Raw genomic sequence first — 56,143 nt, 5'->3', positions numbered from 1 at the left:
GGCGACCCGCTCGAGGTCGATCCGGCCCAGCCGGTCCGGCGGAACGCCCTCCCGGCCGCTCGCCTTCGCGTACACGCGCCGGCGCAGGGGGAGGGGAAGCAGGGCGCCGGCGCGGACGAGGGGAACCTTGAGCCGGGACTGCCCCAGGTGCGGGAAGTCCTGTCCCTGAAGTGCTCGTGCCAGGGCGGTGAGCAGCGCGCTGGCCGAGTCGAAGGACGCGACCGCCTTCTCCGGCGGCAAGCCCGTCACTTCCGACCCCCGTGCCCGGCACGGGGGAGGCCAGCTCCCTCCCACTGGGCGCTCGCGATCACCGGAGCGCGGAGACGGCTCGATCGGCGAGCCGACGGAGCGGCTCCGACCACGCGGAGGGATCGAGCCAGACGAAGGCGTGTGCGCCGGGAACGCTGACGTGGTCGCCGTCCGGTGCTCGCCGGGCGAGGTCGCGCACCCAGCTCTCGCTGCTGAGCCGGTCGTCCGCGGCCCGGATGGCGAGCATCGGCATGGGCAGGCGCCGGACCTGATCCTCGAGCTGATCGGCGAGATGGACCTTCACCAGGTGGGCGATCCCGCCCGGCCCCGCACGCTTCCACTCCGGGATGTGGTTGGCCTCCAGGCCCGGTGACGGCGCTCGGGCGTCCAGGCGCCAGCGGAACAGCAACCTCGGGAGGGACCGCGCCATCGGGTCGATGGTCGGGCTCGCCAGGCCGACGGCGGCCACTCGCTGAGGGCCCAGCACGCCGGCCCACGCCGCCACCTGGGTGCCGCTGGAGTGGCCCACGACCACGGCTCGGTCGAGCTCTGCAGCCTGCAGCCAGTGCGCGACCGTTCCTCCGTAGCCCCGGACATCGAGGTGGCGCGTCGGCTCCCCGCTGCCGCCGTAGCCGGGCAGATCGAGCAGGTGCACCTCGGTCCACTCGCCGAGGGCGGCACAGGCCGGCAGCAGGTAGTCCGACACAGCCATGCCCTGCACGACGACGATCGGCGGGACGTTCGGCCGCCGACGGCCGAGCACCCGCGTGCGGACGCGGCCCTCGGGCAGGTCGGTGTACCGAAGCAGCATCTCGGGAGGCAGCGAGGGGGGCGTCGGCACGAGCGGCTCCTACCCGGCGCTCGGGGACGGGTCGCCGTGGCGCTCCGCTCCAGGGATCGGCCGGTCCGTCCCGGTCCGGATCAGCGCGCCGGCGGGCAGCATGGTCAGTCCGCTCGAGCCTGGCGCCGGGCGGTGGAGCCGTAGGTGGGGCACAGGTCGACGGCGTCGCCGGTCTCGGCCAGGAGTCGCTCGGCTGCCCCGAGGAGCTCCATCAGGTGTGGTGCGGTGGCGAGGGAGAACATCGACGCGCGGCCCTGCGGCCGGGACGTCACCAGCCCGCAGTCGCGGAGGCAGGCAAGGTGCGCGGACACGGTCGACTGGGCCAGGCCCAGGTGTGCCGTGAGGTCCACGACCCGGTGCTCGCCTGCGGCGAGGTGGCGCAGGATCGCCAGCCGAGCCGGATCGGAGAGGCTGTGGAACAGCGAGGCGGCCGGGGACAGGGCCTGCGCCTCGTTGACCGCGGGGCCGGACGAGGCGTCGACGGACGCCTGCGGCTGCGCATTCATCGACACCAGACGATGTTAGGTGGTGCGCGTCGAGCCCGGCAACCAACGCTGGTCTGACCTGGCGGGGCCGGGGGGCGCATGAGGGCCTGCTCAGGCGACCCGGTCGGCGACGCCGAGCACGTAGTGACCTCGGATCCGGGTCCGCCATCGTCGGCCGACGGCGAGGCCCTGCCGCTCGAGCTCGGCGACGAACTCGGCAGCGGTGAACCGGTTGTGCGTGGGGTGGTCGAAGAGCCACCGATAGCCTCGGGTGGCCAGCGCATCGGCGGTGACCTCGTCGAAGTAGAAGCGGCCTCCGGGTCGCAGCACTCGCGCGACGTCGCCGACTGCCGCCTGCCAGTCCTCGACGTGGTGCAGGATGCCGAAGTCGAACACCGCGTCGTAGCTGTCGTCGGCCGCGGCCAACGCCCGTCGCAGGTCGGTGACATCCCCGGTGGCGAGCCGGACCCGGTCGCCGTGCCGGGCCAGCCGGCGCCGCGCCCGGTCGACCATCTCCGGATCGAGGTCGACTGCGTCAACGTGGTCGGCACCGAAGCGCTCGAGGATGAGTTCGGTGCCGTAGCCCGCTCCGCAGCCCAGCTCGAGTGCTCGCGCCCCTGGCGCCTGCTGCCCGCCCAGCCGCAGGAGAGCCGGGGTCTCGTACCACCGCTGCAGCGCCCGCCGGGCACCGCTGTTGACGAGGATCGTCTCCGCGCGGTTCATGAGCATGCGGACCACTCCATCGCCTAGGCTCGTCGGCATCGTCGATGACCGATGGATAGCAGCAACGAGGGGTGGTGTCCAGCCCGAGCGGTGGCCTGGCTCGGTCGCCGCCACCTCGAGGACGACCGGCATCCCACATCGCAGGTCTCGCGACCGTTGCCCCAGGTCCCCTCGCGCGATCGGGGAGCCGATCGGACGGAGTAGCGCCCGGCGGTGCTAGCATCGTCAAAAGACGATGCCACGGGTCGTTGGCGGGGAGCCGCCTGGTCAGATGTCGCGACCGACGGCCCGTCACCGACCCCGGGTGACACCCAGCACCTCAGCCGGCCGTCCGATGCCGGTTCTCGAGCAGAAGGCAGCCATGGAAATTCTCACGTGGACCCTGCAGGCCGTCGGCCTGTTCATGGTCACCAACATCGACGACATCATCGTGCTGTCGCTGTTCTACGCCCGGGGTGCCGGCCAGCGCGGCACCACCGGAAAGATCCTCGCCGGCCAGTACCTGGGCTTCGGCGCCATCCTGGCCGCGGCGGTGCTCGTCGCCCTGGGCGCGCGCAGCTTCCTGCCGGAGGAGGCGATCCCGTACTTCGGGCTCATCCCGCTGGGCCTCGGCCTGCTCGCGGCCTGGCGGGTCTGGCGCAGCGATGACGACGACGATGACGACGAGGGCAAGGTCAGCGGCAAGTCGCTCAGCGTGCTCACCATCGCCGCGGTCACCTTCGCCAACGGGGGAGACAACATCGGCGTGTACGTGCCGGTGTTCGCCACCGTCGGCACGGCAGGCATCGTCGCCTACTCGATCGTGTTCCTCGCCCTGGTGGCGGTGTTGGTCGCCGCGGCGCGCTTCGTCGCGACGCGCAAGCCGATCGCCGAGGTGCTGGAGCGCTGGGAGCACATCCTGTTCCCGATCGTCCTCATCGGCCTGGGCATCGTCATCCTCGTCGAGGGCGGCGCGTTCGGCCTCTAGCTAGGCCCGCGTCACCTCGACGGCCGCGGAAGTTCTGCTCATCGACGGGCACCGGAAGGGGAATTGTGGACTACGACCTCGTCGTCCTCGGCGGAGGTAGCGCCGGATACGCGGCCGCGTTGCGCGGCGCGCAGCTCGGCATGACGGTCGCGCTCATCGAGGGCGACAAGCTGGGCGGCACCTGCCTGCACCGCGGATGCATCCCCACCAAGGCGTTGCTGCACTCGGCGGAGGTGGCCGACACCATCCGGGAGAGCGGCACGTTCGGCGTGCTCAGCACCTTCGGCAGCATCGACATGTCCGCCGTGCACGCGTTCAAGGACTCCGTCGTCGGCCGCCTGTACAAGGGGCTGCAGGGGCTGGTGTCGTCCCGCAAGGTCGACCTGATCGGCGGCTGGGGCCGGCTCGTCGCCCCGGACACCGTCGAGGTCGACGGCGTCCAGTACAGGGGCGCCAACGTCGTGCTGGCCTCCGGGTCCTATCCCAGGTCGCTGCCGGGCCTGGAGATCGGCGGCCGCATCATCACCTCCGAGCAGGCGCTCGAACTGGACCGCGTGCCCGCCAGCGTGATCGTCCTCGGCGGTGGCGTGATCGGCGTCGAGTTCGCCTCGGTCTGGAAGTCCCTGGGCGCCGACGTGACCATCGTCGAGGGTCTGCCCCGCCTGGTGCCCGGTGAGGACGAGGCCCTGTCCAAGGGCCTGGAGCGCGCGTTCCGCAAGCGGAAGATCACCTTCCACACCAACACGATGTTCGCCGGCGCGACCCAGTCCGACGACGGCGTCGTGGTCACGACCCAGGACGCCAAGACCCTCGAGGCCGAGCTTCTGCTGGTCGCCATCGGTCGCGGGCCGGCGACCGCCGACCTCGGGTACGCCGAGAACGGCATCCCGATGGACCGCGGCTTCGTCCTCACCGACGAGCGGCTGCACACCGGAGTGGGCAACGTCTACGCCATCGGCGACATCGTGCCTGGCCTCCAGTTGGCGCACCGCGGCTTCCAGCACGGCATCTTCGTCGCCGAGCAGATCGCCGGGCAGAATCCGGTACCGATCATCGAGTCCGGCATTCCCCGCGTCACCTACTGCGAGCCGCAGATCGGGTCGGTGGGGCTCACCGAGGTGCAGGCCAAGGAGCGCTACGGCACCGACCGGGTCGAGATCACCGAGTACAACCTGGCCGGCAACGCGAAGAGCCAGATGCTGCAGACGGCCGGCTTCATCAAACTGGTGCGGGAGAAGGACGGCCCCATCGTCGGGGTGCACATGCTCGGCGCCCGGGTCGGCGAGCTCATCGGCGAGGGGCAGATGATGGTCAACTGGGAGGCCTATCCCGACGACGTCGCCCGCCTCGTGCACGCCCACCCCACCCAGAACGACGCGATCGGTGAGGCCGCCCTCGCCCTGGCTGGCAAGCCCCTGCACGCGCACGACTGACGGTGGCCGGAGGACTCGGGTGGTGCCGTGCTGGGACGCCGCGGCAGGCCGGGGTCATGGTGCGGCGAGGCGCGAGACCCTAGACGGAGTCCTTCTCGCCCTCCCGCTCCTCGCTGTCCTCGCTCGCGTCGCGCCACGCTTCCCAGCCCTCGCGCACCGCGACGAGTGAGATCAGGAACGCGACCAGCGGATCGGCCCACCACCACCCGAACAGCGCGTTGAGGCCGAGACCGAGCAGCAGGCTGATCGACAGGTAGTTCGAGATCCACGTCTCGTTCGACTGGGCCACCAGGACCTGGTTGCCGAGAGCCTCGCCGGTCCGCTTCTGGGCGATGGCCACCGGGATCATGACCGCCGTCGCCACGGCCGCGAGGACGATCCCCACCGGGGAGGCGTCGGGCTGACTGGCGTTGATCAGGTCCGAGACCGATTTATAGATCACGTAGCCGGCCAGCAGGAAGAAGCTGACGGCGATGAGACGCAGCGCGGTGGCGTAGCGCTGCTCCCCGTTCCGGCGCAGCTGCCAGATGACGACCAGGGCGGCGAAGACCTCGATGGCCGAGTCGATGCCGAAGCCGACCAGCGCGATGGACCCGGCGAGCAGTCCGGCGGTGACCGCGATGGTCCCTTCGGCGATGTCCCAGCCGACGATGAACCAGGCCAGCGTGAGGCCCCGTTTCCGTAGCGCCTCCGAGTTCATGGGCCCTTTCTGCCATGTCGGTCCGCCGTCCGCGCGTCGGCCGCTCCTGGGGGAGCGCCTCACTCGAGGGTGGGGGACCGAATGGGAGCAAGGCCTCGACCTGGGACCGAGGCCTCACCGGCCGGAGTCCCCACAGCAGGGCCGGAGGTGGTCCGCGGGCTCGCAGTGACATGCGGTCCCCGAACCCGTCAGGTCGACCGCGCTGCACCGTCCCGGGCGTGACTGCGGACGGCGTTCTCGGCCGCCCGTCGAACGGCCATCAGCATGCGGTCCGCGGAGTGGCCGGCGCGGACGCAGGCCTGGATGGTGGCGATCGTCGCACCGAGCATCGAGCCGATGGTCCCGGCCGCGGTGACGGCATCCAACTGCGCGGGGTAGGCGGCGAGCAAGGTGTCGACCATCTGCGCCTGCTTGCTGAGGAGCCGGCGGAGGGCGTGCCCTTGCAGTTCCGGTTCGGACAGGATGAGGCGCTGCCTGGTGAGGCGGGCGGCGGGATCGTCGGCGGAATCGTCGGCCAGCATGCGCTCGACAGCCCGGACGAGGACGTCGACCACCTCATCGTCCGGGCCCCGTTCGGCGATGACGCGCAACGCTGTGTCGACCCGGGCCTCGGCCCCGACGAAGAGGACGTCGGCCTTGTTGTGGAAGTAGCTGAAGAACGTCTTGGTCGACACGTCGGCGGCTGCAGCGATCTGCGCCACGGTGGTCTGTCGGTATCCCTGCGTCTCGAACAGGTCGAGCGCCCCGGAGATCAGCGCCTGACGCGTGCGCTCCTTCTTCCGTTCGCGCAGTCCCGGCGGCGAAGTCACGCAGCCAGAATACACCGACACACTTTATGCCATTGTAGGCTTTTTGGACTCACTGTAGTTTCCTCAAGTATGACGTCTGCGGTGTCGGTGTCAGGGCTGATCAAGTCGTTCGGTCGGACACGGGCGCTCGACGGTCTTGACCTGACCGTGAGCACCGGCGAGGTGCACGGCTTCCTCGGTCCCAACGGGGCGGGCAAGACCACGACGATCCGCGTCCTGCTCGGCCTGCTGCGCGCCGATTCCGGTGGCGTCCGTCTGCTGGACGGCGACCCATGGCGGGACCGGGTGGCGCTGCACCGGCGGTTGGCCTACGTGCCCGGGGACGTGACGCTGTGGCCGAATCTGTCCGGTGGTGAGGTCATCGACCTGCTCGGCCATCTCCGTGGCGGGCTCGACCAGCGGCGCAGGGCCGAACTGCTGGACAGGTTCGACCTGGACCCGCGGAAGCGGGGCCGGGCGTATTCCAAGGGCAACCGTCAGAAGGTCGCCCTCGTGGCGGCACTGGCGTCGCGGGCCGAGTTGCTGATCCTCGACGAGCCGACCAGCGGGCTCGATCCCTTGATGGAGGAGACCTTCCGGCAGGTCATCCGGGAAGGCGCCGCCGAGGGCCGCACGGTGCTGTTGTCCAGCCACATCCTCGCCGAGGTGGAGGCCCTCTGCGACCGGGTCTCGATCATCCGCGGGGGCCGGACCGTGGAGACCGGCTCACTGGGGCAGTTGCGCCACCTGACCCGGACAACGGTCACCGCCGAACTGATCGGGCCGCCGGACACGCTCGGGGCGCTTCCCGGCGTCCACGACCTCCACGTCGACGGCGGACGCGTGCACTGCCAGGTCGACAACGATGCCCTGAACCCATTGCTCCGCCGCCTGACGGACGTCGGCGTGCGCAGCCTGGTCAGCCAACCGCCGACCCTGGAAGAACTCTTCCTGCGTCACTACGGAGCTGTCACCGACTGGCCGCGCTCCGGGGAGGCGCGGTGAACGCGATCACCGGCACCGCGACGCTGGTCCGGCTGGCCCTGCGCCGGGAACGCGTCCGGCTGCCGATCTGGGTCGCGGCTCCCGCGCTCCTCGTGGCGCTCCAGGCGGCCAACATCGCCTCGACCTACCCAGCCGAGGAGGACCGGATCGCCGCTACCCGGCTGCTGGCGGCGAACCCCGGCCTGCGTCTGCTGCGCGGCCCGGCGGCGAACAGCAGCCTAGGGGCGCTGACCTTCTCCGACGCGTTCTGGATCATCGCGGTTCTGGCCGCACTAATGAGCGTGTGGGTGGTGGTCCGCCACACCCGACAGGACGAGGAATCCGGCCGAGGAGAGATGATCGCCTCCGCAGCGGTCGGCCCGTACGCGTCTCTCGCCGCCGCGGTCGGCGTGGCCGTGACCGCCGATCTGGTGCTGGCCGGGCTGACCGCCCTGGGACTGGTGGTCAGCGGCCTTCCGGTGGCGGGCTCGGCGGCGACCGGTCTGGCGATCGGCGCCAGCGGTATCGCCTTCGCCGGCATCGCGGCCGTCGCAGTGCAGCTCGCGAGCAGCGCACGCACCGCCACCGCGCTGAGTCTGGCCGCGCTGGGCGCCGCCTACCTGCTGCGGGGGATCGGCGACGCCCTCGGACGCGTGGAGGACGACGGGCTCACGGTGACCAGCGCGTGGCCCAGTTGGCTGTCCCCGCTCGGCTGGGCTCAGCAGGTGCAGGCCTTCGAGGCGAACAAGTGGTGGCTGCTGGCCCTGCCTGCTGCGCTGGCGACCGCCACCGTCGCGATCGGCGTCGCTCTGGCCGGCCGACGTGACCACGGGCTGGGCATCTTCACCGACCCAGGGGGCCCGGCCGCGGCGCCGCGAAGCCTGCTCAGCCCATGGGGACTGGCCTGGCGACTGCAGCGCGGCGTGCTGCTCGGCTGGGCGGTCGCCATGGTCATCGTGGGAGCGGTGGTCGGCTCTCTCGGGCAGCAGATCGAGGATCTCGCCCGGAACGCCCGGCTGGTCGAGCTGCTCACCGCACTCGGCGGCGCCGGCGTCGACCTGTCCGACACCTTCTACGCGGCCCTGCTGACCCTGATCGGCGCCATCGTCGCCGGCTTCCCACTGCAGGCCATGCTGCGCGCGAACGGCGAGGAATCCGCGGGACGGCTCGAACACGTCCTGGCAACCGCGGTCGGCCGCACACGTTGGATCGCCGGCCACATCACCTGCGCGGTCGTTGGCACCCTGGTGCTCCTCCTTGTCCTCGGCGGCGTCGCCGGCCTCGGCGACGGCCTGGTCACCGGGGAGCCGGCGGCACGACTGATCACCCTCAGCGCGGCCGCTCTGGTCCAGGCGCCGGCCATCCTGGTGCTCACCGGAGCCGCCGTCGCGGCGATCGCGTTCCTGCCCCGATCCGCTGGAGCCGTGGTGTGGGCGGGGCTGACAGTGGCCATCTTGCTCGGCCCCATCGGCGGCGTCGTCGACCTTCCCGGGGCGGTCCGGGACCTCTCACCCTTCACCCACGTACCCCCAGCTCCGGCAGCCGACATCCCGGCCGCACCCCTCCTCGCGCTGCTCGCCCTCGCGGCACTGCTCACCACCGCAGGCCTGATCCGCTTCGCTCACCGCGACCTCGCGCTCCCCGCGTAGCCGGGCCCGCCCGCATCCGGGGATGCTGGCTCGACCTCGCCCAGCGGGTCACCGTCCACGGGTTTCCGAGGTGCGGGTCCTCGGGCAGGGCACGGCGACATCTGCGCCGTCGACGCCTACCGAGCCGGGCAAACGGGCTGATGAACTGGTCGCTGCGTGGAGCGGGTGACGGGAAGCAAACCCGCATGACCAGCTCGGCCGACTGTTGGTCGCCGTCGCCGATGCCAGCCTCGAACTCGGCCACTTGGTCGGTCGCCCATTCGGTCAGCAGCCGGTAGGTGAACCGCCGTAGGCGGCCACGACGGCCTGGAGGGCCGAAGATCTCCAGTTCTCCTCCAGTGCCTTGGTTCTGCCCCCATGGGTGAGGACTGCATGACGGGCGGCAGCGCCAGCCCGTGATCATCGCGTCGGGCGCCGCCCCGGTGAGGGTCGTAGCCGACACTCACGCGCTGATCCGGGATCTCCCCGACGATCCAGACCGACGACTCTCGTCCGCGGCGCTCGACGCCCTCGAGGAGGCAGCGGCAACCGACGGCGTCATCGTCTCCGTCGCCTCGATCGTCGATCTCTGGTGCGTCATCCGCACGCGCCAGGCATTCACCGATGACCAACTGGGCGACCTCGTCGCACTACTCGACGACCCCGGCTCTGCACTGGAGGCCCCGCCTTGTCCCTGGAGGTCGCAGCCGCGTTCCAGCGGATCGCACGCGAGGTGCTCGGCGATCCCTGGGACCGCTTCATCGGCGCAGCCGGGATGGCGCTGGACCTCCCGCTGGTCAACCGCGACCGGAGGATCACCGAGCTCGACCTGGGCGAGACGATCTGGTAGGCCCGCCGGACCAGCCCGAGGTGGGCCTCTGGGCGCACGCCGGCGGTGGCGCTGGCGAGGTCGTCTGGGTCGATGGACGTCCTCAGCCAAGGGTGGGCGACGCCCCCGTCGGTGGGCATCACACCCGCGAGGCGTCGAGGCTCGAGAGGTCGATCAGCGTGCGGGCCCAGACTCTCCGACTGCTATCCACAACCGCTGCGACGCCGGCTGGAGCAGGTCGGGGGAAGGGTGGTCCGGAGGCCCATCCCGTAGGGACGCGGAGCGCCCTTCCGGCGACCAAGGCAGCCGGCATCCTGGTGCGGGCGGGGAGCGGCAGGAGGTGGCGATCGTTCAGCCCACGCAGTGACGGCGAGGGCGGGTCCCCGCCGTTCGCGCGTCCGCAGGGTCGTGAGGGCGCGCCGCTCGGACGGCCAGGGTTTTCGATGGGTTTTCCGTGGCTCGGCGCGTCGGCCACCGCCGGCGAGTGTGCCCCTCGCGCATAGAAGTGCTGGTCAGAGGGGCGATCAAGGTAGTGGAAGTGCGCCATCAGGGACTCGAACCCCGAACCCGCTGATTAAGAGTCAGCTGCTCTGCCAATTGAGCTAATGGCGCGTGTCTCCCGGCGGACCGGGTTCCGAGGGAGAACGATACCAGCGGTCGGCAGCGTCCCGCCCGGGGGTCCCCGGGCGGCGGACGGCCCGGTTCCGTGCTCAGCGTGGACACTGGTGGGGATACAGCCGTGCCCTCTGTCGGGGCCGGAGTGCGGGGACGAGGGGACGACGAGGGTGCGACGGACAGCTGCGCTGGTCACGCTGGGGGCGCTCGCCCTGCTCAGCGGGTGCACCGGCAGCGACGGGGGGTCCTCGTCGGCGTCGTCGGCCTCGTCGAGCGCCTCGTCCTCGGCGCCCCCCGCGCCCGTGCAGCTCTCGCTCGCGCCCGCTGACGGAGCGGCCGACGTCGCCCCGGCGGACCCGGTGGAGATCTCCGTCACCGACGGTGAGCTCACCGACGTCAGCGTCAGCGACGGCGCGGGCGCGGACGTGCCGGGGGAGCTCACCGACGGCGCCACCGAGGGCACCGAGGTGTGGACGCCGCAGGAGCCGCTGGCCTGGGGCACCACCTACACGCTCACCGCCACGGCCGAGGGCGCCGACGACGAGCCGGCCGAGGCCACCAGCACGTTTACCACGGCCACCCCCGAGACGGTGACCACGCCCTCGATCGGCCCGCTGGACGGCCAGACCGTCGGCGTCGGCATGCCGATCCGCGTCTACTTCGAGCAGCCGGTCGTCGACAAGGCCGCCGTCGAGAGCCACCTGCGCGTCACCAGCTCCACCCCGACCGACGGCGTGTGGAGCTGGATCAGCGACACCGAGGTGCACTTCCGGCCCTCGCAGTACTGGCCGGCGCAGACCGACGTCACCGTCGACGCCGACCTCTACGGCGTCGACATGGGCGAGGGCGTCTGGGGCGAGAAGGACCGCACGGTGTCCTTCCACGTGGGCGACCGGCACGTCTCGGTCGCCGACGCCTCGACCCACCGCATGCAGGTCTACGACGGCGACCGGCTGGTGCAGGACTGGCCGATGAGCGCCGGCAGCCCGGACAACCCCAGCTACAACGGGCCGCACGTGGTCACCGAGCTCAACGCCGACCGGGTCATGGACTCCAGCACCTACGGCGTCCCGGTTGACAGTCCCGACGGCTACCGCACGCCCGTCCAGTGGGCGGTGCGGCTGTCCGACAGCGGCGAGTTCGTGCACGCCGCCCCGTGGTCGGTGGCCCAGCAGGGCAACACCAACGTCTCGCACGGGTGCATCAACCTCTCGACCGAGAACGCCCGCTGGTTCTACGACTTCTCCCAGCCCGGCGACGTCGTCGAGATCCAGAACTCCGACGCCGGACCGCTGACCTCGAGCATCGCCGACTGGACGATCCCGTGGGACCGGTGGCAGGCGGGCAGCGCGCTGAAGTGATCTCCGTTTCCTGAGGCCGCGCCGCGGGAAGATCAGCGACGGTCTCTGGGAAGGGGAGCGTCGTGGACACCTGGTTGATCGTCCTGATCGTCGTGGCCGCACTGGTGGTGCTCGCGCTGATCGGTCTCGCGCTGGCCAAGCGCAGCAGGGTGGCCGGCGCCAAGCGCCGGGAGCAGCAGCGCGTGCAGGCGCGGGAGCACCTCGAGGAGGCCCGCCTGCGCGGCGCGCAGGCGGAGAAGGAGCAGGCGGCCGCCGAGGAGCAGGCCGCCCGCGCCCGCCGCGAGCGCGCCGAGGTGGAGGAGCGCACCCGCCTGGCCGAGCAGGAGGCCCGCCAGCGGGCCGACGCCGCCCAGGAGCACGCCTCGGCGGCGGAGAAGCTGCGCGCGGAGGCCGAGCGGCTCGCCCCCGGGCTGGCCGACGGGCACGGCGGCCGGCACGCCGACGGGTCCGCCCCGGTCACCGGCGACGGCCCCGGGGGCGCCACCCGCCGCTGAGCGGGCACCGCTCAGTTCCGGGCGCGGACCCGGTCTGAGGGATCGAGGGGGCCGCCGGCCCCCGCCGACCCTCGGAGGGGACCGTGGCCGACCTGCTCGCCATCGGCACGCGCAAGGGGCTGTGGCTGGCCCGCAGCGACGACGACCGCCGCACCTGGACCCTCGACGGGCCGCACCTGCTCTCGCAGGAGGTCGCGGCGGTCGCCGTCGACACCCGCGGGCCGGTGCCCCGCGTGCTCGCCGGCGTCCAGTACGGGCACTGGGGGCCGACGGTCACCTGGTCCGACGACCTCGGCGGCACGTGGACCGAGACCGACGACGGCGCCATCCGCTTCCCGGCCGACACGGGTGCGGCGCTGGCCCGCGTCTGGCAGATCCGCCCCGACACCGCCGGCCGTCCCGGCGTCGTCTGAGCCGGCTGCGAGCCGCACTCGCTGTGGCGCAGCGAGGACGGCGGCCGCAGCTTCGCCCTCGTCCGCGGCCTGTGGGACCACCCGCACCGGCCGGAGTGGGAGCCCGGTGCCGGCGGCGGGGCGGTGCACACCGTCCTCCCGCACCCCACGACCGACCGGGTGCTGGTGGCCATGAGCACCGGCGGCGTCTACGTCAGCTACGACGGCGCCGAGGGGTGGCAGCCCCGCAACTCCGGCATCACCACGCCGTTCCTGCCCGGACCGGCGCCCGAGTACGGCCAGTGCGTGCACAAGGTGGCCGCCGACGCCGCCGATCCCGACCGGCTGTACGCGCAGAACCACTTCGGCGTCTTCCGCACCGATGACGCCGGCGGGTCGTGGACGTCGATCGCCGGCGGGCTGCCGGTCGACTTCGGCTTCCCGGTCGTGGCCTCGCCGCGCACCCCGGGCACCGCCTGGGTGGTGCCGCTGGTCGCCGACCTCGAGCGGGTGCCTCCGGGCGGGCGGCTGCGCGTGCACCGCACCCGTGACGCCGGCGCCACCTGGACCGAGCTGGGGGAGGGCCTGCCCGACGGCTCCTGGACGGCGGTCCTGCGCGACGCCGTCTGCGCCGACGAGGGCGACCCGACCGGCGTCGCCGTCGGCACCCGGGACGGCTGCGTCTACGCCAGCCGCGACGAGGGCGACACGTTCACCCTCGTCGCCGACCACCTGCCCGACGTCCTGTGCGTCCGCGCGGCGGTGCTGCCGTGAGCGTGCAGGTGCTGCTGCCCGGCGTCCTGGCCGATCTGGCCGGCGGCGCGCGGCGGCTGGAGGTGGACCCGGCCGACGGCACGCTGGCCGGGCTGCTCGACGTGCTGGCCGCCACCCACCCGGTCCTCGAGCGGCGGATCCGCGACGAGGCCGGGGCGGTGCGCCGGTTCGTCAACGTCTACGTCGACGGCGACGACGTCCGCTTCGCCGCGGGCCTGGCGACCCCGGTGCCGGCCGGTGCGGTGGTGCAGGTGCTGCCCTCGGTGGCCGGCGGCTGAGTCAGAGGCGGGCGAGCTCGGCGCACTCGGCGCACAGCTGGGAGTCCTCGTACTCCTCCGGGGGCCACACCGTCTGCTCGTCCACGGCCACGTAGGCGCCGCACAGCGACTTGCGGCTGCGCCCGGTGACCCGGCCGATCGTGGCGTGCGCCGGTCCGATCTGCCGGGGCTGCAGGCCGTCGGGGCTGCCGACCGAGCCGACCATCACGACCGCGTGGGCGGTCCCGTAGGAGTAGGCAGTGGTCATGGGACCAGGGTCCGAGGCGGTGCGACGCCGGGCCAGCACCGGCACCGTGCGTGTCCGGATCCCGGCGGCGCAGGCGTCCCAACCGCCCCACCGGGCGCAGGCGGGTCAGGCCCCGGGTCTCCCGAGCGGTCCCGCGCTGATCCGGGCGGCGGCCGCGTCGATCCACGGCTGCCCGGTGTCGAGGCCCTCCGCCGTCGCCACGGCCCGCACGGCCGCGGTCGTCACGTCCAGCGGCTGCCCCGGCACCCGGTCCGAGGCCAGCTCGTAGACGAGCAGGGCCTTGAGGCGGCTCTGCAAGGGCAGGCCGTCCAGCTGCTCACGCCAGTCCCCCATGGGACGGGGGTGCCCGCGAGCGGCCGTCCCCATGCCCGGCACCACCGGCCCGGGCGTGTCACCGGGTGCCGGCCGGCCGCCCGGGACGGCGAGGGAGCATGGCCGGGTGACCGCGTCCCCGCGGGCGCTGGCCCCGCTGCGGTCGGCGGCCTACCGCCGGCTGGCGCTCTCGCTGGCCCTGTCGCTCGTGGCCAACGGCTCGTGGGCGGTGACCGCCGTCTGGCAGGTGGTCGCCCTCGGCGGCGGCCCCGCCGAGCTGTCGCTGGTGACCGGCGCCTCCGCGGTCGGGACGCTGGCCATGGCGCTGCCCGGCGGGGTGCTGGCCGACCGGGTCCCGCAGCGCTCCCTGCTCGCGGTGGTCACCCTGCTCTCGGCGGTGCCGGTGGGTCTCGCCGCGTGCCTGTCCCTGGCCGGCGCGCTGCCGCTGCCGGTGCTCGCCGCCACCGGGCTGCTCGGCGGCGTCGCGCTCGGCCTGCACTACCCGGCCTACTCCGCGCTGGTGCCGGCCCTCCTGCCGCCCGAGCAGCTGCTGGCCGCCAACGGGCTCGAGGGCGCGATGCGGCCGCTGCTCTACCAGGTCACCGGTCCCGCGCTGGCCGGGCTGCTGGTGGCCGCGGCGTCCCCGGGCGCCGCGCTGCTGGCCACCGCCGCGGCGTCGCTGGCCGCCCTCGGCTGCGTCCTCGGGCTCCCGCGGCTGCCCGTGCACCGTGCGGCGGGCGGCCCGGCGCACCCGGCGCGGGCGCTGCTGGCCGACCTCCGCGAGGGGTTCGCCTTCCTCCTGCGCACGCGCTGGCTGCTGGCCACGCTGCTGTTCGGGTCGCTGATGCTCCTGGTCACCACCGGCCCCTTGCAGGTGCTCACCCCCTTCGTCCTGCGCGAGCGCGCCGGGGGCGGTCCGGTCGACCACGCGGTGGTGCTCGCCGGCTTCGGCGTCGGGGGTGCGCTCAGCGCCCTCGCCGTCGCCTCACGTCCCCTCCCGCGCCGCTACCTCACCGCGACGACGGCGCTGTGGGCCGCCGGCTGCCTGCCGCTGGCCGTCCTCGGCGTCGCGACGTCGGTGCCGGTGGTGGTCGGCGCCGCCGTGCTCGCCGGCGCCGGCATCCACGGCGGGATGACCATCTGGGGCACCCTGCTGCAGCGCCGCGTGCCCCCGGCGCTGCTGGGCCGGGTGTCCAGCCTCGACTTCGTCGTCTCCGGCGCCCTGGTCCCCGTGTCGGTGGCCGCCGCCGGGCCGCTGGGGGAGGCGGTGGGGCTGCCCGCGGTCTTCCTCGTCGCGGGCCTGGTGCCGCCGGCGCTCGCCGCGGTCACCCTCGTCGTGGCCCGGCTCCCGGCCGACGAGCGGGCCCACCCCCTAGACCGTCCGGTGCCGGAACCGGAGGGGACGTCCTGAGCGGACCGCCGTCCGATACGGTCGGGGACGACGACCTGGTGTCCAACCCCGGCACCGGTACAGCGGCCCCGTGCCCCCTCCCGCCACGGAGATCCACCGGTGGTTGACCACGTGCCCGCGGAGCAGGAGCCGACGGATCCCGGCGCACGCCCCGCCGGGCGTCCGCGTCCTGTGGGCCCGCCCACCGCCGAGGCGGTCACGAGCGCGCTCGCGCGGGCCACCGACCAGATGGCCCGCATGGAGAAGAACCTGCTCGCCGCGGACGAGCAGATGACCCACCTGCGGATCGCGCTGGAGAGCAACCGCCGCATCGGCATGGCCATCGGCATCCTCATGGCGCTGCGCAAGGTCGACGAGCAGGCCGCCTTCGAGCTGCTCAAGGCCTCCAGCAGCCGCCGCAACGTCAAGCTGCGCCTGGTGGCCGAGGAGGTCATCCGCACCGGCACGCTGAGCTGAGCGTCCTCCGGCGCTCAGTCCTCCCGGGCCCGGTCCACCGCGGCCTGCTCCCGCTCGGCCCGGGCCAGCGCCCGGTCGCCCGCCGCGGCGTCCCGGTCGGCGGCCGCGGCCGCCCGGTCCCGGGCCGCCGCCCGGCGGTCGGCGTCGGCGGCGTCCCGGTCGGTTGCCTCCTCCAGGCCGTTCCCCGCGTCCCGGCGCCCGGCGGCGACGGCGCGGTCGATGGCGCGCTCGTCGCGCTCCTCGGCGACGCGGTCGCGCTCCCGCGCGGCGTGGTCGCGGTGGTCGGCCTCGCCGTCGCGGTCCCAGCCGGTGTCGACCGGGTCGCGCGTCCCACGGCGGCCGCTCCCGGAGGCGTCCACGGCTCCTCCTCCCGTCGGCTGCCCCCATCCTGGCCCGGCGCGTCGGCGGGACGGGGCCGGGACGCGACCTGGCCTCCGGAGCCGTGCGGAGCGCTCTCCACCGGAACCGGACCAGGACGGCCGGCGCGCTCCTCGTGCTGCTCACCGCGGCCGCCGGCTGCGCCGCGTCCCCGCCCGGCGGACCGGCCCGGCCCGTGCAGGAGGTCGTCGCCGACGCCGCGCTGGCCGCCTGCGTGGCGTCTGCGGCGGGGCTGCCCGACGCCGGCGCGGCCGCCTCCGACGCCGACCTCGGCGCGATCGAGGAGCTGCACTGCGACGGGCAGACGTCGCCGCTCGGCCCGGTCCGCTCCCTCGAGGGCGTCGAGCGGCTGACGGCGCTGAGCGCCCTCGACGCGCCGCGCAACGAGATCAGCGACCTCGCGCCGCTCGCCGGGCTGTCGCGGCTGGGGACCCTGACGCTCACGGACAACGAGGTGGCCGACCTGTCCCCGCTGGAGGGGCTCCCGCTGTCCGACCTCGGCCTCTCGCAGAACCCCGTCGGGGACCTGACGCCCCTCACCGGGACGACGACGCTCACCACCCTCGGCGTGGCCGCCGCGAAGGTCACCGACGTGGGCCCGCTGGCCGGTGCCGACGCGCTGCGCACGCTGGACCTGTCCGGCAACGCGATCACCGACGTCTCGCCGCTGGCCGGCCTGCCGACCCTCGACACCCTGCGGCTGGCCGACAACGCCATCGCCGACCCGGCGCCCCTCGGGAGCGTGCCGACGCTGCTGGTCCTCGACCTCTTCGGCAACCGCATCACCGACGTGCGCGGCCTGGCCGGCGCGCCGCTGCTGCAGGAGCTCCTGCTCGGCGCCAACCCGCTGACCGACCTCACGCCGCTGCTCGGTGTCCGGTCGCTGGTGAACCTGGGGCTGGACGAGACGGACCCGGCGCGGCTGACCGGCGTCGAGGAGCTGCGCGCTGCCGGGGTGTCGGTGAACGGGCTGGCCTGAGGGCCTCAGCCGGGCAGGCCGACCACGCCGTCGCGGGCGAGGGCCGCGAGCTCGTCCCCGCCCACGCCGAGCTCGGTGAGGACGGCCTCGGTGTGCTCGCCGATGGCCGGCGCCGGCCCGCGCGGGCCGACGTCACCGCCCTGCAGGCGCAGCGGCGCGCGCACGGTGCGGAACCGCCGGCCGGAGGCGTCGCCGATCTCGGGGAACAGCCCGTCGGCGGCGGCCTGCTCGTCGGCGGCGAACTCCGAGACGGTCGACGCCGGGCCCCAGATGAAGCCCCGCTCGTCGAAGAGCGCGCACCACTCCTGCAGGGGCCGGGTGGCGAAGGCCTCGTCCATCAGCCGGGTCAGCTCCGGCATGTTCTTCGCCCGACCGGCCCAGCTCGCGAAGCGCTCGTCCTCGACCCACTCGGGGTGGCCCACGGCCTCGCAGAACGGCGCCCACCAGCGCGGCTCGGGCATGAACAGCAGGATCCAGCGGCCGTCGGCGCACCGGAACCCGCCGTGCAGCGCGTGCGGCCGGGCCACCCGCCCCTGGGGCGTGGGCCGGACGCCGTCGATCAGCGTGGCCGACAGGTCGCTGGACATCGTCCACGCGGCGGCGCCCAGCAGGCTGACGTCCACGACCTGCCCTTCGCCGGTGGCCTCGACCACCCGCAGGGCGGCCAGGACCCCGCTGAACAGGGCCAGCGCCGCGGTGTGGTCGCCCTGCGCCGGGCGCAGCCGCGGCGGCGCGGGGTTGGCCGGCTCGCTCATCGCGTCGAGGACCGCCCCGCGCCCGAAGAAGGCGGTGAGGTCGTAGCCGGGGCGGGCGGCGTCGGGCCCGCCGGGGCCGTAGCCGGTGAGGGTGGCGTGCACCAGCCGCGGGTTGAGCGCGTGCAGGGCCGGCGCGTCCAGGCCGAAGCGGGACTGCCGGGCGGGCAGCAGATTGCAGAGGAAGACGTCGGCGCGGGCGGCCAGCCGCCGCACCAGGTCGGCGCCCTGCGCTTCGTTCAGCGCGACGGCGATGCTGCGCTTGCCGCGGTTGTCCATGTGGAAGGCGGCGTCGATCGGCGCCTCGCCCTCGGGGACCTCCGGCTGCCGCGTCGCCCCGCGCATCGCGTCCCCGCGCAGCGGCTCGACCTTGACGACGTCGGCTCCCATGTCGGCCATCAGCGCGGCGGCTCCCGGGGCGGCCATCCAGTTGGCCACCTCGACCACGCGCACGCCCTCGAGCGGTGCCACCATCGCCGTGCCTCCGTTCCGCGCCGTCAGTCCTTCAGGTAGTCGAAGACCAGGCTCGCCCGGCCCAGCGTCAGGTCGGTGAGGATGTGACTGGCCGAGACGATCTCCCGCACGGGCAGGTCGGCCAGCGGGGCCAGCGCGTGCTCGAACAGCTGCAGCCGGGCCGGCCCGGTCCAGGCGCCGCGGACGGTGATGTCGGTGATCTGGCTGCGGACGAGCTCGAGGATCCGGGGGCGCCGGTCGTAGCCGGGCAGCATCTTCAGCCCGAAGGTGGGCCGGCCGATCTCGGCGATCGCGTCCTCGTCGCTCATCGGCGCGTGCTTGAAGCCCATGGTCGCGGTGGCCACCCGCAGCGTCCCGTAGTCCAACGTGCCCACGAGGGTGTCGGAGTCGACGTAGAGGGACGGCGTGCCCCCCTTCTTCGGGAAGGCGCTGATCTCCCGGCCGCTGGTGATCGAGGCGACGCTGTCGACGTACATGGCGTGCAGGTAGTCGGCGCTCTCGCCCTCGTACTGCACCTGCAGCACCTGCCCGGACTCGGTGAACGACCCCAGCCCCGCGACGTCGGGCATCCGCATGACCTCGAACTTGACCAGCGGGTCGCCCACCGTCAGGGGCTCGGGGACGACGCGCCGCATCGCCTCGGCGTCGGTGCGGTACAGGATGTTGAGGTACTCGCGGCCGGTGAAGCGGTACCGGCCCGGGGGGTAGGCCGGGGCGCCCAGGGGAGTCGTCGCCTGCCGGCGGACCTCCTCGGCGTCCATCAGCCCTCCTCGCCCGGGGCCTGGTCGCGCGCCTCGTCGCGGGCACGGATGACCGCCAGCTGCGCGCGGTCGCGGGCCTCGGTCAGGTCCTCGTAGGTCCGCCCGGCGAAGCGCTCCTCCACCTGGCCGCTGACCAGCTCCTTGGTGGCCTCGTCGAGCTCCGGCTGTTCCACGATCTTCCAGCGCCGGGCCATGCCGGGGCCCAGGTGCTCCAGGAAGTGCCGCATGCCGCCCGGGCCGCCGCCGAGGTGGAAGCTCTCGAACGGGCCGGCCGTCGCCCAGCGCGGGCCGATCGACTCGGTGACGATCTCGTCGAGTTCCGCGGCGGTGACGATCCCCTGGGTCACCAGCCACACGCACTCGCGGAACAGCGTGGACTGCAGCCGGTTGGCCACGAACCCGTTGATCTCCCGGTGCAGGACGACGGGCTTCTTGCCCACCGAGCGGTAGAAGTCGACCGCCGTCTCGATGGCCCAGGGCGCGGTGCGCTCGCCGGGCACCACCTCGACCAGGGGCAGCACCTCCGGCGGGTTGAAGGGGTGGCCGACCAGCAGCCGCTCGGGCGTGCGCATCTCCCGCGCCAGGTCGCTGGGCATGAGCGCCGACGTCGACGACGCGATCAGCGTCCGCTCGCCGACCCCGGCCTCGATGCGGGCGAACAACTCCTGCTTGAGCGGCAGCCGCTCGGGGGCGTTCTCCTGGACGACGTCGGCACCGGCGACGGCGGTCTCGACGTCGTCGACGACCTCGATGCGGGTCAGCAGGTCCGCGGGGTCCCCGGTCTGCGGCTGGAGCCGGGTCAGGTGGCGCACCGCCGCCTCGACGTCGGGACCGATGCCCGGCCGCGGGTCCTGGACGCGGACGGTGTGACCGTGCGCGGCGAACAGCGCCGCCCACGACAGTCCGATGGTCCCGGCCCCGATGACCGCGACGGTGTGCTGACTCCGATCCACGTGGGCTCCCGGTGCGCTCGTCGGTGTCCCCACCTGCATCGCAGCACATCGGGCCTCGGCGTGCGACCCGGGTCACACCGGGACGCTCAGGCGAGCTGGGCGGCGACCAGCGGCTCGAGGGTGAGGTCGGGCTTGCCGTTGCGCACGATGCCCATCACCCACTTGTTGGTGAACAGGGCGAGCAGCTTGCCGTCGCTGCGCTGCATCACCTCGGTGCCCGTGGTGGCGGTGATCCGCGGGGCCGAGGCCTCGTCGGTGCGCATGGCGAGGGAGTAGGGGAGCGGCTCGAGCCGCACCGGCGCGTGGAACTCGTGCTCCATGCGGTGCGTGGCCACCTCGAACTGCATCGGGCCGACGACGGCGAACACCGGCGCCTGCTCACCGCGCCGGTCCGACCGCAGCACCTGCACGACGCCCTCGGACTCCAGCTGCTCGATCCCGCGGCGGAACTGCTTGTGCTTGGCCGTCTCCAGGCTGCGGACGACGGCGAAGTGCTCCGGCGCGAACGTGGTCAGCGGCGGGAAGGCGACCGGTTGCTGGGCGTACAGCGTGTCCCCGACGTGCAGCGCCGAGGCGTTGACCAGCCCGACGACGTCGCCGGGGTAGGCGACGTCGATGCTCTCCCGTTCGCGGCCGAACACGTGCTGGGCGTACTTGGTGGCGAACGGGCGCCCGGTGGGCCCGTGGGTGACCACCATCCCGCGCTCGAACACGCCCGAGCAGATGCGGATGTAGGCCAGCCGGTCCCGGTGGGCGGCGTCCATGCCCGACTGGACCTTGAAGACGAACGCGCTGAACGGTGCCTCGACCGGCCGGGGGACCCCGTCGGTGTCGGGCCGGCCGGCGGGCGCGGGGGCGAGGTCGACGAGGACGTCGAGCAGCGCGCCGACGCCGAAGTTGGAGATGGCCGAGGCGAACAGCACCGGGGTGGTGACGCCGGACAGGAACAGGTCCTGGTCGTGCTCGCCGGCGGTCGCGGCCAGCAGGTCGGCCTCCTCGAGCGCCTGCGGCCACGCGTCGGGCTCGCGCGCGGCGGCCGCGTCGGCGGGCAGGACCTCCTCGGGGGCGACCGTGGCGCCTCCGGCGGTCCGCGTGTAGCGCCGGTAGCTTCCGTCGCGCCGGTCGAGCACGCCGCGGAAGTCGCCGGCGATCCCCACCGGCCAGGTCAGGGGGGTGGGCGTGAGCCCGGTCCGCTCGGCGACCTCGTCCATCAGCTCCAGGGCGTCCTTGCCGGGGCGGTCCCACTTGTTGACGACCGTGATGACGGGGATGCCGCGGTGCCGGCAGACGGCGAACAGCTTCATCGTCTGGGCCTCGAGGCCCTTGGCGGCGTCGATGAGCATCACCGCCGCGTCGACGGCAGTGAGCACCCGGTAGGTGTCCTCGGAGAAGTCGGCGTGCCCGGGGGTGTCGAGCAGGTTGACCACGGTGTCGCGGTAGGAGAACTGCAGCGCCGCCGAGGTGATGGAGATCCCGCGCGCCTTCTCCATGTCCATCCAGTCCGACACCGTGCCGCGCCGGCCGGCCTTGCCGTGCACCGCGCCGGCCTGGCCGATCACCCGGGCGTGCAGGGCCAGTGCCTCGGTCAGCGTGGACTTGCCGGCGTCGGGGTGGCTGATGACGGCGAACGTCCGCCGCCGCGCGGCCTCGGCGACGACGTCGGCCGGCGCGGGGCCTGCGTCGTCGGGGCGCGCCGGGGCGGTCGTGGTCATGCTGGGTCTCCCTGGGGTGGTGCTCAGGACACGAGGGGGCCCCGGTCGGCGGGGCCCTGGCGGGCGGGTGGCGGAGCTCGGACCCGCGCGTGAGGCCGGTCCCGGGCCAGATGGCCCGGCGGACCTCCAGGTTAGCCGTCCCCCGGGCGGCGTCCCGGTCGCGACCGGGTCGCCACGGTGACCGCGGTCGGCGCCGGCGGTCAGCCGATCGTCCGGTCCCCGTCGCGCCCGCCGTCCAGCGCGGCGTCCGCGCGGGCCTCGAGGCCGCCGAGGAACTCGTCGACGGCGAGCATCTCGCGGTGCACCGCCGCGACGTCGACGGCGGCCGCGGTGGAGGCCCGCTCCAGCCGGGCGATGGCCTGGTCGGTCGCGCGGATGTCGTCGGCGGTGTCCGGCCACAGGTTCCACACCGTCCAGCTGAGCCGGGCCCACTCCGCGGCGACGTCGCCGGTGTCGGTCTCCGGTGCGGTGCCGGACAGCGGCAGGAGAGCGCCGGCGAGCAGGGGCAGGGCGTGCCGCAGGTACTCCTGCCAGGCGTCGATGAAGCGGTGGGCGACCGTCATCGCGGCGGGGTGGCCCTCGGCCATCCGCGCGTACAGCAGGGCGGCGTCGAGCCGGGCGCCGGTGCGCTGGTCGAGCCGGCTCTGCGGCCCGCTGCGGGACAACCGCACCGGCCGGGCCTCCACCGGTGCGGGCACCACGAACTCGGGGTCCTGGGGCACGGTCTGCACGGTAGGAGATGCCGCCGACAGCACCTCGACGAGTACGGCGGCCGGCCGACCTCCGGGGCCCGGCGAGGCCCGGATCGGTCAGCACGATCAGGCGCCACAGCCGGTCGCCCTGGTGACGATGCAGCCTGCGGTTCGCAGCGCTCCGGCGAGGTACACCTCCCAGATGGATGCCGTCCATGTCGCAGCCGTGAAGAAGTACGCCGCGGACGAGTCGTTCGAGCTGCCGCGCCTGGCCGACCTGGTGGCCGCACCCGCAGAGGGCCGCGACACGGCGATCGACCCGGCGGCCCCCGTCGCCGAGGGCGAGGCGGTGAACCAGCGGCTGGAAGCGACCTGGTTCGACACCGCGGACCTCCGACTGGGGACAGCGGGGGTGACCCTGCGCCGCCGTACCGGCGGCGACGACGCCGGATGGCTCCTCGAGGTCCCCGCCGGAACCGGCACGCGCCCGGAGGTGCGCCTGCCGCTGGGCCGCGCCACCCGGACCGTGCCCGAGGCGCTGCGGAACATGGTCTGGGCCCACAGCAGGAGCGCCCCGTTGCGACCTGTCGCTGCGAGCGTCACCGACCGGACGGTGCGCCGGCTGGTCGACGCGACCGGGCAGGTGTTGATGCGGGTCGCCGACGACCGCGTCGAGGCGCGCCGGCTGCGGCCCACCGAGGGCAGCGGGGACGCGGCCGGCGCCGTCACGTCCTGGCGCGAGATCGACGTGGAACTCGTCGGCGGCCGGACCGAGCTCCTCGACGCCGTCGACGCCGACCTGCGCGCCCGGGGACTGCGGGAGACCGCACCCTCATCGGCGCTCGCCCAGGTGCTGGACGGGGACGAGCGCGTCCGGCCGCCGGAACGGAAGCCGGCGAAGCCCACGAGCCGGTCGGCGGCGGGGGACGTGGTCCTCACCCACGTCCGCGAGCAGGTGGAGCAGATGCGGTCGCAGGACCTGCCGGTGCGCCTGGACGCCCCGGACGCCGTCCACAAGATGCGGGTCGCCACCCGGCGGCTGCGCAGCGCCCTGACCACGTTCAAGCCGCTGTTCGCTGCCGAGGTGGCCCGACCGCTGCGCGGGGAGCTCAAGTGGCTGGCCGGGGAGCTGGGCGCGGCGCGGGACGCCGAGGTGATGCGCGACCGGGTCAGCCGGGCCGTCGAGGCGGAGGACACGGTCGTCGAGCCCGGCCCGGCCGGCGAGGTCGCCGGCGCGGAGCTGGGCGCTGCCTATCGCGGCGCCCACGACAGGGTGCTCGCCGAGCTGGACGGCGACCGCTACCACCGCCTGCTGACCAGCCTCGACGAACTGGTCACCTCACCGCCGTTCACCGACCGCGCCCGCGCCCGCGCCGGGAAGGTGTTGCCGCGGCTGGTGGCCCGCAGCCATGCCCGCGTGCGCCGCCTCGTCGAGGACGCCGCTGCCCGGCCCGCCGGCGCCGAGCGGGAGGAGCTGCTGCACGACGCCCGCAAGGCCGCGAAGGCCGCCCGCTACGCCGGGGAGTCGGTCAGCCGAGTCTTCGGTGCCGACGCCACCGCGTTCGCGCAGGCGATGGAGGCGGTCCAGGAGGCGTTGGGGGAGCACCAGGACTCCGTGCTCACCCGGGAACGGCTGCGCGACCTGGCCCTGACCACCACCAGCACCCGTGCCGCCTTCCTCTACGGGCGGCTGCACGCGCTCGAGGAGACCAGAGCGGAGCAGTCCGAGAAGCACTTCGACGACGCCTGGAAGGCGGCCGGGCGCAAGTCGCTGCACCGCTGGCTGCGATGAGTCCCCCACGGCAGCCGACGTCCAGCACGCCGATGGTGGTCATGCCGATGACCTGCCGGGCCTCGCCGCGGGGGGTGTGTCGGGCGCGATCCGTGCCTCCCAGCCCGGGCCGGGAACCAGAGAGGCCCTGGTCAGTCGCCTGACCAGGGCCTCTCCGGATGGGGTGAGTGACGGGGCTCGAACCCGCGACACCCAGGATCACAACCTGGTGCTCTACCAGCTGAGCTACACCCACCGCGCGCACCCGGCAGCGCGAGCGCGCCGGGAACGGGACCGAGGATACCGGAGCCGGTCAGGCCTCCGACGCAGCCGGGGGTGTGTCCTCGGCCGGCGGGCCCGCGGGCGGGGTGGCGTCGGCGGCGGCGAGCACGTCGGCGAAGCCGGCCACGACCTCACCGGCCGCCCGCTGCGCCTGCGACGTCGAGGGCCCGGGCCCGTCGACGAACAGCGTCCGGCGGTAGTAGGCGAGCTCACGGACGGACTCGACGATGTCGGCCAGCGCCCGGTGCGCCAGCCCCTTGGACGGCTGGGCGAAGTAGACCCGCGGGAACCAGCGGCGGGCCAGCTCCTTGACCGAGCTGACGTCGACCATCCGGTAGTGCAGGTGGTCGTCGAGCTCGGGCATGTCGCGGGCGAGGAAGCCGCGGTCGGTGCCGATCGAGTTGCCGCACAGCGGAGCGGTGCGCCGCTCGGGGACCCACCGCTTGATGTAGGCGAGCAGCTGCTGCTCGGCCTCGGCCACCGTGAGCGTCGAGGAGCGCACCGCCTCGGTGAGGCCGGACTTCGCGTGCATCTCGGTGACGACGTCGGCCATGTCCTCGAGGTCGGCGTCGTCGGCGGAAATCACCAGGTCCAGGCCCGGGTCGAGGACACGCAGCTCCGAGTCGGTCACGACGACGGCGACCTCGATCAGCTTGTCCTTGGTGAGGTCCAGCCCGGTCATCTCGCAGTCGATCCAGACCAGGTGCCCGCCAGCGTCCGCCACGTCGGAGGACCCTACGTCCCGCCCGTCCCGTCCGCCTCGCGTGCCCGCTCACTACCGCACCCGCCACACCGGCGCCACTCAGGGGGTCGGTTTCCGGGACGGCGGCCGTTAGTCTCGGGCCATCCCGCCCCGCATCCCTGGGAGTCCCCCCGTGCCCCACCCCGCCGCCCCTGCCGCGCGCGCCCGAGTGGTGCCGCCGGCGCCGGGCTCGCTGGCCGCCGGGCTCCGGCACCCCGTCGCGCTCGTGCGCTGGCTGTGGCTCGCCCACATGACGCCGGGCCGCCCCGGGCGCCCGACCCCGCAGACCGAGCTGCGCTGGATCTACACCGCGTGGCTCGGGGCCTTCCTGCTCAAGATGCTGGGCTCGTCGTGGGACGTCTCCTGGCACTTCCGCTGGCTGCGCGACGACCTGGCGCCGCCGCACCTGCTCAACTCGGCGGGCACCGCGGTCGTCATCGCGCTGGTGGTCTTCCACAGCTACAGCGGCTACGGCGTCGACCGCCGGGCGCTGCGGCTGATGCAGTGGGGGATCGGCACGTTCCTCATCGCCATCCCGATCGACATCCTCAACCACCGGATCAACGGGCTGGACATCACCAGCTGGAGCCCGAGCCACGCGCTGCTCTACATCGGCACGGCCATCATGCTGGCCGGCGCGATCCGCGGCTGGTGGCTGTACGCCGCGCCCGGCCGGGTCCGCGACCTCGTCTCGCTGGGTCTGTGGTTGTTCTTCGCCGAGAACGTCGTCTTCCCCAACCAGCACCAGGAGTACGGCGTCCTGTCGCTGCGCGCCTACGAGGCCGGGCAGACGACGGCCGAGCCGCAGCTGCTGGACTTCGCCGCCTCCCAGGGGCAGACGCCCACGATGTTCATGCTGCCGGTGCCCGCCTGGGTGCATCCCGCGTGGATCCTCTGCGCCGGCCTGCTCTCCCTCGTCGTCGCGCGCAAGGTCGTCGGGCTGCGCTGGACGGCGACCCTCATCGCCGGCACGTACCTCGCCTACCGCGCGCTCATGTGGGTCGGGTTGGTCGCCGCCGGCTTCCCGCCCTCGGTCCTGCCGCTGGTCCTGCTGGTGGGGGCCGTCTGCATCGACCTGGCGGTCACCTTCCGGCTGCCGGGCTGGAGCGCCGCCCCGGCGACGGCGGCGCTGGTCTACGTCGCCGGGTGGCTGCAGGACGCCGCGGGCATCCTGCCGCCCTGGGACTGGTCGTGGTGGTCGATCGCGCTGGTCGTCGCCGCGTTCACGGTGCTGTGGACCGCGGTCGACGTGCTGGCCCGCAGCACCTGGTTCGCGGGCTGGCGCCGTCCGGTCGAGCCGGGTGCCGAGGCCGAGCCCGCGCTCGCCGGCGCGACGGCCGACGGCGGCGCGTCGTCCCGCTGACGAGCCGGACCGGCCCGTCACCTGACGTAACGTCGGTCGCGGCCGCCTGCCCGGGCCCCGAACCGGGGCCGCTCCGTGCGCACCGTCGCGCGCGCCACCGCGCACACCACCGCGCACACCACCGCGCACACCACCGCGCACACCGAGTTCCCCTGCACCCCAGTCGCTCCCGGAGGACCACGTGCTGCCCCTGACCCCCGTGCCGCCGCAGACGGCGGGGGAGCGCGCGCTCTTCGCCGAGCTGGCTCGCTGGGACCGCGGCGGTGCGGTCCGGGGCGCCGTCGTCGCCTCCATCCCGGTGGTCGACGGGCCGATGGAGCGCCGCATCTCCGACGCCGTCCTCTTCGTGCCCGAGGGACTCGCCGTCGTGCGGGTGGTCGAGGTGGTCCGGCAGTCCGGCGTGGTCACCGCGACCCCGGAGGGCTCCTGGACCATCGGCCCGGGCGCCCGTCCCGGCGAGGTGCTGCAGCTGTCCGGCGGCGGCTCGACGCCGCTCGACGGCCTCATGCGGGCCGGCATGGACGCCGCGGTGCGGCTGCGCCGCGCGGGCCTCGAGCCCGGCCGCATCGCGCGGCTGACCGTGCTGGTCGGCGACCTCACCGGCCTGGTCCCGGCCGACGGCGACCTCGGCGAGGGCGACCAGGTCGCGCTGCTGGAGTCCCGCTCCCTGCTGCTCGGCATCTCGCGCGCAGCCCGCTACGCCGGGGTGGACAACCCCCGGCTGTGGACCACCGCCGACGTGCGCGCCGCGCTGACCGCACTGGGCCTCGAGGGCCGCGGGCCGTCGGTGGAGGAGCTCAACGGCGAGGGCTTCCCGTACTCGCCCTACGTGCTGCGCAAGCGCGAGCTGCTCGCGCCCGCGGCGATGGCCGCCTCGGCCGGTGGCGCCGTCCCGGCGCCCGCGCCCGCCCCGGCGCCGGTGGCCATCCCGGTCCACCGCTTCGCGTCCGCGCCGGCCGGGCCGCTGGTCGACCCGGTCGCGGCCGCCGCCGTGGCCGCGGCCGCGATCCGCGCCGACGAGGAGGCCGCCGCCCGCGCCGCGGCCGGCCTGGTCGCGCCCGCTCCCGCTGCCCCGGCGCCGGTGCCTGCCCCCGCTCCGCCGGCGCACCCGGCCACCGCCCGCTTCGCCGCGCCCGCCGAGCAGTCCGGCGGCGGCGTGCGGGCGAGCGCCGTGGAGGCGCCCGTCGACGAGACCGGTGGCCTAGGCGGCCTGTTCGGCGGCGCCCACACCGACGCCGGCCCCGATGCACCGGCGCCCGTGCCCGCCGTCGCTCAGCCCGTCCCGGCACACCCGGGCGTCGCGCAGCCCGCCGTCGCGCACCCCGCGCCCGTCCCGCCCCCGCCGCCGATCCCGCTGGTCGGCCCGCGCCGCCGGTCCCCGGAGGCCCGGCGCCGGCTGGTGCTGCTCGCCGTGGCCGCGCTGGCGCTGGTCGTCGTCGCGGTGGTGGCGGTGGCGAGCCTGACCGGTGGCGGCGGCGGTGCCTCGGCCGCCGCGCCGTCGAGCGCGCCGACGTCGTCGGCGGCCCCGGAGCCGGTGGGCCCGCAGCCCGGCGAGCGCACCGTCCTCGACGGCCGCGCCTTCACCCTCGAGCAGGTGCAGGTGGACGACACCTGCGTCGGCAACTCCTACGGCGCCGTCGCCGACTTCTTCGAGCGGACCGACTGCGCCGGCCTGGCGCGGGCGCTGTGGTCGACCGACGTCGACGGGCGCGCCGTGGTCGTCGCGGTGTCGTCGGTGGCGATGGGCGACTCCGCCGGCGCCCGGGACCTGCGCGATCTGGCCGACCGCAACGGCAGCGGCAACGTCAGCGACCTGCTGCGCGAGGGCCTGAGCTACCCGGGCGCGCCGGAGGGGCTGTCGGGGGCGGAGTACGCCAGCGCCGCCGAGGGGCCGCTGGTCACCATCGTCGAGACCTCGTGGGTCGCGCCCGGTGAGGCCGGTACCGCTGACCTCGACCTGGTTGCCGGCACGGGCCTCGGGCTGCCGATGCCCGACCCGGTCGCCGGCTGACCCGCCCTACGCGGGGGAGGTGGCGGCGGCCTCGGCCATCGCCGCGAGCAGTGCGGCCATCCGCGCCCGGGGCAGCCGTCCGGCGCTGTGGGGCGTGGAGTTGACCAGGCCGAAGACGGCGTGGGCGCGGGCGCGGCTGGCGTCGGTGCCCTCCTCGGGACGCAGCCGGGTCAGCACGTCGACCCACACCTCCACGTAGCGGCGCTGCAGCCGCCGCACCGCCGCGGCGTCCTCGGGCGGCAGCGAGCCGAGGTCGCGGTCCTGGACGGTGATCAGCGCGGGGTTGTCCAGCGCGAAGTCGACCTGGAAGGCCACCAGCGCCCGCAGCTGCGCGGCGGGGTCGGGGCCGGCGGCGGCCACCCGCTCGCGCGCGCCGGCCAGCAGCCGCTGCGAGATGCCCTCGAGCATCTCGGCCAGCATCGCGTCCTTGCTGGCGAAGTGGCGGTAGATGGCCGGGCCGGTCACCCCGACCGCGGCGCCGACGTCGTCGACCCCGACCGCCCGGGCCCCGCGTTCGGCGAACAGCTGGGCCGCCGCCCGCAGGATCTGCTCGCGCCGGGAGGGCCGGGCGGCGTCGGCCGACAGCGCCGAGTCGGGCTGGCGGACGGTCACGCCGCGGATGCTAGCCGTCGCCGTCCGGGACCCTCGTCCGCCACTGGACCCCGATGTGAACCGTCGTTAACATCGGACGCAGCGGCCGGCCGACCGGCGGGGCCGCACGGGCGGGCGCCGGGGCGAACCCACCGGGGCCCGGAGCACCAGGGGGCACACCGTGCTGGACTACCGGCTCGACGACGAGACCGAGACCCTGCGGAAGACCGTCCGCGAGTTCGCGCTCGAGGTCGTGGCACCGCAGATCGGCGGCTTCTACGAGCGCGAGGAGTTCCCCACCGCGATCGTGCGGCAGATGGGCGAGCTCGGGCTGTTCGGCCTGCCCTTCCCCGAGGAGTACGGCGGCTCGGGCGGGACCTACTTCGACCTCTGCGTCGCCATCGAGGAGCTGGCCCGGGTGGACAGCTCGGTGGCCATCACCCTGGAGGCCGGCGTCTCCCTCGGTGCCATGCCCGTCTACCGGTTCGGCTCGGAGGAGCAGAAGCAGCGGTGGTTGCCGCGGCTGTGCTCCGGCGAGGCCCTGGCCGCCTTCGGCCTCACCGAGCCCGGTGGCGGCTCCGACGCCGGCGCCACCCGCACCACCGCGCGCCTCGAGGACGGCTCCTGGGTGGTCGACGGGTCGAAGGCGTTCATCACCAACTCCGGCACCGACCTCACCGAGCTGGTCACCGTCACCGCCGTCACCGGCACCCGTCCCGACGGCGGCAAGGAGATCTCCGCGATCGCGATCCCCTCGGGGACGCCCGGGATGACCGTCGGCCCGCGGTACTCGAAGGTCGGCTGGAACGCCTCGGACACCCGCGAGCTGTCCTTCAGCGACTGCCGCGTCCCCGAGGAGAACCTGGTGGGGCAGCGCGGCCGCGGCTACGCGCAGTTCCTCTCCATCCTCGACGAGGGGCGGATCGCGATCTCCGCGCTCGCCGTCGGCCTGGCGCAGGGCTGCGTGGACGAGTCGGTGCGCTATGCGGGCACCCGCGAGGCGTTCGGCCGCCCGATCGGCCGCAACCAGGCCGTGCAGTTCATGATCGCCGACATGGAGGTGCGGGCCTCCACCGCGCGCCTGGCCTACTACCGGGCGGCCGAGAAGATGCTCCGCGGCGAGCCGTTCCGGCGCGAGGCGTCGATCGCCAAGCTCTACAGCTCCGAGGTGGCGATGGACAACGCCCGCGCCGCCACCCAGGTGCACGGCGGCTACGGCTTCATGAACGAGACGCCGGTCGGCCGCTTCTACCGCGACGCCAAGATCCTCGAGATCGGCGAGGGCACCAGCGAGGTGCAGCGCATGCTGATCGCCAAGGACCTCGGCGTCGGCTGACCTGCGGTCGCCGCTCAGGCTGTGACGTCGACGAGCACCTTGCCGACGGCGCCGTCCTGGACGGCCCGGTGGGCCTGCGCGGTCTCGGCCAGCGGGAACACGTGCAGCGGCAGCCCGGCCTCCTCGCCCACCCGCAGCGCGCCGTCGAGGAGCGCGGCGTTCACGTCCTCGACGCCGATCACCTTGGCGCGCTCGGGCTGGGTGTAGACGAGGACGAAGTTCCAGCGCGCGTTGGGTGCCATCTGCGCGCGCACCGGGATGGTGACCTCGGCGCCGCCGTCGTCGGCGTACATGGCGACGGCACCGTGCATGCCGACCACCTGCGCGTCGACGGCGGCGTTGCGCGCCGCGGACACCTCCACGACGACGTCGACGCCCTTGGGCGCGACCTTGCGCACCTCCGCGACGACGTCCTGCTGCCGGTAGTCGACGACGTGCGAGGCACCGGCGGCCGCGGCGAGCTGGGCCTTGCGCGGGCTGCTCACCGTGGCGATGACGGTGGCGTCGGCCCAGCGGGCCAGCTGGATCGCCGCGTTGCCCACGGCGCCGGCGCCGCCCTGCACGAGCACGGTGTGCCCGGTCAGCGACCCGGGGCCCATGCGGTCGGGCACGGACTCACCCAGGGTCAGGCAGCGGTGCGCGGTGAGGAACGGGATGCCGAGCGCCGCGGCGAGCTCGAACGAGGGGACCGGGCCCATCGGCACGGCCTGGCGGGCCGGGACGACCGTGTACTCCGCGGCCGTCCCCCAGGGCCGCTGCCAGGCCGCCTCCCAGATCCAGACCCGCTCGCCGCGGACCGCCGGGTCGACGCCCTGCCCGACCGCCTCGACCGTGCCCGCGCCGTCCTGGCCGGGCACCTGGCCGCCGGGACCGGGCTGCGTCGCGCTGCGCGACTTCCAGTCGGTCGGGTTGACACCGGCCAGCGCGAGCCGGACGAGGACCTCGCCGGGTCCGGGCTCCGGGATGGCGCGGTCGGTCAGCTGCAGGACGTCGGGGCCGCCGGGCTGGGTGTAGGTGATGGCTCGCACGCGTCCGGCCTACCCGGGGCGCGCCCGGCACACGCTCGGCCGGTCGCCGTGCCGGGCGGAACGGGACCGGGGCGATAACCCACGGGGGTGAGCGGGTGCCGCGCGGTCCTGTCGTGCGCAACGGGAGTGGCCGATGAGCGGGGCATGGACCTCCGCCTCCTGGCCCGCCTGCACGCCCTGCTGCCCGAGGGCCGGCTGCTGCCGGAGGAGATCTGGGGCCGCCGGCACCGGAGGATCCTGTGGCTGTCCGCCGCCCTGGCCGCCGGGACCGGGCTGCTGGCCCTCGGCGTCGGCTGGAGCGCTCCCGCCGTCCTGGCGGCCGCCGCGGCCACCGCCTACCCGCTCGCGTTCAGCCTGCTGCCCGGCGCCGGCCGGTCGTTGCGGGCCGCCGGGACGACGGTCAGCCTGCTCACCGCGTCGGTCCTGCTGGTGCACCTGCTCGACGGGCTCACCGAGGCGCACTTCGCGTTCTTCGTCGTCATCGGGATCGTCTCGCTGTACCAGAGCTGGGTGCCCTTCGGGCTGGCCCTGGCCGTCGTCGTGGTCCACCACGGCGCGCTCGGCGCGCTGTTCCCGCACCACGTCTTCGACCACGGCGCGGCCTGGTCCGACCCGTGGCTGTGGGCCGGCATCCACGGTGCCGCGGTGCTCGCCGCGAGCCTGGCGCACCTGGCCTCCTGGCGGCTCAACGAGCAGCAGGGCCTGCACGACCCGCTGACCGGGCTGGCCAACCGCACCCTGCTGGTCGAGACGGCCGACCGGCTCCTGGCCCGCCGCAGCGGCCCGGTGAGCGTGCTGTTCCTCGACCTCGACGACTTCAAGGACGTCAACGACACCCGCGGGCACGCCTCCGGAGACCAGCTGCTCGCCACGGTGAGCGCGCGGCTGCAGGCCTGCACCCGGCTCGGCGACGAGGTGGCCCGCCTCGGCGGGGACGAGTTCGCCGTCGTCGTCGACGGCGGGGCCGACGTCGCGACCGCGGTGGGGGAGCGGGTGCTGGCGGCGATGGCCGAGCCGGTCGACGTCGGCGGCCGCCCGCTGGCCGTGCACGTGAGCATCGGCATCGCCGACACCGCCACGGCCGACGACCGCCGTGCCGGCACCCTGCTGCGCAACGCCGACCTGGCCATGTACCGCGCCAAGTCGCTGGGGAAGAACCGCCTCGTCCGCTACGTGCCGGGCATGGCGCAGGCCGCCGAGGACAAGGCCACGCTGCTCGAGGACCTCACCGTCGCCACGGCCGCCGGCCAGCTGGCGGTGCACTACCAGCCGACCGTCGCCCTGGCCGAGGGCCGCACCACCGGCTACGAGGCGCTGCTGCGCTGGCACCACCCCGAGCGCGGTCTGGTGCCGCCCGCGGAGTTCGTGCCGCTGGCCGAGGAGAGCGGCGTCATCGTGCAGATCGGCCGCTGGGTGCTCGAGCAGGCCGTCCGCCAGGCCGCCGACTGGACGGCGGAGGCCGGTCGCCCGATCGCGATCGCGGTCAACCTCTCACCACGCCAGCTGGCCGACGACGACGTCGTCGACCTCGTCGCCCGCGTGCTGACCACCACCGGCCTGCCGGCCGACCAGCTGACCCTGGAGGTGACCGAGGGCGTGCTGCTGCGCGACGTCGACCAGGTCGTCGACCAGCTGCGGGCGCTGCGCGAGCTCGGCGTCCGGATCGCCATCGACGACTTCGGCACCGGCTACTCCAGTCTGTCCTACCTGCGCCGGCTGCCCGCCGACATCGTCAAGATCGACCGCAGCTTCGTGCAGGACCTCGGCAGCGAGGGCCGCTCGACGACGCTGGTCGCCTCGATCATCGAGCTGGCCCGGAGCCTGCGGCTGGAGGTCGTGGCCGAGGGCGTGGAGACGCCGGAGCAGCACGCCGTCCTCGGCGACCTGGCCTGCTCGCACGCCCAGGGCTACCTGTTCGGCCGGCCGCAGCCGGCTCCCGCCCACGACCACGGGCCGCTGCCGACGGCGGCCCCGGCCGCCCGCGAGCTGACCGGCGTCTGACCTCCCGGGGGCGGACGGAACCGTCCTGGTCGTCCTCTAAGGTGTCGACGCACCGTGACACCAGTCACACCGTGCGTACACCTCGACGATGAGGACGTCCGTGCACCCACAGAAGTCCCCCGCCCTGCGGCGCCGTCTGGGCGCCACCCTCGCCCTGGCGACGGCGCTGTCCCTGTCCCCGCTCACCGCGGGCGTGGCCGGAGCGGCCCCGCCGCCCTCGACCAGCCCCACCGCGCCGGCCCTCGGCGCGAACGTCACCGTCTTCGACCCGAGCATGCCCGTCAGCCAGATCCAGGCCACGCTGGACGCGACCTGGCAGCGCCAGAAGGACAACGAGATGGGCAGCGAGCGCTACGCCTACCTCTTCCGTCCCGGCACCTACGGCACCGACGCCCAGCCGCTGCAGATCAAGGTCGGCTACTACACCGAGGTCAGCGGCCTCGGCGACTCGCCGTCCGACGTGGTCATCAACGGCAAGGTCGAGGTCTACAACCGCTGCCTCGAGGACGGCGGCACCAGCAACTGCATCGCGCTGAACAACTTCTGGCGCACCGTGTCGAACCTGACGATCGACGTGAACGGTGCCGGCCAGGACGGGTGTCGCGCGCCGACGAACTTCTGGGCGGTGTCGCAGGCGGTCTCCATGCGCCGCGTGGCGATCACCGGCGGGAACCTGTCGCTGATGGACTACTGCACCGCCGGCCCGCAGTACGCCAGCGGCGGCTTCATCGCCGACTCGGCGCTGCCGGCCGTCGTCAACGGCTCGCAGCAGCAGTGGTTCACCCGCAACAGCACGGTCGGGTCCTGGTCCAACGGCGTGTGGAACCAGGTCTTCTCCGGCGTCGAGGGCGCCCCGAGCGAGGCCGGCTACCCGAACCCGCCGTACACGACGCTGGACACCACCCCGGTCAGCCGGGAGAAGCCCTACCTGTTCGTCGACGACGCCGGTCGGTGGAACGTGCGGGTGCCCTCGGCGCAGCGGAACTCGTCGGGTACCAGCTGGGCCGACGGTGAGACCCCGGGGCGGACCATCCCGATCACCGAGTTCCTCGTCGCCACCCCGTCGACGCCGGTGCAGCAGATCAACAACCACCTGGCCCGCGGCGGGCACCTGCTGCTCACCCCCGGCGTCTACGACGTCGCGCGCAGCATCGAGGTCAAGCGCGCGGGCACCGTGGTCCTCGGCCTCGGCCAGGCCACGCTGACCGCGGTCGGCGGCGCAGTGCCGATGACGATCGCCGACGTGCCCGGTGCCGTCGTCGCCGGTGTCACCATCGACGCCGGCACGGTCGAGTCGCCGTCGCTGCTGCAGGTGGGCAGGCCCAACGGCAACGGCGGCCGCTCCGACGCCGCGGACCCGACGACGCTGTCCGACGTCTTCTTCCGCGTCGGCGGGCCGCACGTGGGCAAGGTGGACACCGCGCTGGAGGTCAACAGCGACGACGTCCTGATCGACCACACGTGGGTGTGGCGTGCCGACCACGGCGTCGAGCCCGGCTTCACCCAGGGCGTCAACGGCGACACCGACCGCTGGCGGACCAACACCGGCCGCGTGGGCGCCGAGGTCAACGGCGACCGCGTGACCGCGACCGGCCTGTTCGTCGAGCACTTCCAGACCTACAACACGATCTGGAACGGCGAGGACGGCACCACGGTGCTGTACCAGAACGAGCTGCCCTACGACCCGCCGTCGCAGGCCGACTGGCAGCAGCCCGACGGCACGCTCGGCTGGGCCGGCTACAAGGTCGCCGACGACGTGCAGCGGCACCGCCTCTACGGCGGCGGCGTGTACGGCTACCAGCGCAACGCCGGTCCGGGGATCACCACCGAGAGCGGCTTCGAGGTGCCGGAGACGCCGGGGGTGCGGCTGCACCACGTGGCCACCGTCCACCTCGACGGGCTCGGGATCATCCGGCACGTGGTGAACGACGTGGGCACCCAGGCGGACCCGAGCAACCAGGGCACGCCGCAGTACGTCGTCGACTACCCGGCGGCGTGAGGTAGTAGCAGGTCCCGGTGGGCCGTCGCGGGAGTCCGCGGCGGCCCACCGGTGCGCCCGGCCCTCGTGGGGCCCTCAGATCAGGGGGCGCTCGAAGGTCACCAGGAGGCCCTCGACGCTGCCCGGTCCGATGCGGCCCTTCACGTCGACGGAGGTGATCGCCCTGAGCTGCCAGCCCTCCCGGGCATGGGAGTTGAGCACCTTCTCGAGCTTGTCGCCGGACATCTTCCCGCCGATCATGCCCTCGCGGATCTCCTCGACCTTGTACTCGTAACGCCCGGCCATCGGCTGCTCCTCTCGCGCGTGCCCGAGGGACCAGCCTGTCCGGGCGGCCGTCCGGTGTCCACGAGGAGCGGTCGGACCGGAGCGCTCGACCGGTTCAGCCGGCGGCGATCACCGAGAGGACGTTGCCCGAGGGGTCGGTGAACCAGGCGATGTCCGGGCCCTCCCCGCGCATGACCCCGTGCTCGTCCTGCGGGGCGCCCTCGTAGTGCTCGAACCGCACCCCGCGCGCGGTGAGCTCGCCGACCGCGGCGCCGACGTCGGCCACCTCGAAGTTCAGGACGGTGTAGCTGGCCGGCGTGGCGGTGGGCTGCTCGTAGACGAAGGTGTCCCGGCCGCCGGCCAGGTGCAGCCAGAGGTTGCCGTGGTCCTCCGACGTGCGCAGCCCGAGCACCTCGCCGTAGAACTGCCGGGCCGCCGCCAGGTCGCGGACGGCGATGCCGCTGAAGGCCCTCGTGTCGGTCAGCATGGGGATGACCTCCTCGTCTCGTCGCTCACAGGGGAGACGGCCCGAGCCGGTCGATCTCATCGCTCCGGCGGGCCCTCCCGGCCTACGCTCGTCGGCCATGGCGACGGTCTTCGCCGGGATGGCGGCCAGCCTGGACGGCTTCGTCCAGTCGGCGTCCGGGGACCTGGCGTGGCTCAACGACGCCATGGCCCCGGGCGAGGACTACGGCTTCGCGGACACCGAGGCACGCACCGGGGCCTACGTCGTCGGGGCGACCACCTACCGGGAGATGGGCGGCGCCGGAGGCATCGGGAGCGTCCCGACCTGGGTGGTCACCCACGACGCCGACCTCCCGACCGGTCGGGGCGTGCGTCGGTACTCCGGCGACCTGAGGGACCTGGTCCCCACCGTCCGGTCCGAGATCGACCCCGGCCGGGACATCTGCGTCTTCGGCGGTGGGCAGCTGGTCACCCAGCTCCTCGAGCTCGGCCTCGTCGACGAGCTCGCCGTCTCCGTCGTCCCCGTCGTCCTCGGGGGCGGCGTGCGCTTCTTCGGCCCGCTGACGTCGAGCACGAGGCTGGAGCTGGTGGAGTGCCGGCCGTTCCCCTCCGGGATCGTGCTCCTGTACTACCGGGTGCGGCGTGAGCGGGCCGGGGTCAGACCGGCGTGATCGAGAGGGTCAGCGCGCGGCGGCCGGCGTCGGAGCGGGCGGTCGCCAGCCGCTCCTCGGACGGCGTGCCGTAGCCGGTGGTGCGCTGGCGGGCGGGCCGGCCGATCGCGGCGGCCATCGCCTCGAGCTCGGCGACGGTCTTCAGCGAGCCGTTCTCGCTGCCGGCCATCCGGCTGATCGTCTCCTCCATGAGCGTGCCGCCGAGGTCGTTGGCGCCGCCCTGCAGCACCGCCTGCGTGCCGGCGTCGCCGAGCTTGACCCACGAGGTCTGGATGTTGCTGATCCGGCCGTGCAGCAGCAGCCGGGCGACGGCGTGCACGGCGCGATTCTCCCGCACCGTGGGTCCGGGCCGGGCGACGCCGGCGAGGTAGATCGGCGAGTTGTGGTGCACGAACGGCAGCAGCACGAACTCGGTGAACCCGCCGGTCTCGTCCTGCTGGCGGGCGAGGGTCCGCAGGTGCGCCACCCAGTGGGCGGGGGTGTCCACGTGGCCGTACATCATCGTCGACGTCGTCGGGATGCCCACGCGGTGCGCGGTGCCGATGATCTCCAGCCAGGTGGCGGCGGGCAGCTTGCCCTTGGTCAGCACCCAGCGGACGTCGTCGTCGAGGATCTCCGCCGCCGTGCCCGGGACCGAGTCGAGCCCGGCCTCCTTGGCCGCGAGCAGGAAGTCCTCGAACGACAGCCCGGTGCGCGCCGCGGCGTTGACGATCTCCATCGGCGAGAACGCGTGCAGGTGGATCTCCGGCTGCCGCCGCTTCACCTCGCCGATCAGGTCGAGGTAGGCCGAGCCGGGCAGGTCGGGGTGGATGCCGCCCTGCATGCAGATCTCGGTGGCGCCGGCGGCCCAGGCGCGGTCCACCCGGTCGCCGACCTCGGTCAGCGACAGCGTGTAGGCGTCGGCGTCGGTGCGCCGCTGGGCGAAGGCGCAGAACCGGCAGCCGGTGTAGCAGACGTTGGTGAAGTTGACGTTCCGGTTGACGACGTAGGTGACGTCGTCGCCGTTGACGTCGCGGCGGACGGCGTCGGCCAGCGCGGTCAGCGCCGCGAGGTCGGGGCCGTCGGCGCCCAGCAGCGCCAGGTACTCCGCGTCGGACAGCCCGGCGGGGTCGCGCTCGGCGTGCCGCAGCGCCGCGGCCACCTCGGGGTCGCCCACCGCGAGCGCGGTGGAGGAGCCGTCGCGGGCCTTCTCGGTGCGCGAGCGCAGGTCGGCCCAGTCGCCGTAGACGGCGTCGAAGTCGCTGCGCCGGTCGCCGGTGCGCCCGACGGTGTCGACCTCCACGTGCAGGTCGGTGCGGCCGGAGGACACCCACGCCTCGTCGGGCTCCTGCCACGGCAGCCCGGTGGGGATCCGGCCCTCCAGCGCGAGGCCGTCGTCGCCGGCCAGGGCGGACACGTGCGGACGCACCCGCGGGTCCAGCCACGGCTCGGGCTCCAGCACGTAGCGCGGCTGGGCGGCCAGCCGCTCGCGCAGGGTGAACCCGCCCTCGGCGGTCAGCGCGGCGAGCTTGTCGATGTTCGGCCAGGGCCGCTCGGGGTTGACGTGGTCGGGCGTGAGCGGGCTGACGCCGCCCCAGTCGTCGACGCCGGCCCGCAGCAGCAGCCCGAGCTCGGTGGAGTCGCTGAGATTCGGCGGGGCCTGCACCCGCGCGCGCGGTCCGAGCAGCAGCCGCGTGACGGCGACGGCGGCCACGTACTCCTGCAGCGCGAGGTCGTCGTGCGCGGCCATCGCGGTGCGCGGCTTGGCGCGGAAGTTCTGGACGATGACCTCCTGCACGTGCCCGTGCCGGGAGTGCGAGGCGCGGATCTGCAGGACGGCGTGGACCCGCTCCGCAGGCGTCTCGCCGATGCCCAGCAGCACGCCGGTGGTGAACGGGACCGCCGAGCGCCCCGCGTCCTCCAGCACCCGCAGCCGGACGGCGGGTTCCTTGTCGGGGGAGCCGTAGTGGGGACCGCCGCGCTCGGACCACAGCCGGGTCGCCGTCGTCTCCAGCATCATCCCCATCGAGGCCGACACCGGCTTGAGCCGCTGCACCTCCTCCCAGGTCATGACCCCGGGGTTGAGGTGCGGCAGCAGCCCGGTCTCCTCCAGCACCCGGACCGCCATCGCCCGCAGGTAGCCCAGCGTGGAGTCGAAGCCGTGCGCCTCCAGCCACTCCGCCGCGACCGGCCAGCGGTCCTCCGGGCGGTCGCCGAGGGTGAACAGGGCCTCCTTGCAGCCCAGCGCCGCGCCCTGGCGGGCGATGTCGAGCACCTCGTCGGGGGAGAGGAACGGCGCCTTCCCCTCGCGGCGCAGCTGCCCGGGCGTCGTCACGAAGGTGCAGTAGTGGCACCGGTCGCGGCACAGGTGGGTGAGCGGGATGAACACCTTGCGGCTGTAGGTGACGATCCCGGGGCGCCCGGCCGAGGCGAGGCCGGCGTCGCGGACGCGGGAGGCGGCGGTCAGCAGCCGGTCCAGCGGGTCGCCGTCGCCCAGACCGCGGGCCGACAGCAGGACCTCGGCCTCGGCGGCGTCGAGGGTCACGCCGCGCTCGGCACGGGCGAGGGCCCGGCGGAGCCCGGAGGGCACGGGGGTCTGCGGCTCGCTCATCGCCCCCGACGCTAGTCCCCAGACTCCCCGCCGGGGCCGTTGCGGGTAGACGCGGCAGAAATGGCCATCTCTGCCGCTACGGAGCGTCGGTGTAGCGGCCGCGCAGGCGGAGGAGGGGTGCCGCGCCGTCGTGCAGCACCGGCACCGCCTCGACGGCGAGCAGCGCCAGCACGTGGTCCCCGGCCGGGACCAGGCGGTCGAGCCGGCAGTCCAGCGCGACGACGCCGCCGTCGAGCACGATCGCCCCGCTGCCCGGCGCCCGCGACCACGGCACCGACTCCAGCAGGTGCCGCGCCGAGGGCCGCCCGGCCGAGGAGAACCGGCTGGCGAGGATGGCCTGCCCGGCCGCGAGCACGGTCAGCCCGCAGGTGCCCACGGCCTCCAGCACCTCGGCCGGGTAGCCGTCGGCGGTCAGCCCCACGGCCACCAGCGGCGGGCCGGCCGACACGCTCATCACCGAGGAGACCGTCGTCCCGACGTCGTCGATGTCGTCCCGCACGGTCAGCAGGGCCACGCCCGCGGCGTACTGGCGCAGGGCCGCGCCGAACTCGGCGGGGGACACGGGCATGCGGCCAGTCGACCACACCGGCCAGGATGGCCCCGTGAGCAGCGCAGACGAGAAGACCTACGACGTCGTCGTGATGGGAGCCGGCTCGACCGGCGAGAACGTCGCCGACGTCGTCGTGCGGGGCGGCCTGTCCGCGGTGCTGGTGGAGGAGCACCTCGTGGGCGGCGAGTGCTCCTACTACGCGTGCATGCCGAGCAAGGCGCTGCTGCGCGGCACCGAGGCCCTCGAGGAGGCGCGGGCGGTCAAGGGCGCGGCGGCCGCCGTCACCGGCGAGCAGGACGTGACCGCCACCCTCGAGCGCCGGGACGCCTTCACCCACGACTGGGACGACTCGAGCCAGGTGCGGTGGGTCGAGGGCGCCGGGATCGACCTGGTCCGCGGCACCGCGCGGCTCACCGGGGAGCGCACCGTCGTCGTCACCCGCGCCGACGGCGGCGAGACGACGCTGAGCGCCCGGCACGCGGTCGCCGTCTGCACCGGCTCGGAGGCCGCCGTCCCGCCGGTCGAGGGCCTGCCCGGCGTGCAGCCGTGGACCCCGCGGGAGGCCACCAGCGCCAAGGAGCCCCCGCGCCGGCTGCTCGTCGTCGGCGGCGGCTACGTGGGCTGCGAGATGTCCTTCGCCTGGAACGCCCTCGGGTCGCAGGTGACGCTGTTCCAGCAGGGCGACCGGCTGCTGCCCGGCGCCGAGCCGCAGGCCGGCGACGCCGTGCTGGCCTCGCTGCGCGACCGCGGTGTCGACGTCCGGCTGGACTCCGAGGTCCGCGCCGCCCGCCGCGAGGACGACGAGGTCGTGCTCACGACCGCCGAGGGCGAGGTGCGGGGCGACGAGGTGCTCGTGGCCGTCGGGCGCAAGGCGCGCACCACCGGCATCGGCGTGGACGCCCTCGGGCTCGAGGAGGGCGCCTACCTCGACGTCGACGACACGCTGCGGGTGCGCGGGCTGCCGTGGCTCTACGGCGTCGGCGACGTCAACGGCCGCCGGCTGCTCACCCACATGGGCAAGTACCAGGCCCGCCAGGCCGGGGCGGCGATCGTCGCCCGCGCGCGCGGCAAGGAGGTCTCCGGCGCCGACTGGTCGCCGCACGCGGCCACCGCCGACCGCGCCGCCACGCCGTCGGTCGTCTTCACCGACCCGCAGGTGGCCAGCGTCGGGCTGACCAGCGCCCAGGCGCGCGAGCAGGGGCTGCCGCACCGCGTCGTCGAGTACCCGATCGGCTCGGTCGCGGGCGCCTCGCTCTTCGCCGACGGCTACGAGGGCACCGCGATCGCCGTCGTCGACACCGAGCGCGAGGTGCTGCTCGGCGTCACCTTCGTGGGCCCGGCGGTGGCCGAGCTGCTGCACGCGGCCACGGTCGCCGTCGTGGGCGAGGTGCCGATCGCGCGGCTGTGGCACGCGGTCCCGGCCTACCCGACGATCAGCGAGATCTGGTTGCGGCTGCTCGAGGCCTGGCGCGGCTGACTCGGCGCGCTGTGTCCCCCCTCACCGTGCTGGAGTGGGGGACGTGCTCGCCCCGTCCCACCGTTCCTGGCGCCGCTACGTCGCCCTCGGCGACTCCTTCACCGAGGGGCTCAGCGACCCCGATCCCGACCGTCCCGGCGAGTACCGCGGCTGGGCCGACCGGCTCGCCGAGCACCTGGCCGTCCACGCTGCGGCCGCGCAGCCGGACGCCGACGTCGAGTACGCCAACCTGGCCATCCGCGGCCGGCTGCTGCCACAGGTCCTGGCCGAGCAGGTGCCGGTGGCCCGCGCCGCCCGGCCCGACCTGGTCAGCCTGGTGGCCGGCGGCAACGACCTGCTGCGCCCCGGCGCCGACCCCGACCGGCTGGCCGCGGCGCTGGAGGAGGCGGTGGCCGGGTTCCGCGCCGACGGCACCGACGTGCTGCTGGCCACCGGCGTCGACCCGCGGCTGACGCCGATCATCCGGCGCACCCGCGGCCGGGTCGCGGTCTTCAACGCCTCGTTGTGGTCGATCGCCGCGCGGCACGGCGCCGTCGTCCTCGACCAGTGGGGTGCCGACTGGCTGCTGGACTGGCGGCTGTGGGACAGCGACCGCATCCACCTCACCGCCGAGGGTCACCGGCGCACGGCGCTGGCCGCGGCCGCCGCCCTCGGCGTCCCGGTCGCCGAGGGCGACGACTGGCGCACGCCGCTGCCGCCGGCCCCGCCCCGGGCGCTGCGCGCGGCGCTGGCCGAGGAGGCCGCCTGGGTGCGCGGCTTCGTCGCGCCGTGGATCGCCCGCCGGGTGCGCGGCCGCTCCTCCGGTGACGGGCGGGCGCCGAAGCGGCCGGTGCCGCTGACGCTCGCCCGAGGCTGACGCCCCTCGGTCCGAGGCGGTGCAACTCCGCGGAGATGCACGGTGCACTTCCGCGGAAGTGCACGTGGGACGTCAGGAGCGGGGCGGGTCCTCGTCGTCGGGCTCGTCGGCGGGTTCGTCGGGGTGGTCGTCGACGACCACGAGGAACGGCCGGGCCGGCGGGGTCTCGACGTCGTCGAGGAGGAACAGGTCGACGCCGTCGGCGCCGGCCGGGTCCGGGACCGGGGGCAGCTCGCCGGTGACCGCCTCGAGCTCGCCGGTCACGGCCTCGAGGACGGCGGCGGCCTCCTCGGCGGCCTGCTCGACGAGCACCTCGGCCATCAGGGCCTCGGCGCGGCTGGGCAGCGGGGCCGGGCGGCCGAAGGCGTAGCCCTGCGCCATCGCGCACCCGTGCCGGCGCAGCCAGTCGGCCTGCTCGAGGTCCTCGATGCCCTCGGCGATGACCTGCAGGCCCATGCCCTGGCCGAGATTGAGCAGCCCCTGGACCAGCGCGGCGGTGGAGGGCCGGGTGACGACGTCGGCGACGAACGAGCGGTCGATCTTGACGGTGTGGATCGGCAGCCGGTGCAGCGCGGTGATGGCCGAGTAGCCGGTGCCGAAGTCGTCGAGCGCCAGCGTCACGCCGCGGGCGGTCACCTCCTGGACGGCCTGCAGCGTGGCCTCGGCGGCGAACAGCGCCGTCGACTCGGTGATCTCCAGCTCCAGGCGCTCGGGCGGCAGGCCCGACTCCTCCAGCGCGGCGACGACGAGCTCGCTGAAGCCCTCCTCCGCGAGGTGGCGGGCGGAGACGTTGACGTGCACGCGCAGCCCGGCCGGCCACCCGGCGGCGTCGGTGCAGGCCTGGCGGAGCACCCAGGCGCCCAGCCGGGAGGTGAGCCGGTTGTTCTCCGCCGCGTCGAGGAAGGCGCCGGGCGGGAGCAGCCCGCGGGTGGGGTGCTGCCAGCGGATGAGCGCCTCGTAGCCGAGCAGCGTCTCGTCGGCCAGGGAGACGATCGGCTGGTAGAAGAGCCGCAGCTCGTCGCCGTCGAGCGCCCGGCGCAGGTCGGTCTCCAACTGCAGCAGGTCGACCTCGTCCTCGGTCAGGCCGCCGTCGTGCACCTCGATGCGCGCCCGGCTGCCGTCCTTCTTGGCGCGCATCAGCGCGCTGTGCGCCTGGCGCAGCAGGTCGTCGGGGGCGACGTCGGAGCCCATCGTCAGGCCGACGCTGGCCGACAGCACGATCTCCCGGCCGCCGAGCTGGAACGGGTCGTCGAGCACCGACAGCAGCCGGTCGGCCAGCGCGCGCAGCCCGTCGAGGTCCTCGACGTCCTCGGCGAGGATCAGGAACTCGTCGGCGCCCAGCCGGACGGCGGTGTCCTCGACCCGGGTGCTCCAGCGCAGCCGGTCGGCGACCTGGCTGAGCAGCTGGTCGCCGGCCTCGGTGCCGAGGGTGTCGTTGACCGCCTGGAACCGGTCGAGGTCGAGGTGCACGAGGCCGACCTGCAGCCCCCGGCGGCGGGACAGCGCGAGGGCGTGGTTGAGCCGGTCGGTCAGCGCGCGGCGGTTGGGCAGCCCGGTGAGCGGGTCGGTGAACGCCCGGCGGACCAGGTCCTCCTCGGCGCGCCGCCGGTCGGTGACGTCGACCAGCGAGAGGACGACGAAGTGCGGCTCGCCGGTGCTGCGGTGGACGACGTCGTGGGACTGCTGCACCCACAGCTCGCTTCCGTCGGCGCGGCGCAGGCGGCGCTCGCCGTCCTGGCGCAGCCACGGGTCCAGCCCCGGGACGCTGCCGGCGACGGCGCCGGTCGGGCTGTCGGGGATCGGCGCCTCGTCGGGGTGCGCGAGCAGGTCGACGTGCCGGCCGACCATGTCGTCGATGCCGCGGCCGGACAGCGCGCACAGCGCGTCGTTGACGACGAGCAGGTGGCCGTCGAGGCCCACGAGGGCCTTCGGCACCGGGGAGGACAGGAACAGGGCGCGGAACATCTGGCCGCGGTCGGCCAGCAACGTGTCGATGGCCCGCAGCCTCGTCCCCGCCGGGACGCCGCCGGGCTCACCGGGCTGGTCGCCTCGGGGCCGCGGCACGTGGGGGGCGCTGAGAGTCACCTGGACAGGGTGGCCGACCGGACGCCCGGAGCCGCGGAACCCGTGCACGGAGAGTCGTGGTCATCCGGTCACATCGGGTGACGACCAATCCCACCGGGAACACCGACCCCGCGGATCGCGCTGACGCGGTCGTGGACAAGCGGATCGGGTTCCTGTCGTTCGGCCACTGGCAGCCGCTGCCGGGGTCGCAGGTGCGCACCGCGCGCGACGCGCTGGTGCAGTCCGTGGAGCTCGCCGTCGCCGCCGAGGAGCTCGGTCTCGACGGCGCCTTCGTGCGGGTGCACCACTTCGCCCGCCAGCTCGCCTCGCCGTTCCCGCTGCTGGCCGCGATGGCCGCCCGCACCTCGCGCGTCGAGGTCGGCACCGGCGTCGTCGACATGCGCTACGAGAACCCGCTGTACATGGCCGAGGAGGCGGCGGCCACCGACCTGCTCTCCGACGGCCGGCTGCAGCTCGGCATCAGCCGGGGGTCACCGGAGACGGCGCTGCGCGGGTCGGAGGCCTTCGGCTACGTCCCGCCGGAGGGGGCGACCGACGCCGACCTGGCGCGGGAGAAGACCGCCCTGTTCCTCGCCGCCGTCCGGGGCGCCACCGTCGTCGACGCCGACCCCGGGATGACCGGCGGCGCCCGCGGCCGGCTCGCTGTCCAGCCGCAGTCGCCGGGCCTGGCCGACCGCATCTGGTGGGGCGCCGGCACCCGCGCCACGGGGGAGTGGGCCGCCCGTCAGGGCATGAACCTCATGAGCTCCACGCTGCTGTCGGAGGACACCGGCGTGCCCTTCGACGAGCTGCAGGCCGAGCAGATCGCCCGCTACCGCGCCGCCTGGGCCGAGGCCGGGTGGGAGCACGAGCCGCGGGTCTCGGTGAGCCGCAGCGTCGTCCCGATCGTCTCCGACCTCGACCGCACCTACTTCGGCGACGAGCGCCGCTCCACCGACCAGGTCGGGCTGCTGGAGGGCGTGCGCTCCCGCTTCGGCCGCAGCTACGCCGGCGAGCCCGACCAGCTCGCCGAGGAGCTGGCCAAGGACGCCGCCGTCCGCGAGGCCGACACCCTGCTGCTCACCGTCCCCAACATGCTCGGCGTCGAGTACAACGCCCGGCTGCTGGAGAACGTGGCGCGGTACGTCGCCCCGGCGATCGGCTGGGTGCCCGCCGGACAGCGCTGAGCGCCGGACCCCGGCGGGGCCCGGCGCTCGGCGGCGGGGTCACTCGAAGCTGACGTTGCCCTCGGCGTCCAGCGTGGCGGTGACGGCGGCGCTGTCGCTCGGGTCGTCGGCCGCGGCGACCTGGCAGTCCAGCGTCAGGCCGTCCGCGGCGACGAGCACGGTGTGGTCGCCACCGTCGCAGCTGGCGACGGCCTCGACGCCGGCGCTGGCGGAGACCTGCTCGGCCAGCAGCGCCTCGACGTCGGCCACGTGGACGTAGGTCTGGTCGCTGTCGATGGTCACGTTGCCCTCGTCGTCGGTCTGCTCGACGGTGAAGGTGACCTCCTGGCCCTCGAGCGAGGCGGTGCAGGTGGTGACCGTGCCGGCCGCGAGCTCGACGTCCTCGGGGCAGGTGACGTCGGTGACGGTGACGCCGGCCTGCTCCTGGGCGATGGCGGCGATCTGCCGCTCGGCCTCGGCGGTGTCGAGGACCTTCGAGCCCAGCAGGAGGAACGCGCCGACGCCGAGCCCGGCGAGCACGAGCACCGCGACGATGCTGCCCACGATCGCGCCGGTCCGCTTCTTCGGCGGCCGGCCGTGGCCGGCCGGGGTGCCGGGGCCGGGCGGGAAGCCGGGGCCGCCGTAGCCGGCGGGCGCCGGGAAGGGCGGCGGGGCGTACGGGCCGTGCTGCTGGCCGGTGCTGCGGGGGTCGTGGACCTGGGTCACGGGAGGCTCCTCGGTGCGGTCCCGGGCCGTCCCCGGGTGCTCGGGGAGAACCGTGCCGCGCCCCGCTTGCGGCACCCTTCGATCCCACTTGCAGGACGGTGCCAGCGCCGGTCGGCCCCCTGCAGGTGACCCGGCGCGCACGCCACCTGACGCACCGTCGGCCCCGGGCAGGTGTCGCTCCCCGGGCGCTCGCGGACCGGCCACGCGGCTGCGCGGGCGTGCTTGTATCCGCGCCACCGACCCCAGCCCGACGGGGTGGTCAGGAGGTCGCGATGGGGCCCGACGACCTGCGCCGGGTCGCTCTCTTCGAGGGCACCGGCGACGACGAGCTGCGGGACCTGCTGGCGGCCGGCACCGAGGTGGCCTTCGCGCCCGGGGACGTCCTGTTCCAGGAGAACCACCCGGCCGAGTACTGGTGGGTGCTGCTCGACGGCGGCATCGACCTCCTCCGCCACCTCGGGCGGGACGAGACGCAGCTCGGGAGCATGGACGTGCCGGGCCGGTGGGCCGGCGGGTTCCGGGCCTGGGACGAGCACGGCGCCTACCTCGCCACCGGGCGGGCCGCGACCGCCGGCCGGGTGCTCCGGGTCCCGGCCGCGGAGCTGCGCCGGATCTGGACGGCGCACTTCCCCCTCGGCCTGCAGCTCACCGAGGGCGTGTCCCGGTCGGCGCGCAACTACGAGACGATGGCGCGCCAGCGCGAGGCCCTGGCCGCCCTGGGCACGCTGGCCGCCGGGCTGGCGCACGAGCTGAACAACCCCGCCGCCGCCGCGACCCGCGCCGTCGACGCCCTCGGCGAGGCCTGCGACGGCATGCTCACCTCGCTGCGCCGGCTGGCCGCCGTCCCCGTCACCGCCGGGCAGTTCACCGGCATCGACGCGCTGCGCCAGGAGCTCGGGTCCCCGCCGCCCGGTGAGGACCCGATGGCCCTGTCCGACCGCGAGGACGCCCTCTCCGACTGGCTGTCGGGCCGGGGCGTGGCCCGGGACTGGGTCCTGGGCCCGGCGCTCGCGGGCGCGGGCGCCGACGTCGACTGGTGCGAGCGGGCCGCGCAGGTCCTGGGGGACCCGGCGCTGTCCGCGGGCCTGGAGTGGGTGGCCAGCACGCTGGAGGCCTCCGGCCTGCTCGCCGAGGTCAAGGAGTCCACCCGGCGCATCTCCGATCTGGTCGCGGCCGTCCGCTCCTACTCGCAGCTGGACCGGGCGGCGACGCAGCGGACCGACGTCGCCGAGGGCCTGGAGAGCACGCTGGTGATGCTGGCCGCCCGGATCCCCCGGGAGGTGACCGTCGTGCGGGAGTACGGCGGCGACGTGCCCCGCATCGACGCCCGCGCGGGAGAGCTCAACCAGCTCTGGACCCACCTGGTGGACAACGCCCTCGACGCCCTGGGGGGCTCGGGCACCCTGCGCGTGCGGACCAGCTGGGAGCGCAGCGCGGTGGTCGTCGAGGTGGGGGACACCGGCGCCGGCATGTCCGAGGAGACCCGGGCACACGCCTTCGACCCGTTCTTCACGACGAAGGGGGTCGGGGAGGGGACCGGCCTGGGGCTGGACATCTCGCGACGGATCGTCGAGCGACACGGCGGCGACATCAGCATCGACCCCCGGCCGGGCGAGACCGTCCTCCGGGTGCGGCTGCCGGTGGTGGGTCCGGCCGCCCGGGCGCGACCGCAGTAGGTCCCCGGCCGAGCGGCGCAACGGCCGTTCCGGTGCCAGAATCCCTCCACGGACGTCGGTGCTGCCGACACAGCCGGACGCGGCCGAGACACGAGCCGCCCTCCGCCAGCCATCGCCCGTGGCATGTTCTCCCGACAGCCTCCCCGCACGGTCGATGGCGCCCGTGATGGTGACAGGAACTGCCATGACAACTCCAGGAACCGAGACACCCGCCCTCGACCGTCGGTCGCTGCGCAAGCTCATGGCCGCGGGGCTCATCGGGAGCTCCATCGAGTGGTACGACTTCTTCATCTACGCCACCGCGGCGGCGCTGGTGTTCGGTGAGCTCTTCTTCCCAGGCGCCTCTCCGCTCGTCGGCACGCTGCTGGCCTTCAGCACCTTCTGGGCCGGCTTCATCGCCCGTCCCATCGGCGGCTTGGTCTTCGGCCACTTCGGGGACAAGGTCGGCCGCAAGCCGGCCCTCGTCACCTGCCTGGTCCTGATGGGATCGGCGACCTTCCTCATCGGCCTGCTCCCCACGGCCGACTCGATCGGCGCGCTCGCACCCATCGCGCTCGTCGTGCTGCGCTTCCTGCAGGGCATCGCGGTCGGCGGACAGTGGGGCGGGGTCATCCTCCTGCTCACCGAGAACGCCGGGCGGGACCGCAAGGGGCGCGCGGGCACCTTCGGGCAGATGGGCGTCCCCATCGGCGTCATCCTGGGCAACGTCGTCTTCCTGACGGTGAGCGCCACCGTGAGCCCCGAGGCCTTCCTCTCCTGGGGATGGCGCATCCCGTTCCTGGCCAGCGCCGTGCTGCTCCCCGTGGTCATGTTCATCCAGCTGCGGGTCGAGGACACCCCCGTCTTCCGTCAGCTGCAGGAGAGCCACGACCAGGCCCCCGAGGCCCACGTGGCGCAGGCGCCGATCATGGAGGTCGTGCGCAAGCACCGCCGGCCGGTGCTGCTCGGCGCGGGACTGCTCTTCGGCACCAACGCGATCTTCTACATCAGCATCGCCGGAGTTCTGGACTACGCCACCCGCGAGCTCGGCGTCGACCGCGACCAGCTGCTCACCGTCACGCTGGCAGCCTCGGCGATCTCGGTGTTCGTCATCTACTTCAGTGGGGTGGCGTCGGACCGGATCGGCCGCCGGCCTCCCATCCTGCTGGGCGCGGCGATCATCGCCCTGTGGGCGTTCCCGTTCTTCTGGCTGATCGACACCGGGTCGCTGCCGCTGATCTTCCTGGCGCTGGTCGGCGGCCTGATCGGGTCCTCGCTCACCTACGGTCCCCTGGCCGCCTACCTGGCGGAGCTGTTCGAGCCGCGGATCCGCTACTCGGGGGCCTCGCTGGCCTATCAGCTGGCCGCCATCCTGGTGAGCGGAGCCACGCCCTTCCTCATGACCGCGCTCCTGGTGGCCACGGGCACGTCGGCCTCGGTGTCGGCCTACATCGCCCTGATGGGCGCGATCACGTTCCTCTCGGCGCTCGTCCTGCGCGAGACGCGCACCAAGGACGAGATCCGCGGCAGGTCGGGGCCCGGCACCCGGACGGAGTCGAGGGCCGGGTCGGCCGCGGGCGACCGGCGGCCCGGGACCTGACGACCGGACTCTCCCCGCGCGCCCGGCAGGACTCGAACCTGCGACCAAGTGCTTAGAAGGCACCTGCTCTATCCGCTGAGCTACGGGCGCTCGGGCGCGATGATGACACCTCCGCGCGCGGGGAGAGTGACCCGGTGACACCCCGGGTGCCCGTCGTCCACAGGGGCCGCGTGCTCCACAGGTCGCCGGGAGCGGCGCCGCGGACCTGACGGCAGCGCGAGGGTCGACGGCGGACCGGCACCGTGCCGGCTCCTGCAGACCCGAGGAGCACCGTGAGCACCACCGAGATCACCGTGACCGGCAACGTCGTCACCGCGCCCACCCGCACCCGCACGCAGCACGGCAGCGTCACCAACTTCCGCGTGGCCTCCACCGAGCGGCGCTACGACAGCAGCGTGCAGGGCTTCGTCGACGGCGCGAGGTTCTTCGTCGACGTCGAGTGCTGGGGCGAGCTCAGCGGCAACGTCTCGCACAGCGTCAGCAAGGGCGACCCGGTCATCGTGCGCGGCGTGCTGCGCACCGACGAGTGGGAGTCCGACCAGGGCCGCCGCAGCCGGCCGAAGGTCCGCGCCCAGGCCGTGGGCCTCGACCTGGGCAAGGGCACCGTGGAGTTCCGCAAGACGCAGCGAGCCGCGACCGCCGCCCCGCCCGCGGACGAGCCGCCGGCCGATCCCGCGCAGCGGGACTACACCGGGGGCGGCACGCCGTTGTACGAGCTGGACCCCGACTCGTCCCCGGCCGACAGCGCCCTCGACACCACACTCGACGGCGCGCTGGACGAGGCGCTGCACGCCCTGCCGGAACCGGCTCTGCGGTAGCCGCCCGCCGACTGGGAGGATCGGGACCGAGAAACGCACGGGGGCCGGGCCGGCGCACGCGCCGGCCCGCCCTCTCCGCGCATCGACGGAAGGCTCGAAAGCCCAGTGGCTCAGTACATCTACACCATGGTCCGTGCCCGCAAGGCGCACGGCGACAAGGTCATCCTGGACGACGTCACGCTGTCCTTCCTGCCCGGCGCCAAGATCGGCGTGGTCGGGCCGAACGGCGCCGGCAAGTCGACGGTCCTCCAGATCATGGCCGGCATGCAGCAGCCCTCCAACGGCGACGTGATGCTGGCGCCGGACGCCACGGTCGGCATCCTGCTCCAGGAGCCGCCGCTCAACGAGGAGCTCGACGTGCGCGGCAACGTCGAGGAGGCGGTCAAGCCGCTGCGCGACGCGCTGACCCGCTTCGACGAGGTCAGTGCGGCGATGGGCGAGCCCGACGCCGACTTCGACGCGCTGCTGGCCGAGCAGGGCGAGCTCATGGAGGTCATCGAGAACCACGACGGCTGGGAGCTCGACGCCCGCATCGAGCAGGCCATGGACGCGCTGCGCTGCCCGCCCGGCGACGCCGACGTCACCGTCCTCTCCGGTGGTGAGCGCCGCCGCGTCGCGCTGTGCAAGCTGCTGCTCGAGGCGCCCGACCTGCTGCTGCTCGACGAGCCCACCAACCACCTCGACGCCGAGAGCGTCGCGTGGCTGGAGCAGCACCTCGAGAAGTACGCCGGCACCGTCGTCGCCGTCACCCACGACCGGTACTTCCTCGACAACGTCGCCCAGTGGATCCTCGAGCTCGACCGCGGCCGGGCCTACCCCTACGAGGGCAACTACTCCACCTACCTGGAGACCAAGGCCGCCCGGCTGAAGGTCGAGGGTGCCAAGGACGCCAAGCGGCAGAAGCGGCTGGCCGAGGAGCTGGAGTGGGTCCGCTCCGGCGCCAAGGCGCGCCAGGCCAAGAGCAAGGCCCGCCTGGCCCGCTACGAGGAGATGGCCGCCGAGGCCGAGAAGACCCGGAAGCTGGACTTCGAGGAGATCCAGATCCCGCCGGGCCCGCGGCTGGGCAACGTCGTCGTGGAGACCCGGGACCTCACCAAGGGCTTCGGCGACCGGGTGCTCATCGACGACCTGTCCTTCACGCTGCCGCGCAACGGCATCGTCGGCGTCGTCGGCCCCAACGGCGCGGGCAAGACCACGCTGTTCAAGATGCTCGTCGGCGAGGAGAAGCCCGACGACGGCGAGATCAAGGTCGGCGAGACGGTCAAGGTCAGCTACGTCGAGCAGACCCGCAGCGGCATCGACCCCAAGAAGACGCTCTGGGACGTCGTCTCCGACGGCCTCGACCACATCAAGGTCGGCAACGTGGAGATGCCCTCGCGGGCCTACGTCGCGGCGTTCGGCTTCAAGGGCCCCGACCAGCAGAAGCCGGCCGGCGTGCTCTCCGGCGGTGAGCGCAACCGGCTGAACCTGGCGCTCACCCTCAAGCAGGGCGGCAACCTGCTGCTGCTCGACGAGCCGACCAACGACCTCGACGTCGAGACGCTCACCAGCCTCGAGGGGGCACTGCTGGACTTCCCCGGCTGCGCCGTGGTGGTCAGCCACGACCGGTGGTTCCTCGACCGCGTGGCCACCCACATCCTCGCCTACGAGGGCGAGTCGAAGTGGTTCTGGTTCGAGGGCAACTTCGCCGACTACGAGAAGAACAAGGTCGAGCGCCTCGGCCCGGAGGCCGCCCGCCCGCACCGCGCGACCTACCGCAAGCTCGCCCGCGACTGAGCACGTCCCCGACGGCCGGCTGGAGCACCGCTCCGGCCGGCCGTCGGCGTCTCCGGCACCCGCACGGCACGTGCACGCAGCGCGGCCGGACGGCGCTCGGGAACGCGCTGCGTGCACATCCGGCGTCGCGGCGGGGCGGCGTCGACGGCGGCGGTCTGCGTGCGGCAGGGTGTCGGACCGTGCGGTTCACGGTGGCAGTCCCCATGCGCTGGTCGGACATGGACGCCTATGGCCACGTCAACAACGTGGTGTACCTGCAGTACTTCGAGATGGCGCGCGTCGCGTTGTTCTTCGAGCGCGCCTCGCTGGAGGAGCGCACGGGCCTCCGCCGCGGCACGGTCGTGGCCGCCCACGAGATCGCCTACAAGCGGCCCGTCGTCTACTCGTCGCGCCCGCTGGACGTGCAGATCTGGGTCTCCGGCATCCGGGCGGCGGCGTTCACCTGCCACTACGAGGTGTTCGACCACGAGAACCTGGCGGTCACCGGCAGCACGCTGCTGGCGCCCTTCGACTTCTCGATCGACCGCCCGCGCCGGCTCACCCCCGACGAGAAGGAGTTCCTCGCCCGCTGGGGCGACGAGCCGGCCGGCTGAGCCTCACCAGCGGGCCGGTGCCCCCTGCACCACGCCGCTGCCGGCGTGCATCCAGTCGCGCGGGGGAGCGGTCTGCACCACCCGCTTGCCCAGCGGGAACAGGCCGACCGCGGCGAGCTTGAACGACGCGATCCCGAACGGGATGCCGATGATCGTCACGCAGAACGCGATCCCGGCGAGCACGTGCACCAGCGCCAGCCACCACCCGGCCACCAGGAACCAGACCAGGTTGCCCACCGCCGAGGCCACGCCCGCGCCGGGTGCCCGCACCGTCGTGCGCCCGAACGGCCAGACGACGAACCCGGCCAGCCGGAACGCGGCGATGCCGAACGGGATGGTCACCACCAGCAGGCAGGCCAGCACGCCGGCGAGCGCATAGGCCAGCGCGAGCAGCCAGCCCTGCAGCACGAGCCAGACCAGGTTGAGCAGCGTCCGCAGGGTGTCCACGTACAGATCACGGACCGGGGCGCTGCCGGGTTCCACCTCGCGCCGGCCGGGGCCAGGATCGGGCGCGCCGGCGCGGTCGGCCGACCGGTCGGGCCCCCGAGAGGAGCTGGTCGACGATGACCACCGACACCCGCGCGGACGACGCCACCGCCGCCGCCACCGAGGCCCTCGCCGGGCGCCTGCTCGACACCGTGCTCGCCGTCCTCGACGCGCAGGCCGTGCACCTCGGCGACCGCCTCGGCTACTACCGCGACCTCGCCGAGAACGGCACGTCGACGTCGGCCGAGGTGGCCGGGCGCACCGGGACCGTCGAGCGCTACGTCCGCGAGTGGCTCGAGCAGCAGGCGGTCACCGGCATCCTCACCGCCGAGGACGACCCCGCCCGCCCCGGGGACGCCCTGGCCCGGCGCTTCACGCTGCCCCTCGGGCACGAGGCGCCCCTGCTCGACGTCCTCAGCAGCGACCACCTGGTGCCCCTCGTCCGGTTCGTGGTGGCGGTCGGCCGGCAGGTCGACGCGCTGGCCGAGGCGCACCGCACCGGCGACGGCGTCTCGTGGGCGCAGCAGGGGACCGACGTGCGCGAGGCCCAGGCCGCGGCCAACCGCCCGCTGTTCCTCGGCCGCCTGGGGAACACGTACCTGCCGTCGATCCCCGACGTCGACGCGGCCCTGCGCCGCGGCGGCCGGGTCGCCGACGTGGGCTGCGGCCACGGCTGGTCGTCCGTCGGCATCGCACAGGCCTACCCGGCGGCGACCGTCGACGGGTACGACGTCGACGGGCCCTCGGTGGCGGCGGCCCGCCGCAACGCCGCCGAGGCCGGCGTCGCCGACCGGGTGCACCACCACCACGCCGACGCCGGCACGGTGGACGACGCGGCCGGCTACGACCTGGTGACGGCGTTCGAGTGCATCCACGACCTGTCCGACCCGGTGTCGGTGCTGGCCGCGATGCGGCGACTGGTCCGCCCCGGCGGGACCGTGCTGGTCGTCGACGAGCGGGTGGCCGAGCGGTTCACCGCGCCGGGCGACGACGTCGAGCGGCTGATGTACGGCTACAGCGTGACCTGCTGCCTGGCCGACGGGATGTCGCACCAACCGTCGGCGGCCACCGGGACGGTCATGCGCCCGGACACGCTGCGCCGCTACGCGCGGGAGGCGGGATTCACCGACGTCGAGGTCCTCGACGTCCCGGACGACTTCCTGCGCTTCTACCGCCTCGTGGGCTGAGCCCGCCTCACCCGGCGACGAGGCGGGGCACCGGCCGGTCGGCGCCGGTCGGGGCCCCGCGTCGGGCGGCCTCCTCCTCGGACACCGCCCGCACGACCGCGCCCTCGGTGATCGCCGCGCCGGCGAAGACCGCCGCGTTGATGCCGCCGCGGTGCACCATCGCCTTGACCAGCCGGGCACCGGTGAGCCGCTCGAGGTGGGCGCAGGGCGGGCAGCGCTTCATGCCGAACAGCAGCGCGTCGCCGACGGCGAACCACCGGCCCACCAGCGCGGGCAGGTCGACGCCGGTGGTCACGAGGTTGCGGCGGGTGTCGCCGGGGGTGAGCGGCACGCCGGCCTCGGCCGCGACCGCCGCGACGTCGTCGCGGTCGATCAGCGTGAGCTGCTTCTCCAGGTCGGGGTACCGCGCCCAGGTGCCGCCGCCGAGGGCGTAGCGGTCGCCCTCCAGGCCGAGCCCGGCGACCAGCCGGGCCGCGGGCACCCGCCGCATGGGCGCGGCGGCAGTCGGGGTCAGCCAGATCTCGGTGACGGTCATCGCGGGACCTCCGAGGTGGGGGAGCGCCGGCGGCGCGGGGGCGGGACGTCGTCGGCACCGCGGGCGTCGAGGGCCTCGCTGACGTCGTGGGCCATCTGCAGCACCTGCACCAGCAGCGGGGCGACGGTCGTCCGCAGCGCGCGCACCCCGCGGGGGGACCCGCCGCGGGCGGCCTGCGCCGCGCGGATCCGGTCGGCGCGCTCGACGAGCACCGGGATGAACCGCAGCGCCATGGCGATGGTCAGGCCCACGCGTGCCGGCCGGACGCCGACCAGCCGCAGCGGGGCGCACAGCCACTCGACCACCGCCACCATCGCGCTCACCCGCGTCGTCGCCGTCACCACGGCCGCGGCCACCACCAGGGTGAGCAGCCGCAGCGCCACGTGCGCGCCGGTCCGCAGGTCGGTGGTCAGCGCGTGGACGACGAGCAGCGCGCCCAGCCACCAGACGACGGCGCGCGCCTGCCGGGCCAGCACCGCCACCGGCAGCCGGGCGACGAGCAGCCCCACGGCGACCGTCGCGAGCAGCGCCGCGGCGGCCGCGGTGAGCGTGGGCAGCACGAACAGCGCGACGGCCAGGACGGCGAGGGCGAGCAGCTTGGCGCCGGCCGGCAGCCGGTGCACGACGCTGGCCCGTGGGACGTACAGCGCGAGGGTCACCGGTCGGCCATCAGCGCGCGGTAGGCGGCCACGGCCGGGCCGGGGGCGGCGTCCTCGACGACCCGGCCGCGGTCGACGACCAGCACCCGGTCGAAGCCGTCGAGCAGGTCCAGCTGGTGGGTCACGACGACGACCTGCTGCTCGAGCCCGGCGATCAGCTCGGCGACCCGGCGGGCGTTGACCAGGTCCAGCAGCGTCGTCGGCTCGTCGAAC

Annotated in this window: 56 protein-coding genes and 3 tRNA genes (2 of these 59 running past the window's edge); 29 read left to right on the top strand and 30 right to left on the bottom strand. The window is 74.4% G+C overall.

Translation table 11 applies throughout. The features are described from left to right. The 4 genes from FN207_RS18160 to FN207_RS18145 all read right to left on the bottom strand — a co-directional run. A protein-coding gene (locus tag FN207_RS18160; protein ID WP_142459842.1) for a hypothetical protein crosses the window boundary here: on the bottom strand, positions 1-249 show its beginning. The gene continues 1,113 nt to the left of window position 1, outside the view; the window shows 249 of its 1,362 coding nt (coding positions 1-249); its start codon is at positions 247-249; its stop codon lies beyond the left edge, outside the window. 58 nt (positions 250-307) lie between these two features. Next, the gene (locus FN207_RS18155; RefSeq protein WP_142459841.1) at positions 308-1,090 is read right to left on the bottom strand and encodes an alpha/beta fold hydrolase; all 783 of its coding nucleotides are present in this window, start codon (positions 1,088-1,090) and stop codon (positions 308-310) included. 104 nt (positions 1,091-1,194) lie between these two features. Continuing rightward, positions 1,195-1,596, bottom strand: a complete 402-nt coding sequence (locus FN207_RS18150) for an ArsR/SmtB family transcription factor (RefSeq protein WP_142459878.1) — start codon at positions 1,594-1,596, stop codon at positions 1,195-1,197. 90 nt (positions 1,597-1,686) lie between these two features. Continuing rightward, positions 1,687-2,304, bottom strand: a complete 618-nt coding sequence (locus tag FN207_RS18145) for a class I SAM-dependent methyltransferase (protein ID WP_142459840.1) — start codon at positions 2,302-2,304, stop codon at positions 1,687-1,689. Between the two features lie 355 nt (positions 2,305-2,659). On the opposite strand from FN207_RS18145, the gene FN207_RS18140 reads away from it, so the two are divergent. Together FN207_RS18140 and lpdA are read left to right on the top strand one after the other, a co-directional pair. After that, the gene (locus FN207_RS18140) at positions 2,660-3,265 is read left to right on the top strand and encodes a cadmium resistance transporter (protein ID WP_142459839.1); all 606 of its coding nucleotides are present in this window, start codon (positions 2,660-2,662) and stop codon (positions 3,263-3,265) included. 65 nt (positions 3,266-3,330) lie between these two features. Beyond that, a complete protein-coding gene (gene lpdA / locus FN207_RS18135; protein ID WP_142459838.1) occupies positions 3,331-4,698 on the top strand; it encodes a dihydrolipoyl dehydrogenase in 1,368 nt (455 codons plus the stop codon). Positions 4,699-4,777: 79 nt separating this feature from the next. On the opposite strand, the gene FN207_RS18130 is transcribed toward lpdA, so the two are convergent. Both FN207_RS18130 and FN207_RS18125 read right to left on the bottom strand, forming a co-directional pair. After that, positions 4,778-5,398, bottom strand: a complete 621-nt coding sequence (locus FN207_RS18130; RefSeq protein WP_142459837.1) for a cation efflux transmembrane domain-containing protein — start codon at positions 5,396-5,398, stop codon at positions 4,778-4,780. A 188-nt stretch (positions 5,399-5,586) separates the two neighbouring features. Continuing rightward, on the bottom strand, positions 5,587-6,207 hold the full coding sequence (locus FN207_RS18125) for a TetR/AcrR family transcriptional regulator (RefSeq protein WP_185938409.1): 621 nt from the start codon (positions 6,205-6,207) through the stop codon (positions 5,587-5,589). Positions 6,208-6,276: 69 nt separating this feature from the next. On the opposite strand from FN207_RS18125, the gene FN207_RS18120 reads away from it, so the two are divergent. The 3 genes from FN207_RS18120 (at position 6,277) to FN207_RS18110 (ending at position 9,648) form a co-directional block, all read left to right on the top strand. Then, positions 6,277-7,191, top strand: coding sequence for an ABC transporter ATP-binding protein (locus tag FN207_RS18120; RefSeq protein ID WP_142459835.1), 915 nt, complete (start codon positions 6,277-6,279; stop codon positions 7,189-7,191). Next, entirely contained in the window at positions 7,188-8,819 is a 1,632-nt protein-coding gene (locus FN207_RS18115) for an ABC transporter permease (protein WP_142459834.1), read from the top strand. The genes FN207_RS18120 and FN207_RS18115 overlap by 4 nt, the downstream gene beginning before the upstream one ends. Positions 8,820-9,486: 667 nt before the next feature. Next, a complete protein-coding gene (locus tag FN207_RS18110) occupies positions 9,487-9,648 on the top strand; it encodes a PIN domain-containing protein (protein ID WP_142459833.1) in 162 nt (53 codons plus the stop codon). Positions 9,649-10,166: 518 nt separating this feature from the next. Here the strand turns inward: FN207_RS18110 and FN207_RS18105 are convergent. Continuing rightward, a tRNA-Lys gene (locus FN207_RS18105) sits at positions 10,167-10,239 on the bottom strand. 173 nt (positions 10,240-10,412) lie between these two features. On the opposite strand from FN207_RS18105, the gene FN207_RS18100 reads away from it, so the two are divergent. The 5 genes from FN207_RS18100 (at position 10,413) to FN207_RS18085 (ending at position 13,541) form a co-directional block, all read left to right on the top strand. Then, positions 10,413-11,603, top strand: coding sequence for a L,D-transpeptidase (locus FN207_RS18100; RefSeq protein ID WP_246066154.1), 1,191 nt, complete (start codon positions 10,413-10,415; stop codon positions 11,601-11,603). Between the two features lie 62 nt (positions 11,604-11,665). Next, positions 11,666-12,097, top strand: a complete 432-nt coding sequence (locus tag FN207_RS18095; protein ID WP_142459831.1) for a hypothetical protein — start codon at positions 11,666-11,668, stop codon at positions 12,095-12,097. Positions 12,098-12,180: 83 nt separating this feature from the next. Further along, complete coding sequence (locus tag FN207_RS27065; RefSeq protein WP_246066153.1) at positions 12,181-12,510, top strand: sialidase family protein; 330 nt, start codon at positions 12,181-12,183, stop codon at positions 12,508-12,510. A gap of 123 nt (positions 12,511-12,633) precedes the next feature. Next, positions 12,634-13,263: a WD40/YVTN/BNR-like repeat-containing protein gene (locus FN207_RS27060; protein WP_246066152.1), complete on the top strand. Its 630-nt coding sequence runs from the start codon at positions 12,634-12,636 to the stop codon at positions 13,261-13,263. After that, positions 13,260-13,541, top strand: coding sequence for a MoaD/ThiS family protein (locus FN207_RS18085; RefSeq protein WP_142459830.1), 282 nt, complete (start codon positions 13,260-13,262; stop codon positions 13,539-13,541). The genes FN207_RS27060 and FN207_RS18085 overlap by 4 nt, the downstream gene beginning before the upstream one ends. A gap of 1 nt (position 13,542) precedes the next feature. Here the strand turns inward: FN207_RS18085 and FN207_RS18080 are convergent, their stop codons facing one another. Further along, entirely contained in the window at positions 13,543-13,788 is a 246-nt protein-coding gene (locus FN207_RS18080) for a hypothetical protein (protein ID WP_110906319.1), read from the bottom strand. Positions 13,789-13,893: 105 nt separating this feature from the next. Further along, entirely contained in the window at positions 13,894-14,121 is a 228-nt protein-coding gene (locus FN207_RS18075) for a hypothetical protein (RefSeq protein ID WP_142459829.1), read from the bottom strand. Positions 14,122-14,227: 106 nt separating this feature from the next. On the opposite strand from FN207_RS18075, the gene FN207_RS18070 reads away from it, so the two are divergent. Beyond that, on the top strand, positions 14,228-15,511 hold the full coding sequence (locus FN207_RS18070) for an MFS transporter (RefSeq protein ID WP_142459828.1): 1,284 nt from the start codon (positions 14,228-14,230) through the stop codon (positions 15,509-15,511). Positions 15,512-15,682: 171 nt separating this feature from the next. Then, positions 15,683-15,967 carry an ANTAR domain-containing protein gene (locus FN207_RS18065; RefSeq protein WP_142459827.1) on the top strand — a complete coding sequence of 95 codons (285 nt, stop codon included), beginning with the start codon at positions 15,683-15,685 and terminating at the stop codon, positions 15,965-15,967. A gap of 14 nt (positions 15,968-15,981) precedes the next feature. Here the strand turns inward: FN207_RS18065 and FN207_RS27345 are convergent, their stop codons facing one another. After that, the gene (locus FN207_RS27345) at positions 15,982-16,326 is read right to left on the bottom strand and encodes a hypothetical protein (protein ID WP_142459826.1); all 345 of its coding nucleotides are present in this window, start codon (positions 16,324-16,326) and stop codon (positions 15,982-15,984) included. 83 nt (positions 16,327-16,409) lie between these two features. Here FN207_RS27345 and FN207_RS18055 point away from each other — a divergent pair, with 83 nt between their 5' ends. Then, on the top strand, positions 16,410-17,324 hold the full coding sequence (locus tag FN207_RS18055) for a leucine-rich repeat domain-containing protein (RefSeq protein WP_142459825.1): 915 nt from the start codon (positions 16,410-16,412) through the stop codon (positions 17,322-17,324). Between the two features lie 5 nt (positions 17,325-17,329). On the opposite strand, the gene FN207_RS18050 is transcribed toward FN207_RS18055, so the two are convergent. The 5 genes from FN207_RS18050 to FN207_RS18030 form a co-directional block, all read right to left on the bottom strand. After that, the gene (locus FN207_RS18050) at positions 17,330-18,550 is read right to left on the bottom strand and encodes a CaiB/BaiF CoA transferase family protein (protein WP_142459824.1); all 1,221 of its coding nucleotides are present in this window, start codon (positions 18,548-18,550) and stop codon (positions 17,330-17,332) included. 23 nt (positions 18,551-18,573) lie between these two features. Next, positions 18,574-19,311 (bottom strand): acetoacetate decarboxylase, encoded by a 738-nt coding sequence (locus FN207_RS18045; RefSeq protein ID WP_142459823.1) that lies wholly within the window; start codon positions 19,309-19,311, stop codon positions 18,574-18,576. Further along, on the bottom strand, positions 19,311-20,264 hold the full coding sequence (locus FN207_RS18040) for a 3-hydroxyacyl-CoA dehydrogenase NAD-binding domain-containing protein (protein ID WP_221888271.1): 954 nt from the start codon (positions 20,262-20,264) through the stop codon (positions 19,311-19,313). The genes FN207_RS18045 and FN207_RS18040 overlap by 1 nt, the downstream gene beginning before the upstream one ends. A gap of 86 nt (positions 20,265-20,350) precedes the next feature. Continuing rightward, positions 20,351-21,976, bottom strand: a complete 1,626-nt coding sequence (locus tag FN207_RS18035; RefSeq protein ID WP_142459821.1) for a peptide chain release factor 3 — start codon at positions 21,974-21,976, stop codon at positions 20,351-20,353. A gap of 200 nt (positions 21,977-22,176) precedes the next feature. Continuing rightward, positions 22,177-22,698 carry a hypothetical protein gene (locus tag FN207_RS18030; protein ID WP_142459820.1) on the bottom strand — a complete coding sequence of 174 codons (522 nt, stop codon included), beginning with the start codon at positions 22,696-22,698 and terminating at the stop codon, positions 22,177-22,179. A 172-nt stretch (positions 22,699-22,870) separates the two neighbouring features. Between FN207_RS18030 and FN207_RS18025 the strand changes: the two genes are divergently transcribed. Beyond that, on the top strand, positions 22,871-24,460 hold the full coding sequence (locus tag FN207_RS18025) for a CYTH and CHAD domain-containing protein (RefSeq protein ID WP_185938408.1): 1,590 nt from the start codon (positions 22,871-22,873) through the stop codon (positions 24,458-24,460). Between the two features lie 159 nt (positions 24,461-24,619). Here FN207_RS18025 and FN207_RS18020 read toward each other — a convergent pair. After that, a tRNA-His gene (locus FN207_RS18020) sits at positions 24,620-24,695 on the bottom strand. Positions 24,696-24,752: 57 nt separating this feature from the next. Next, on the bottom strand, positions 24,753-25,445 hold the full coding sequence (orn, locus tag FN207_RS18015; protein WP_142459818.1) for an oligoribonuclease: 693 nt from the start codon (positions 25,443-25,445) through the stop codon (positions 24,753-24,755). Positions 25,446-25,596: 151 nt separating this feature from the next. Here orn and FN207_RS18010 point away from each other — a divergent pair, with 151 nt between their 5' ends. After that, positions 25,597-26,826 carry a hypothetical protein gene (locus FN207_RS18010; RefSeq protein ID WP_246066151.1) on the top strand — a complete coding sequence of 410 codons (1,230 nt, stop codon included), beginning with the start codon at positions 25,597-25,599 and terminating at the stop codon, positions 26,824-26,826. A gap of 181 nt (positions 26,827-27,007) precedes the next feature. Next, the gene (locus FN207_RS18005; protein WP_142459817.1) at positions 27,008-28,837 is read left to right on the top strand and encodes a hypothetical protein; all 1,830 of its coding nucleotides are present in this window, start codon (positions 27,008-27,010) and stop codon (positions 28,835-28,837) included. A gap of 6 nt (positions 28,838-28,843) precedes the next feature. Here FN207_RS18005 and FN207_RS18000 read toward each other — a convergent pair whose 3' ends face one another. Further along, on the bottom strand, positions 28,844-29,449 hold the full coding sequence (locus FN207_RS18000; protein WP_221888270.1) for an SACE_7040 family transcriptional regulator: 606 nt from the start codon (positions 29,447-29,449) through the stop codon (positions 28,844-28,846). Positions 29,450-29,609: 160 nt separating this feature from the next. Between FN207_RS18000 and FN207_RS17995 the strand changes: the two genes are divergently transcribed. Further along, entirely contained in the window at positions 29,610-30,764 is a 1,155-nt protein-coding gene (locus FN207_RS17995; protein WP_142459816.1) for an acyl-CoA dehydrogenase family protein, read from the top strand. A 14-nt stretch (positions 30,765-30,778) separates the two neighbouring features. On the opposite strand, the gene FN207_RS17990 is transcribed toward FN207_RS17995, so the two are convergent. Beyond that, positions 30,779-31,792 (bottom strand): NADPH:quinone reductase, encoded by a 1,014-nt coding sequence (locus tag FN207_RS17990; RefSeq protein WP_142459815.1) that lies wholly within the window; start codon positions 31,790-31,792, stop codon positions 30,779-30,781. Between the two features lie 144 nt (positions 31,793-31,936). On the opposite strand from FN207_RS17990, the gene FN207_RS17985 reads away from it, so the two are divergent. Together FN207_RS17985 and FN207_RS17980 are read left to right on the top strand one after the other, a co-directional pair. Continuing rightward, on the top strand, positions 31,937-33,793 hold the full coding sequence (locus FN207_RS17985; protein ID WP_142459814.1) for a putative bifunctional diguanylate cyclase/phosphodiesterase: 1,857 nt from the start codon (positions 31,937-31,939) through the stop codon (positions 33,791-33,793). 100 nt (positions 33,794-33,893) lie between these two features. Next, the gene (locus FN207_RS17980; protein WP_221888269.1) at positions 33,894-35,792 is read left to right on the top strand and encodes a glycosyl hydrolase family 28-related protein; all 1,899 of its coding nucleotides are present in this window, start codon (positions 33,894-33,896) and stop codon (positions 35,790-35,792) included. A 75-nt stretch (positions 35,793-35,867) separates the two neighbouring features. On the opposite strand, the gene FN207_RS17975 is transcribed toward FN207_RS17980, so the two are convergent. Both FN207_RS17975 and FN207_RS17970 read right to left on the bottom strand, forming a co-directional pair. Continuing rightward, positions 35,868-36,077, bottom strand: coding sequence for a DUF4177 domain-containing protein (locus tag FN207_RS17975; protein WP_142459812.1), 210 nt, complete (start codon positions 36,075-36,077; stop codon positions 35,868-35,870). 94 nt (positions 36,078-36,171) lie between these two features. Continuing rightward, positions 36,172-36,543, bottom strand: coding sequence for a VOC family protein (locus FN207_RS17970; RefSeq protein ID WP_142459811.1), 372 nt, complete (start codon positions 36,541-36,543; stop codon positions 36,172-36,174). 97 nt (positions 36,544-36,640) lie between these two features. Here FN207_RS17970 and FN207_RS17965 point away from each other — a divergent pair, with 97 nt between their 5' ends. Further along, entirely contained in the window at positions 36,641-37,192 is a 552-nt protein-coding gene (locus FN207_RS17965) for a dihydrofolate reductase family protein (protein ID WP_221888268.1), read from the top strand. On the opposite strand, the gene FN207_RS17960 is transcribed toward FN207_RS17965, so the two are convergent. Together FN207_RS17960 and FN207_RS17955 are read right to left on the bottom strand one after the other, a co-directional pair. Next, on the bottom strand, positions 37,179-39,782 hold the full coding sequence (locus FN207_RS17960) for a bifunctional FO biosynthesis protein CofGH (protein ID WP_142459810.1): 2,604 nt from the start codon (positions 39,780-39,782) through the stop codon (positions 37,179-37,181). The two genes, FN207_RS17965 and FN207_RS17960, sit on opposite strands and share 14 nt — an antisense overlap. 76 nt (positions 39,783-39,858) lie before the next feature. Next, positions 39,859-40,350 (bottom strand): flavin reductase family protein, encoded by a 492-nt coding sequence (locus tag FN207_RS17955; RefSeq protein ID WP_142459809.1) that lies wholly within the window; start codon positions 40,348-40,350, stop codon positions 39,859-39,861. A gap of 34 nt (positions 40,351-40,384) precedes the next feature. Between FN207_RS17955 and FN207_RS17950 the strand changes: the two genes are divergently transcribed. Together FN207_RS17950 and FN207_RS17945 are read left to right on the top strand one after the other, a co-directional pair. Beyond that, positions 40,385-41,809, top strand: coding sequence for a dihydrolipoyl dehydrogenase family protein (locus FN207_RS17950; protein ID WP_246066150.1), 1,425 nt, complete (start codon positions 40,385-40,387; stop codon positions 41,807-41,809). A 43-nt stretch (positions 41,810-41,852) separates the two neighbouring features. Next, on the top strand, positions 41,853-42,665 hold the full coding sequence (locus FN207_RS17945; protein ID WP_221888266.1) for an SGNH/GDSL hydrolase family protein: 813 nt from the start codon (positions 41,853-41,855) through the stop codon (positions 42,663-42,665). Positions 42,666-42,737: 72 nt separating this feature from the next. Here the strand turns inward: FN207_RS17945 and FN207_RS17940 are convergent, their stop codons facing one another. After that, on the bottom strand, positions 42,738-44,750 hold the full coding sequence (locus tag FN207_RS17940) for a putative bifunctional diguanylate cyclase/phosphodiesterase (RefSeq protein ID WP_246066149.1): 2,013 nt from the start codon (positions 44,748-44,750) through the stop codon (positions 42,738-42,740). Positions 44,751-44,827: 77 nt separating this feature from the next. Here FN207_RS17940 and FN207_RS17935 point away from each other — a divergent pair, with 77 nt between their 5' ends. After that, entirely contained in the window at positions 44,828-45,916 is a 1,089-nt protein-coding gene (locus FN207_RS17935) for an LLM class flavin-dependent oxidoreductase (protein WP_246066147.1), read from the top strand. 39 nt (positions 45,917-45,955) lie between these two features. Here FN207_RS17935 and FN207_RS17930 read toward each other — a convergent pair whose 3' ends face one another. Next, positions 45,956-46,621, bottom strand: coding sequence for a DUF4333 domain-containing protein (locus FN207_RS17930; protein ID WP_185938407.1), 666 nt, complete (start codon positions 46,619-46,621; stop codon positions 45,956-45,958). Positions 46,622-46,893: 272 nt separating this feature from the next. Here FN207_RS17930 and FN207_RS17925 point away from each other — a divergent pair, with 272 nt between their 5' ends. Together FN207_RS17925 and FN207_RS17920 are read left to right on the top strand one after the other, a co-directional pair. Continuing rightward, complete coding sequence (locus FN207_RS17925) at positions 46,894-48,297, top strand: ATP-binding protein (RefSeq protein ID WP_142459805.1); 1,404 nt, start codon at positions 46,894-46,896, stop codon at positions 48,295-48,297. Between the two features lie 184 nt (positions 48,298-48,481). Then, complete coding sequence (locus tag FN207_RS17920) at positions 48,482-49,876, top strand: MFS transporter (protein ID WP_221888265.1); 1,395 nt, start codon at positions 48,482-48,484, stop codon at positions 49,874-49,876. Between the two features lie 17 nt (positions 49,877-49,893). Here FN207_RS17920 and FN207_RS17915 read toward each other — a convergent pair. Further along, positions 49,894-49,966, bottom strand: a tRNA-Arg gene (locus tag FN207_RS17915). A 182-nt stretch (positions 49,967-50,148) separates the two neighbouring features. Here FN207_RS17915 and FN207_RS17910 point away from each other — a divergent pair. The 3 genes from FN207_RS17910 to FN207_RS17900 all read left to right on the top strand — a co-directional run bounded on the left by FN207_RS17910 (position 50,149) and on the right by FN207_RS17900 (position 53,063). Then, on the top strand, positions 50,149-50,694 hold the full coding sequence (locus FN207_RS17910) for a single-stranded DNA-binding protein (RefSeq protein ID WP_185938406.1): 546 nt from the start codon (positions 50,149-50,151) through the stop codon (positions 50,692-50,694). 105 nt (positions 50,695-50,799) lie between these two features. Beyond that, positions 50,800-52,470: an energy-dependent translational throttle protein EttA gene (ettA, locus tag FN207_RS17905; protein WP_142459803.1), complete on the top strand. Its 1,671-nt coding sequence runs from the start codon at positions 50,800-50,802 to the stop codon at positions 52,468-52,470. A 191-nt stretch (positions 52,471-52,661) separates the two neighbouring features. Next, positions 52,662-53,063, top strand: coding sequence for an acyl-CoA thioesterase (locus tag FN207_RS17900; RefSeq protein WP_246066146.1), 402 nt, complete (start codon positions 52,662-52,664; stop codon positions 53,061-53,063). 3 nt (positions 53,064-53,066) lie between these two features. Here the strand turns inward: FN207_RS17900 and FN207_RS17895 are convergent, their stop codons facing one another. Continuing rightward, the gene (locus tag FN207_RS17895) at positions 53,067-53,510 is read right to left on the bottom strand and encodes a YccF domain-containing protein (RefSeq protein ID WP_221888263.1); all 444 of its coding nucleotides are present in this window, start codon (positions 53,508-53,510) and stop codon (positions 53,067-53,069) included. 116 nt (positions 53,511-53,626) lie between these two features. Here FN207_RS17895 and FN207_RS17890 point away from each other — a divergent pair, with 116 nt between their 5' ends. Then, on the top strand, positions 53,627-54,736 hold the full coding sequence (locus tag FN207_RS17890; RefSeq protein ID WP_142459802.1) for a class I SAM-dependent methyltransferase: 1,110 nt from the start codon (positions 53,627-53,629) through the stop codon (positions 54,734-54,736). Positions 54,737-54,743: 7 nt separating this feature from the next. Here the strand turns inward: FN207_RS17890 and FN207_RS17885 are convergent, their stop codons facing one another. The 3 genes in view from FN207_RS17885 to FN207_RS17875 are tightly spaced (each overlapping or abutting the next) and all read right to left on the bottom strand, a layout consistent with a single transcriptional unit that may run on beyond the window. Further along, the gene (locus FN207_RS17885; protein WP_142459801.1) at positions 54,744-55,271 is read right to left on the bottom strand and encodes an MOSC domain-containing protein; all 528 of its coding nucleotides are present in this window, start codon (positions 55,269-55,271) and stop codon (positions 54,744-54,746) included. After that, positions 55,268-55,930, bottom strand: a complete 663-nt coding sequence (locus FN207_RS17880; RefSeq protein ID WP_142459800.1) for an energy-coupling factor transporter transmembrane component T family protein — start codon at positions 55,928-55,930, stop codon at positions 55,268-55,270. The genes FN207_RS17885 and FN207_RS17880 overlap by 4 nt, the downstream gene beginning before the upstream one ends. Further along, positions 55,927-56,143, bottom strand: partial view of an energy-coupling factor ABC transporter ATP-binding protein gene (locus FN207_RS17875; RefSeq protein ID WP_142459799.1) — the end only. The gene runs 524 nt beyond the window's last position; only the last 217 of its 741 coding nucleotides appear in the window; its start codon lies beyond the right edge, outside the window; it ends in the stop codon at positions 55,927-55,929. Before FN207_RS17875 ends, FN207_RS17880 begins: the two co-directional genes overlap by 4 nt.

The organism is Geodermatophilus aquaeductus (assembly GCF_900182545.1).
GTDB classification, from domain to species: Bacteria; Actinomycetota; Actinomycetes; order Mycobacteriales; family Geodermatophilaceae; genus Geodermatophilus; species Geodermatophilus aquaeductus.
Note: the sequence above shows the minus strand (reverse complement) of the source record. Positions and strands in the feature narration are given on the sequence as shown.

What these genes read in the sequence shown, in the direction of transcription:
- FN207_RS18150 (WP_142459878.1), bottom strand. Translation starts at nt 1,596, where the DNA reads ATGAATGCGCAGCCGCAGGCGTCCGTCGACGCCTCGTCCGGCCCCGCG.
- FN207_RS18145 (WP_142459840.1), bottom strand. Translation starts at nt 2,304, where the DNA reads ATGCTCATGAACCGCGCGGAGACGATCCTCGTCAACAGCGGTGCCCGG.
- FN207_RS18140 (WP_142459839.1), top strand. Translation starts at nt 2,660, where the DNA reads ATGGAAATTCTCACGTGGACCCTGCAGGCCGTCGGCCTGTTCATGGTC.
- FN207_RS18130 (WP_142459837.1), bottom strand. Translation starts at nt 5,398, where the DNA reads ATGAACTCGGAGGCGCTACGGAAACGGGGCCTCACGCTGGCCTGGTTC.
- FN207_RS18120 (WP_142459835.1), top strand. Translation starts at nt 6,277, where the DNA reads ATGACGTCTGCGGTGTCGGTGTCAGGGCTGATCAAGTCGTTCGGTCGG.
- FN207_RS18080 (WP_110906319.1), bottom strand. Translation starts at nt 13,788, where the DNA reads ATGACCACTGCCTACTCCTACGGGACCGCCCACGCGGTCGTGATGGTC.
- FN207_RS18075 (WP_142459829.1), bottom strand. Translation starts at nt 14,121, where the DNA reads ATGGGGGACTGGCGTGAGCAGCTGGACGGCCTGCCCTTGCAGAGCCGC.
- FN207_RS18050 (WP_142459824.1), bottom strand. Translation starts at nt 18,550, where the DNA reads ATGGTGGCACCGCTCGAGGGCGTGCGCGTGGTCGAGGTGGCCAACTGG.
- FN207_RS18045 (WP_142459823.1), bottom strand. Translation starts at nt 19,311, where the DNA reads ATGGACGCCGAGGAGGTCCGCCGGCAGGCGACGACTCCCCTGGGCGCC.
- FN207_RS18035 (WP_142459821.1), bottom strand. Translation starts at nt 21,976, where the DNA reads ATGACCACGACCGCCCCGGCGCGCCCCGACGACGCAGGCCCCGCGCCG.
- FN207_RS18025 (WP_185938408.1), top strand. Translation starts at nt 22,871, where the DNA reads ATGGATGCCGTCCATGTCGCAGCCGTGAAGAAGTACGCCGCGGACGAG.
- FN207_RS17985 (WP_142459814.1), top strand. Translation starts at nt 31,937, where the DNA reads ATGGACCTCCGCCTCCTGGCCCGCCTGCACGCCCTGCTGCCCGAGGGC.
- FN207_RS17975 (WP_142459812.1), bottom strand. Translation starts at nt 36,077, where the DNA reads ATGGCCGGGCGTTACGAGTACAAGGTCGAGGAGATCCGCGAGGGCATG.
- FN207_RS17970 (WP_142459811.1), bottom strand. Translation starts at nt 36,543, where the DNA reads ATGCTGACCGACACGAGGGCCTTCAGCGGCATCGCCGTCCGCGACCTG.
- FN207_RS17965 (WP_221888268.1), top strand. Translation starts at nt 36,641, where the DNA reads ATGGCGACGGTCTTCGCCGGGATGGCGGCCAGCCTGGACGGCTTCGTC.
- FN207_RS17960 (WP_142459810.1), bottom strand. Translation starts at nt 39,782, where the DNA reads ATGAGCGAGCCGCAGACCCCCGTGCCCTCCGGGCTCCGCCGGGCCCTC.
- FN207_RS17955 (WP_142459809.1), bottom strand. Translation starts at nt 40,350, where the DNA reads ATGCCCGTGTCCCCCGCCGAGTTCGGCGCGGCCCTGCGCCAGTACGCC.
- FN207_RS17925 (WP_142459805.1), top strand. Translation starts at nt 46,894, where the DNA reads ATGGGGCCCGACGACCTGCGCCGGGTCGCTCTCTTCGAGGGCACCGGC.
- FN207_RS17920 (WP_221888265.1), top strand. Translation starts at nt 48,482, where the DNA reads ATGACAACTCCAGGAACCGAGACACCCGCCCTCGACCGTCGGTCGCTG.
- FN207_RS17890 (WP_142459802.1), top strand. Translation starts at nt 53,627, where the DNA reads ATGACCACCGACACCCGCGCGGACGACGCCACCGCCGCCGCCACCGAG.
- FN207_RS17885 (WP_142459801.1), bottom strand. Translation starts at nt 55,271, where the DNA reads ATGACCGTCACCGAGATCTGGCTGACCCCGACTGCCGCCGCGCCCATG.